The sequence below is a fragment of the Pseudoflavonifractor sp. An184 genome, from assembly GCF_002160305.1.
Classification (GTDB): domain Bacteria; phylum Bacillota; class Clostridia; order Oscillospirales; family Oscillospiraceae; genus Lawsonibacter; species Lawsonibacter pullicola.
Map to the genome: position 1 here is coordinate 1 of NZ_NFKI01000009.1, position 56,753 is coordinate 56,753.

General features: G+C 63.1%; 52 protein-coding genes and 1 riboswitch. Of the genes, 22 read left to right on the forward strand and 30 right to left on the reverse strand.

Going from position 1 to position 56,753, the window contains the following annotated elements:
• The 4 genes from B5F19_RS04785 to B5F19_RS04800 form a co-directional block, all read left to right on the forward strand.
• Positions 1-676: M56 family metallopeptidase (locus tag B5F19_RS04785; RefSeq protein WP_140394155.1), on the forward strand; the 676-nt coding region annotated here is incomplete at its 5' end.
• 13 nt (positions 677-689) lie between these two features.
• Positions 690-2,264 (forward strand): hypothetical protein, encoded by a 1,575-nt coding sequence (locus tag B5F19_RS04790; RefSeq protein ID WP_087288512.1) that lies wholly within the window; start codon positions 690-692, stop codon positions 2,262-2,264.
• A gap of 39 nt (positions 2,265-2,303) precedes the next feature.
• Positions 2,304-3,947 (forward strand): hypothetical protein, encoded by a 1,644-nt coding sequence (locus B5F19_RS04795; protein ID WP_087288514.1) that lies wholly within the window; start codon positions 2,304-2,306, stop codon positions 3,945-3,947.
• A gap of 41 nt (positions 3,948-3,988) precedes the next feature.
• Complete coding sequence (locus B5F19_RS04800; RefSeq protein ID WP_087288515.1) at positions 3,989-5,869, forward strand: hypothetical protein; 1,881 nt, start codon at positions 3,989-3,991, stop codon at positions 5,867-5,869.
• 67 nt (positions 5,870-5,936) lie between these two features.
• Here B5F19_RS04800 and B5F19_RS04805 read toward each other — a convergent pair whose 3' ends face one another.
• Entirely contained in the window at positions 5,937-7,157 is a 1,221-nt protein-coding gene (locus B5F19_RS04805) for a U32 family peptidase (RefSeq protein WP_242972703.1), read from the reverse strand.
• A 55-nt stretch (positions 7,158-7,212) separates the two neighbouring features.
• Complete coding sequence (gene mltG, locus B5F19_RS04810) at positions 7,213-8,361, reverse strand: endolytic transglycosylase MltG (protein ID WP_087288517.1); 1,149 nt, start codon at positions 8,359-8,361, stop codon at positions 7,213-7,215.
• Between the two features lie 129 nt (positions 8,362-8,490).
• Here mltG and B5F19_RS17655 point away from each other — a divergent pair, with 129 nt between their 5' ends.
• The gene (locus B5F19_RS17655) at positions 8,491-8,652 is read left to right on the forward strand and encodes a hypothetical protein (RefSeq protein ID WP_204248292.1); all 162 of its coding nucleotides are present in this window, start codon (positions 8,491-8,493) and stop codon (positions 8,650-8,652) included.
• A 58-nt stretch (positions 8,653-8,710) separates the two neighbouring features.
• Here B5F19_RS17655 and B5F19_RS04815 read toward each other — a convergent pair whose 3' ends face one another.
• The 13 genes from B5F19_RS04815 to ilvD form a co-directional block, all read right to left on the reverse strand.
• Positions 8,711-9,292 (reverse strand): 5-formyltetrahydrofolate cyclo-ligase, encoded by a 582-nt coding sequence (locus B5F19_RS04815; protein ID WP_087288519.1) that lies wholly within the window; start codon positions 9,290-9,292, stop codon positions 8,711-8,713.
• Complete coding sequence (locus tag B5F19_RS04820) at positions 9,267-9,812, reverse strand: DJ-1 family glyoxalase III (RefSeq protein ID WP_087288520.1); 546 nt, start codon at positions 9,810-9,812, stop codon at positions 9,267-9,269. The genes B5F19_RS04815 and B5F19_RS04820 overlap by 26 nt, the downstream gene beginning before the upstream one ends.
• Before the next feature lie 42 nt (positions 9,813-9,854).
• Complete coding sequence (locus B5F19_RS04825; RefSeq protein WP_204248293.1) at positions 9,855-10,523, reverse strand: thymidylate kinase; 669 nt, start codon at positions 10,521-10,523, stop codon at positions 9,855-9,857.
• Positions 10,523-11,263 (reverse strand): WecB/TagA/CpsF family glycosyltransferase, encoded by a 741-nt coding sequence (locus B5F19_RS04830; protein ID WP_087288524.1) that lies wholly within the window; start codon positions 11,261-11,263, stop codon positions 10,523-10,525. Before B5F19_RS04830 ends, B5F19_RS04825 begins: the two co-directional genes overlap by 1 nt.
• A 389-nt stretch (positions 11,264-11,652) precedes the next feature.
• Positions 11,653-12,474: a putative hydro-lyase gene (locus B5F19_RS04835; protein ID WP_087288526.1), complete on the reverse strand. Its 822-nt coding sequence runs from the start codon at positions 12,472-12,474 to the stop codon at positions 11,653-11,655.
• Positions 12,475-12,531: 57 nt separating this feature from the next.
• On the reverse strand, positions 12,532-13,473 hold the full coding sequence (locus tag B5F19_RS04840; RefSeq protein WP_087288528.1) for a biotin-dependent carboxyltransferase family protein: 942 nt from the start codon (positions 13,471-13,473) through the stop codon (positions 12,532-12,534).
• Entirely contained in the window at positions 13,470-14,207 is a 738-nt protein-coding gene (pxpB, locus tag B5F19_RS04845) for a 5-oxoprolinase subunit PxpB (protein ID WP_087288530.1), read from the reverse strand. The genes B5F19_RS04840 and pxpB overlap by 4 nt, the downstream gene beginning before the upstream one ends.
• 78 nt (positions 14,208-14,285) lie before the next feature.
• Positions 14,286-15,560 carry an NRAMP family divalent metal transporter gene (locus tag B5F19_RS04850; RefSeq protein ID WP_087288532.1) on the reverse strand — a complete coding sequence of 425 codons (1,275 nt, stop codon included), beginning with the start codon at positions 15,558-15,560 and terminating at the stop codon, positions 14,286-14,288.
• Between the two features lie 62 nt (positions 15,561-15,622).
• Complete coding sequence (locus tag B5F19_RS04855; protein ID WP_087288535.1) at positions 15,623-16,390, reverse strand: 5-oxoprolinase subunit PxpA; 768 nt, start codon at positions 16,388-16,390, stop codon at positions 15,623-15,625.
• Positions 16,391-16,632: 242 nt separating this feature from the next.
• Positions 16,633-18,000: a sigma-54 dependent transcriptional regulator gene (locus B5F19_RS04860; protein ID WP_087288537.1), complete on the reverse strand. Its 1,368-nt coding sequence runs from the start codon at positions 17,998-18,000 to the stop codon at positions 16,633-16,635.
• The gene (locus B5F19_RS04865) at positions 17,997-19,658 is read right to left on the reverse strand and encodes an ATP-binding protein (RefSeq protein ID WP_087288538.1); all 1,662 of its coding nucleotides are present in this window, start codon (positions 19,656-19,658) and stop codon (positions 17,997-17,999) included. Before B5F19_RS04865 ends, B5F19_RS04860 begins: the two co-directional genes overlap by 4 nt.
• The gene (locus B5F19_RS04870; RefSeq protein WP_087288540.1) at positions 19,655-21,088 is read right to left on the reverse strand and encodes a sodium:solute symporter family protein; all 1,434 of its coding nucleotides are present in this window, start codon (positions 21,086-21,088) and stop codon (positions 19,655-19,657) included. Before B5F19_RS04870 ends, B5F19_RS04865 begins: the two co-directional genes overlap by 4 nt.
• A 527-nt stretch (positions 21,089-21,615) precedes the next feature.
• Positions 21,616-23,277 (reverse strand): dihydroxy-acid dehydratase, encoded by a 1,662-nt coding sequence (gene ilvD, locus B5F19_RS04875; protein WP_087288541.1) that lies wholly within the window; start codon positions 23,275-23,277, stop codon positions 21,616-21,618.
• Positions 23,278-24,054: 777 nt separating this feature from the next.
• Between ilvD and B5F19_RS04880 the strand changes: the two genes are divergently transcribed.
• From B5F19_RS04880 to B5F19_RS04890, 3 genes are all read left to right on the forward strand, one after another.
• Entirely contained in the window at positions 24,055-24,741 is a 687-nt protein-coding gene (locus B5F19_RS04880; RefSeq protein WP_087288543.1) for an FCD domain-containing protein, read from the forward strand.
• Between the two features lie 87 nt (positions 24,742-24,828).
• On the forward strand, positions 24,829-25,467 hold the full coding sequence (locus B5F19_RS04885; protein ID WP_343219414.1) for a TRIC cation channel family protein: 639 nt from the start codon (positions 24,829-24,831) through the stop codon (positions 25,465-25,467).
• Positions 25,468-25,489: 22 nt separating this feature from the next.
• Positions 25,490-25,933 carry a GNAT family N-acetyltransferase gene (locus B5F19_RS04890; RefSeq protein WP_087288544.1) on the forward strand — a complete coding sequence of 148 codons (444 nt, stop codon included), beginning with the start codon at positions 25,490-25,492 and terminating at the stop codon, positions 25,931-25,933.
• A gap of 35 nt (positions 25,934-25,968) precedes the next feature.
• Here B5F19_RS04890 and B5F19_RS04895 read toward each other — a convergent pair whose 3' ends face one another.
• From B5F19_RS04895 to B5F19_RS04920, 6 genes are all read right to left on the reverse strand, one after another.
• Positions 25,969-26,925 (reverse strand): hypothetical protein, encoded by a 957-nt coding sequence (locus tag B5F19_RS04895; RefSeq protein ID WP_140394156.1) that lies wholly within the window; start codon positions 26,923-26,925, stop codon positions 25,969-25,971.
• Between the two features lie 370 nt (positions 26,926-27,295).
• Positions 27,296-29,155 (reverse strand): S-layer homology domain-containing protein, encoded by a 1,860-nt coding sequence (locus tag B5F19_RS04900; protein ID WP_162612519.1) that lies wholly within the window; start codon positions 29,153-29,155, stop codon positions 27,296-27,298.
• Between the two features lie 145 nt (positions 29,156-29,300).
• The gene (locus B5F19_RS04905; protein WP_087288548.1) at positions 29,301-30,557 is read right to left on the reverse strand and encodes an ABC transporter permease; all 1,257 of its coding nucleotides are present in this window, start codon (positions 30,555-30,557) and stop codon (positions 29,301-29,303) included.
• Entirely contained in the window at positions 30,554-31,312 is a 759-nt protein-coding gene (locus B5F19_RS04910) for an ABC transporter ATP-binding protein (RefSeq protein WP_087288549.1), read from the reverse strand. Before B5F19_RS04910 ends, B5F19_RS04905 begins: the two co-directional genes overlap by 4 nt.
• Before the next feature lie 4 nt (positions 31,313-31,316).
• On the reverse strand, positions 31,317-32,960 hold the full coding sequence (locus B5F19_RS04915; RefSeq protein WP_087288553.1) for an efflux RND transporter periplasmic adaptor subunit: 1,644 nt from the start codon (positions 32,958-32,960) through the stop codon (positions 31,317-31,319).
• Between the two features lie 660 nt (positions 32,961-33,620).
• Positions 33,621-34,553, reverse strand: coding sequence for a DUF4340 domain-containing protein (locus tag B5F19_RS04920; RefSeq protein WP_087288555.1), 933 nt, complete (start codon positions 34,551-34,553; stop codon positions 33,621-33,623).
• 231 nt (positions 34,554-34,784) lie between these two features.
• Here B5F19_RS04920 and B5F19_RS04925 point away from each other — a divergent pair, with 231 nt between their 5' ends.
• The 10 genes from B5F19_RS04925 to B5F19_RS04970 all read left to right on the forward strand — a co-directional run bounded on the left by B5F19_RS04925 (position 34,785) and on the right by B5F19_RS04970 (position 43,635).
• Entirely contained in the window at positions 34,785-35,462 is a 678-nt protein-coding gene (locus B5F19_RS04925; RefSeq protein WP_087288558.1) for a TIGR00266 family protein, read from the forward strand.
• 344 nt (positions 35,463-35,806) lie between these two features.
• Positions 35,807-35,925, forward strand: a riboswitch (TPP riboswitch).
• Between the two features lie 80 nt (positions 35,926-36,005).
• Positions 36,006-36,563, forward strand: coding sequence for an energy-coupled thiamine transporter ThiT (locus B5F19_RS04930; RefSeq protein ID WP_242972704.1), 558 nt, complete (start codon positions 36,006-36,008; stop codon positions 36,561-36,563).
• Between the two features lie 31 nt (positions 36,564-36,594).
• A complete protein-coding gene (locus tag B5F19_RS04935) occupies positions 36,595-37,404 on the forward strand; it encodes an HAD-IIB family hydrolase (RefSeq protein ID WP_087288559.1) in 810 nt (269 codons plus the stop codon).
• A 153-nt stretch (positions 37,405-37,557) separates the two neighbouring features.
• On the forward strand, positions 37,558-37,905 hold the full coding sequence (locus tag B5F19_RS04940) for a PepSY domain-containing protein (RefSeq protein WP_087288561.1): 348 nt from the start codon (positions 37,558-37,560) through the stop codon (positions 37,903-37,905).
• Positions 37,906-38,363: 458 nt separating this feature from the next.
• Positions 38,364-39,689, forward strand: coding sequence for an electron transport complex subunit RsxC (rsxC, locus tag B5F19_RS04945; RefSeq protein WP_162612520.1), 1,326 nt, complete (start codon positions 38,364-38,366; stop codon positions 39,687-39,689).
• Positions 39,686-41,341, forward strand: a complete 1,656-nt coding sequence (locus B5F19_RS17425; RefSeq protein WP_162612521.1) for an RnfABCDGE type electron transport complex subunit D — start codon at positions 39,686-39,688, stop codon at positions 41,339-41,341. The genes rsxC and B5F19_RS17425 overlap by 4 nt, the downstream gene beginning before the upstream one ends.
• Before the next feature lie 33 nt (positions 41,342-41,374).
• Positions 41,375-41,959, forward strand: a complete 585-nt coding sequence (locus tag B5F19_RS04955) for an Rnf-Nqr domain containing protein (protein ID WP_087288565.1) — start codon at positions 41,375-41,377, stop codon at positions 41,957-41,959.
• Between the two features lie 148 nt (positions 41,960-42,107).
• Positions 42,108-42,311: a helix-turn-helix transcriptional regulator gene (locus B5F19_RS04960; protein ID WP_087288567.1), complete on the forward strand. Its 204-nt coding sequence runs from the start codon at positions 42,108-42,110 to the stop codon at positions 42,309-42,311.
• Positions 42,308-42,724 (forward strand): hypothetical protein, encoded by a 417-nt coding sequence (locus tag B5F19_RS04965; RefSeq protein WP_087288569.1) that lies wholly within the window; start codon positions 42,308-42,310, stop codon positions 42,722-42,724. Before B5F19_RS04960 ends, B5F19_RS04965 begins: the two co-directional genes overlap by 4 nt.
• Positions 42,721-43,635, forward strand: a complete 915-nt coding sequence (locus B5F19_RS04970; protein WP_087288570.1) for an RluA family pseudouridine synthase — start codon at positions 42,721-42,723, stop codon at positions 43,633-43,635. The genes B5F19_RS04965 and B5F19_RS04970 overlap by 4 nt, the downstream gene beginning before the upstream one ends.
• A gap of 205 nt (positions 43,636-43,840) precedes the next feature.
• On the opposite strand, the gene B5F19_RS04975 is transcribed toward B5F19_RS04970, so the two are convergent.
• The 9 genes from B5F19_RS04975 to nth all read right to left on the reverse strand — a co-directional run bounded on the left by B5F19_RS04975 (position 43,841) and on the right by nth (position 51,212).
• Positions 43,841-44,719, reverse strand: a complete 879-nt coding sequence (locus tag B5F19_RS04975; protein ID WP_087288571.1) for a radical SAM protein — start codon at positions 44,717-44,719, stop codon at positions 43,841-43,843.
• Positions 44,720-45,773: 1,054 nt separating this feature from the next.
• Positions 45,774-45,971 (reverse strand): DUF951 domain-containing protein, encoded by a 198-nt coding sequence (locus tag B5F19_RS04980; protein WP_087288573.1) that lies wholly within the window; start codon positions 45,969-45,971, stop codon positions 45,774-45,776.
• A gap of 5 nt (positions 45,972-45,976) precedes the next feature.
• Positions 45,977-46,669: a response regulator transcription factor gene (locus B5F19_RS04985; protein ID WP_087288575.1), complete on the reverse strand. Its 693-nt coding sequence runs from the start codon at positions 46,667-46,669 to the stop codon at positions 45,977-45,979.
• Between the two features lie 75 nt (positions 46,670-46,744).
• Positions 46,745-48,007 carry a replication-associated recombination protein A gene (locus B5F19_RS04990; protein ID WP_087288578.1) on the reverse strand — a complete coding sequence of 421 codons (1,263 nt, stop codon included), beginning with the start codon at positions 48,005-48,007 and terminating at the stop codon, positions 46,745-46,747.
• A 27-nt stretch (positions 48,008-48,034) separates the two neighbouring features.
• Positions 48,035-48,499, reverse strand: coding sequence for a GNAT family N-acetyltransferase (locus B5F19_RS04995; protein ID WP_087288579.1), 465 nt, complete (start codon positions 48,497-48,499; stop codon positions 48,035-48,037).
• Positions 48,496-49,404, reverse strand: a complete 909-nt coding sequence (locus B5F19_RS05000) for a PhzF family isomerase (RefSeq protein ID WP_087288580.1) — start codon at positions 49,402-49,404, stop codon at positions 48,496-48,498. The genes B5F19_RS04995 and B5F19_RS05000 overlap by 4 nt, the downstream gene beginning before the upstream one ends.
• A gap of 14 nt (positions 49,405-49,418) precedes the next feature.
• On the reverse strand, positions 49,419-50,093 hold the full coding sequence (locus tag B5F19_RS05005) for a DUF6198 family protein (RefSeq protein ID WP_343219415.1): 675 nt from the start codon (positions 50,091-50,093) through the stop codon (positions 49,419-49,421).
• Positions 50,094-50,138: 45 nt separating this feature from the next.
• Complete coding sequence (locus B5F19_RS05010) at positions 50,139-50,537, reverse strand: DUF2500 domain-containing protein (protein WP_343219416.1); 399 nt, start codon at positions 50,535-50,537, stop codon at positions 50,139-50,141.
• 18 nt (positions 50,538-50,555) lie between these two features.
• Complete coding sequence (gene nth, locus B5F19_RS05015) at positions 50,556-51,212, reverse strand: endonuclease III (RefSeq protein ID WP_087288584.1); 657 nt, start codon at positions 51,210-51,212, stop codon at positions 50,556-50,558.
• Between the two features lie 274 nt (positions 51,213-51,486).
• Between nth and glyA the strand changes: the two genes are divergently transcribed.
• From glyA to B5F19_RS05035, 4 genes are all read left to right on the forward strand, one after another.
• Positions 51,487-52,740, forward strand: coding sequence for a serine hydroxymethyltransferase (gene glyA, locus B5F19_RS05020; protein ID WP_087288587.1), 1,254 nt, complete (start codon positions 51,487-51,489; stop codon positions 52,738-52,740).
• A 351-nt stretch (positions 52,741-53,091) separates the two neighbouring features.
• A complete protein-coding gene (locus tag B5F19_RS05025; protein WP_162612522.1) occupies positions 53,092-54,783 on the forward strand; it encodes an HlyD family efflux transporter periplasmic adaptor subunit in 1,692 nt (563 codons plus the stop codon).
• 15 nt (positions 54,784-54,798) lie between these two features.
• On the forward strand, positions 54,799-55,494 hold the full coding sequence (locus B5F19_RS05030) for an ABC transporter ATP-binding protein (RefSeq protein WP_087288591.1): 696 nt from the start codon (positions 54,799-54,801) through the stop codon (positions 55,492-55,494).
• Entirely contained in the window at positions 55,491-56,738 is a 1,248-nt protein-coding gene (locus B5F19_RS05035; protein WP_087288593.1) for an ABC transporter permease, read from the forward strand. Before B5F19_RS05030 ends, B5F19_RS05035 begins: the two co-directional genes overlap by 4 nt.
• Positions 56,739-56,753: the final 15 nt, after the last annotated feature.

Consider the following 56,753-nt stretch of genomic DNA (forward strand, 5'->3'; position numbering starts at 1 on the left):
CTCCACGTCTGAACCCTCCCCCGCCCCGTCCGGTTCAAACCGGCCCGCGCAGCCCGCAGCCTCCTCCTCTCCGGCGGAACCGGAGGCCGGAGCCGCCCCCGACCTGTCCCTCTCCCTCTCCCAGCTGATCTTCGGCCTCTGGCTGCTGGGGGCCGCGGCGGTCCTGATTTGGAACCTGCTGTCCCACCTGCGCTTCTGCCGGTACCTGAACCGCTGGGCCTCCCCCGTCCGGGACGCGGACATTCTGGCCCTCTACAACGCCCTGGGCGACCAGCTGGGGCTGGACCGCCGCCCCCGCCTGCTCTCCTGCCCCGGCCTGGCCGTCCCCATGCTGGCCGGGCTGTTCCGGCCCGCCCTTCTCCTTCCGGAGAACCCGCCCGCCGGAGACGCCCTGCGGTTCTCCCTCCTCCATGAGCTCACCCACTTCCGCCGCAGGGACATCTTCCGCAAGACCCTGGCCCTGTGGGTGCGGGTCCTCCACTGGTTCAACCCCCTGGTGTGGCTCACCGCCCGCACCATGGACCGGGACATTGAGCTCTCCTGTGACGAGAGCGCCTTGAAACACCTCCCGCCGGCGGAGCACGCCGCCTACGGCCGCACCATTTTAAGCGCCGTGTCCGCCCTCACCGGGGCGGGCAGGCCACAGTCTGTCTCCATTTCCGATTCGGATTTTTAAAGAGAGGTGCCCTATGCCTACTTCTATCTTTCACTCCCCCTTCACCACCGCCCTCTCTGGCTCCGCCAAAGAGACGGAGGACCGCATCCGCAACATCTTTCAATATGAAAAGAAGCGCCCGCCGGTGCCGGCCCTGCTGCTGGCCTGTGCCCTGGCCCTGACCTGCGGAGGGCTGGTGTCCTGCCAGCCCGCTTCGGGCGCGGATTCCGCCCCGCCAACCGGGTTGGGCATCTCTATGGACATTCAGTACTACGACACTTTGGGGAATTACATCGAAATTCCCACGCTGACTCTGCCCAGTGACACAGAACCAGACGAGGGGATAACCGCCATCAACCAAGCTCTGGCGGAGCTGAAAGCGGAATACACTCCACTTCTCTCCGCCTTGGAGGGCGGTACGGCGGCCCATCTGGACTATATTTCCACCTTTGAGAACCGTTGCCTGTTCTATCCCACCCAGACGACTCAACACTTGAATCTAGTGTTCTTTCGCTCCAGCTATACGACCGACCTGAACACCGGCCATGTCCTCACCTTGGTCTATGATTTCCGTGAGGGACGACAGGTCACTCTGGAAGACGCCCTAGAGGCGGCAGGGCAGACCGAAGCCGGCCTGTATCAGGCCCTCGCGGACCAGTACGCCCCGGAGCTGGCTCAGCGCTCTCAGGAGATTACCCGAAATCAGGCTCCCGACCTCCCCCCGGCAAATCTGGCTATTCACGCTTTGGCTTTAGAAGGCTTCCGTATGAAGTCGGATGGGGAGCCCGTCTTCTACCTTACTGCCCGGGTAGATGACCAGGATGATACCGTGTCCGACGCGGTCAGCGGCTCCGATAACCTCTATATCTGGTCCGGAGGGCATTTTGAACTCTACGACCAGTACGCCCCAAATCTCCCGCCTCTGGTACCACTGGAGGAGCAGCTGGATCAGTGGTTTGGGGGTCAGCCCCTGTGGTGCCAGTGGTCTTTGCATGGCGGGGAACCGGAGGGCGGGTTTGTTACCCCCAGTTCCCCTGCCCCCGATTCATCCGAATATCCCGGCGGCAGCTCCGCCGCTCCAGTCTCTCCAGATTCGGAGTCCGCTTCCGAGGAGGATGCTGTGTCCAGCACATCGGAAGACTACGGCCTGTGGAACCTGGAGTACTCCCTTTGGCGGGATGGATGGGATTCCCCCGCCGGTCTTGGGATGCAGACCAGCACCATCTTCTTTGATGCTCCAGGGACCCGCATCGAGCGGCCCGGCGAGAGCCTGACCCAGAACGAGGAGGACTACTGGCTCACCTATGAGTGGGATGGTTTTTCCGCCCGCTATTACCACCTGGCCTCCAACGGCTCCGAGACTCTGCGCACCATCGACACCACCCGCACCGACGTGACCACCCAGCGGGGCGTGCGGGTGGGGGACAGCCGGGAGGACGTGCTGGCCGCCTACCCGGAGGCCAAGTCCCACTCGGACCGGAACCCCTCCCTCAACGAGGAGAGCTGCCTTTGGATTTCGGAGGACCTGGAGAACGACCAAGGATTGGCGCTTCTATTTTATCTGGACGGGGACACGGTGCGGCAGATCACCCTGACCCGTCTTCTATAAGGGGCCAGGCGCCCCCCACTCTGCAAAGGAGTATACGCTATGAAAAACACCTCCCTCCCCCGCTCCCCCTTCTCCACTCCCCTGTCCGGCTCGGCCAGGGAGACGGAGGACCGCATTCGGAATATCTTTCAATACAAAAAGAAACGCCCGCCCCTTCTGCTTTTCATTCTGGCCTGCGCCCTGGCTCTGACCTGCGGGGGGCTGGTGTCCTGCCAGCCCCCCGCGGGCGGAAGCGCCTCAGACATAAGCGAGGATACGGCCCCCACCGCCGGGCCGGGCATCGCCATGGCCATCCAGTACTATGACACCAGCCTCAACTACATCGAGGTCCCCACCCTGGTCCCGCCGGAGGGGGAGGAGCTGGACGAGGCGGCGGCCTCCATCAACCAGGACCTGGAACAGTTGGCCCAGGAGTACGCCTGGGTCCAGGATTCCTCGGGGGAAGAGGCCGTTTACACGTCCCAGCAGTGCATCTTCTACCCCGCCGAGACGGACCGGTACCTGAACCTGGTACTCTATCAGAACGACGGCAGCTACGGCAGCAGCGGGGATATCCACACCTGGTGCTATGACAAAGAGGAGCAAACCCTGGTGACCACCCAGCAGGCCCTGGAGCTGGCCGGGCTTACGGAGGACCTGCTCTGCTCCGGCCTGGACCAGTATGTGACCAACAACACGAACAACACCCTTGCCTATGCGCTCACCCCTGTTCCCATTCAAGAGCCCGCTCAGATCCAGGGCTTCCGCATCGGCGGGGACGGCCATGTGGTATTTTACCTGTCTGTCACCACCGACTTCGTCCACACCGATACCGGCGGGGAGTACGACCCCTGGTGGCACATCTACCGCTGGGAAAATGGCTCTTTCACCCACTATAACCCAGCCTCCTGGGAGACCGTTCGCCTGGTTCCGGCGGAGGAAACGCTTTCGCTGGACCCGCCTCTTTGGTGTCAGTGGAACTTTGCCGGTACAGGCCCCAAGGGGGGCTACACCAGTTCCGCCGTGGGCCCCTACGACGACTACCAGGAGGCCTATGCCGCTGTGCTGCGCAATCTGCTCCAGGACGATATCTCTCCCGAGGGCGGTAATGCCCATATGGACCCCTCCGGCGACAGCGGGATGGACCCGCCCCTCAACTCCTTTGCCGTCTCTGATGTGGACGGAGATGGGCAGGAGGAACTGGTGCTGCTTCAGTCCTGCGAAATATACGCCGGTTACCGGGGCTATGTACTGGCCTATGATCCGGCGTCGGGGGCAGTGAAGATCGCCCTGTCCGGATTCCCTGACATGACTTTTTATGATACCGGGGCTGTGACCGTCGGTGCAAGCCACGCTCAGGGGTCGAGTGGCCGCTTCTGGCCCTACTCCATCTATACCTACAACGCCTCAACGGATACCTACCGGGATGAGGGCTGGGTGACCGCCTGGGACCGGCAGATCTGGGACAACAACCCAGACTTTGCTCCGTTTCCGGAGGAGCTGGACACCAGCGGCACCGGATTTCTCTACTATATCACGGACGCTCAAACCTCCGAGAGGGTCGGCCCAGTGGACGCGTCGGTATACGAGGCCTGGCGGGACCAGTACCTGGACGTGGACGGAGTACTCCCCCTGACCTGGCATGCCTTGAATGAAGAAAATATTCTGGCTCTGGAGAACGGGACCCTCCCCGCCAATTTCTAATTCCTAACTCCTAATTCCTAATTCAATTTGAGGTGTTTGATATGCCCAAAGCCGCGCCTCCGAACACTCCCTTCTCCACCCCCCTGTCCGGCTCGGCCAGGGAGACGGAGGAGCGTATCCGAAATATCTTCCAATACCAGAAGAAGCGCCCGCCGATCCTGCTTCTGGCCCTGGCCTGCGCCCTGGCTCTGCTGTGCGGGGGGCTGGTGTCCTGTCAGCCTCAGTCCCCGGCCGTCTCCCTGTCCCAGGAGGAGGAACAGCTGCTGTCCCTGCTGGCGGCGGAGGATCAAAGCATTTGGGAGGAGGGGGATGAGCCCCGCCTTCTGGTCTGTGTGGAACAGGGGGACTACCTGCTGGGGGCGGCCGCCTACTCCCACCGGCTGGGCGATACCCTGCTCATCGGGGTGATGGACCGGGAGACCGGGGAGCTCACCGCTCCGGCATATCAGCAGGGGATCTACTATGGCACCCCGTATGTCACCACCTTCCAGCAAAATGGGGAGAACTACCTGCTGTATACCCACAACGGCATGCACCAGGGCCTTTCGGAAGGCAGCTCCGGGCTGATCCGTCTGGAGGGCGACGACTTTACCTGGACCTGGCCGGTGGAGGGCGACCTGCGGGACGAGAGTTCCCAGGCTTTTGCCGACTATAAGAACTACTGGGAGGACCACCTGGCCCTGCTGGCCCCCGGCGGGGTGGATGTGTTTGTGGAGACGGACTACGACGTGCTCCGCGGCGTGGGGCCCCAGTGGGCGGTGGACCACAGTGAAAACTTCTACATCCCGGAGGAGGGGGACCTGCCCATCCCCATCCCCTACCAGACCCGGGTGTGGGTGGAGAACTTCACCCGGGACAGCCGCAATGCCCTGAACGCCGGCAACCGCTCCGCCCTGTACCACATCGTATCCATGAAAGCGGAGGAACCCGTCCCCGGACAGGGGGAGGGGGACTCCCTCTACTCCCTGTTGGCCTTCTGCGATGGCCGGGCCGAAGCTGGGGAGGGCGGCTGGCTCTCCGCCGTCCTCCTCTTTGACCAGGAGACCGGACAGGTGGGCGACGTGCTGGCCTGGGCACAGGGAGACCGGGAGGAGGTGGAGCTCCCCCGGGAGACCTGGGGCGGTCTGGAGGAGCGGGACCGGCTGATTGCGGAATATTATCAGAGCCAGGGCTACTCTCAGATCTATTTCCCGGGCGAAGCGGCCCCCGAGGTCCTTCCAGAAGCTGCGTTAGCCATCGAGTCCATTGTCTATGGAGATGAGATGGCCAACGGAGCGACAAGGAGCATCGCCTATGAGGTGACCTTCCGAGCTTACTATACGGAAGGCGTGTCAGACTACCTCGTTTTACAGAGAGACGGAGCGGACGGCTCCTTCCTCCGGCTGCTGGGGCAGTACCCAGCTCATACAGGAAAATCCGCCCGGGATGCCGCCTTCCAGGAGACCTTTGGGCTGATGGATGTGGACGTCTCCCTGCTGTATGACAGCAGCTCCCCGCCGGTAGGGCTGGGAGATTGGCGGGAGCCCTCCTATCTGATCCAGAAGGGCGGGCCTGCGGTGGAAATTCTGGAAAACGGGGAACCGATCTATAACCCAGGGGACTACTGGGACCGTTGGAGTGTGGATGGCTTCACCGCCCTGCGATATTACCACGCTTCGGAGGACCGCTGGACTGTCCAATCTATCGAGACCACCCGCACCGACCTGCGCACCTACCGGGGAATCCAGGTGGGGGACAGCCGCTCCATGGTGCAGAACTTGTATCCGGAGCTCCGGGACAGAGACTACTGGCACCTGTACGACAGCGCGGAGGAGGATTTTCTGTGGTACTGCGACAGCTCCATAGACCTGGGTCCCGCCCTGCTGTTCTTCTTTGAAAATGACCAGGTGAGCCGGATTGTCCTCTACGACATGTTTGATTGAGAGGCCGTGATACAAAAAACGCGGAAGCCCAGAGGGACTTCCGCGTTTTTCTGCATCGGATCTTATGTTACGGCGTCAGGTCCGCCTGCCGCCGGAGGAGGGACAGGGGCGGGGCCGCCTGGGGCAGCTTCAGGGTAAAGCGCATCTGGGGCTTGCGCACCTGCTCCAGCACATTGCCCTCCTCGTCCCGCAGCTCCCCCACCTGGAAGGACACGGGGCGCACGTCGGGGCCCACCAGCTCCAGGGTGTCCCCGGTGGAGAACTTGTTGTTCAGGGTGAGCAGGGCGTTGCCCTCCCCGTCGCAGGAGCGCACCTTGGCCACGATCTGCCAGTCCCGGATGTACCGGGAGTCCTCGGTAAACTGCCCCGGCTGTCCGTAGTAGAAGCCGGTGGAGTAGTGGCGGTGGCTGATGTGCTCCACCTCGTCCCGCCACACCGGGTCCAGGGGCTCCCCCGCCATAGCCGCGTCGATGGCGTGGCGGTAGGCCCCGGTGACAATGGCGGCGTAGTAGGCCGACTTGGCCCGGCCCTCCAACTTGAGGGAGTTGAGCCCCGCCTCCATCAGCTCCCCCACGTGGTCAATCATGCACATATCCCGGGAGTTCAGGATGTAAGTTTCCCCATTTTCCTCAAAAATGGGGAAATACTCCCCGGGGCGCTTCTCCTCCATGAGGGCATACTGGTACCGGCAGGGCTGGGCGCAGGCCCCCCGGTTGGAGTCCCGGCCCGTCATGTAGTTGGACAGGAGGCACCGCCCGGAATAGCTTACGCACATGGCCCCGTGGGCAAAGGCCTCCAGCTCCAGCTCCTTGGGGGTCTTGGCCCGGATCTCCCGGATCTCGTCCAGGGACAGTTCCCGGGCCAGGATGACCCGCTTGGCCCCCAGGTCGTACCAGGCCCGGGCGCACTGGTAGTTGACCACGCTGGCCTGGGTGGAGATGTGCCGCTCCACATGGGGGGCGTACTTCCCGGCCAGGGAGAACACCCCCATGTCGGCCAGAATCACCGCGTCCACCCCCAGGCTGTCCAGGTACTCCAGCCACTCCGGCAGGCGGGCGGCCTCCTCGTTCCGGGGCATGGTATTGCAGGTGACGTGGACCCGGACGCTCTTGCCGTGACACAGCTCCACGGCGGCCTTCAGCTCCTCGGGGCTGAAATTGCCCGCGAAGGAGCGCATGCCAAATGTAGTACCGGCCAGATAGACCGCGTCGGCCCCATAGGCCAGGGCCATCTCCAGCCGCTCCATGTCCCCCGCCGGGGCCAGAAGCTCAATTTTCTTCTCGTTCAAGGAAATACCTCCCAAAAACGGGCCCCGGAACATTCCGGGGCCCATTTCCAAACTGTTAAGAATTGCCGTACCGCTCCTGCGAGGCCATAAAGCTCTGCATCTCGCTGTATGTGCGGAAGAAGTGGTGGGTGTTGTCGTCCCCCAGGGCGTAGTAGTAATAGGACGTGTCCGCGGGGTTCATGGCCGCCTGGATGGACTCCATGCCGGGGTTGGCAATGGGTCCGGGGGGCAGGCCGGGATAGAGGTAGGTGTTGTAGGGGGAGTCGATGGACCGGTCCGCGTCGGTGGGCACATTCCCGCCGTTGATATAGGCCAGGGTGGCGTCGATCTGCAGATAGCCGTTGGTGCCCGCGGAGGCGTTGGGGTTGTTCAGACGGTTGTAGATGACCGAGGCGATGGTCTCCCGGTCGCTGCCGTCGGTCTCCTTTTCAATCATGGAGGCCACCGTGAGCACCTCATGGATGGACCGGCCGCTGTTCAGGATCTCCTGGCGCATCTCGTCCGTCAACTTGGCGTCAAACTGCACCAGCATCTTGTTGATGACATACAGGGGGTTCTCCGGGGTGGTGAACTCATAGGTGTCCGGGAACAGATACCCCTCCAGCCGGTGGTAGTCCCCCAGCTCGATGTCCTGGAGGAAGGAGAAGGCGTAGTCGTGGTTGGCGGCCATATCCTGGAGGTCCTCCACACTGGCCACGTTCCGCTCCTCCAGCAGGGTGAAGATCTGGTCGATGGTATAGCCCTCCGGGATGGTGACGGAGATGGTGGCTTTGCTGGAGGAATTGGCGCTCATGCCGGTGAGCAGGGCCCGGTAGTCCATGTTGGTGTTCAAGGTGAAGGTGCCCGGCACCACCTCATCCTTGCTCCCGGTGAAGGCGGCAAACAGGTTAAACAGAAACTTGTACTCAATGAGTCCGTTCTCCTTGAGCATGTCCGCCACATCATCGAAGCTGTCTTCACTGGAAATGGTAACGGTAACCGTTTTCTGCTCTTTGTTCAGGGCCAGCACATCGTTGGCCGCCACCCAGCCGATACAGGCCAGCAGGGCGGAAATTCCGATGACAAACACCACATAGAGCAGAGCAAAGCTCGTCGCGGCGCGGCCCTTTTTCCGTCCGCCGCGATTCTGAGTCGTCCGGGACCGGCCGGAAGCGCGGGATCGGCGCTCCGGCTGATCGCCAGTTCTGCGTTGTTCTTGTGCCATAGGGTCAGCTCCTAACAAGAGAAAAATTTCCCCCCGGAAGAACCTGGGACAGGGGGGCGCCATAGACTATACCAGAACGCGCGGGAAGGAGAAAGCTCCCCCCGGCGAGGCAAGCGAGGTGAAACGAATATGTGTTGTGGGAACAACGGGTTTGGCGGCAGCGGCTGCCTGTGGATCATCCTGCTGATCATCATCCTGTGCTGCTGCTGCGGCAACGGGAACAGCTGGGGCGGCAACAACTGCGGCTGCAACAACGGCTGCGGCGGCTGTGACAACGGCTGCGGCTGCTGAGGTCCATCCTTGGAGGAGAGCGGGGCGTAAGCCCCGCTTTTTTCCGTGTGGGCCGGCCTCAGCGGGAGAACCGGTGCATTTCCGTCAGCAACAGGTCCACCCGCTGGTCGTGGGCCTCCCGGGGCACTTGCGGCTGGAGGACACCCTCCCGGCACAGGCCCACGGTAAATCCAGGGAACCCGGACAGCCAGCGGTCGTAGTACCCCCCGCCAAACCCCAGGCGGTACCGCTCCCGGTCGTAACACAAGGCGGGAACCAGGGCCAGCTGGATCTCCTCCCGCGCCAGCAGAGGGGCGCTCTCCGGGGGCTCCCAAATGCCGAAGGAAACCTGTACCATGGGGACCTCCGGCTGAAACAGGCGGACCTCCATCCCCCGCTCCGGGAGCATCCGGGGCAGGCCCACCCGCTTTCCCTGGGCGGTCAAGGTCCGGACCAGCATCTCCGTCTCGGGCTCCCGGCCCGGGATTCCCCAGAACAGGAAGAGGCTGTATGCCTCCTTCACCTGGGGCAGAGCCAGGAAGGCCTCAAACAGGGCCTGGTCACTCTCCCGGAGTTCTTCCGGGGACAGGTCGGACAGCCGGTCACGGACCTGGCGGCGCAGGCGGGCCTTCTCCTCAGCGGTGGTAGAAGATGCGGTCATTGATGATCTCAGCCGCCTCCCGGCCCCGGAGGGCCTCCACCAGCTTCAGGCCGAAGTCAAAGGAGGAGCCGCAGGCGTGACCGGTGACGAACTTTCCGTCCAGCACCGCCCGGGCCTCGGGCAGGACCTGGGCCCTGCCCAGCTGGTCCTGCCGGGTGGGGTAGGAAACCGCCTTGCGGCCGTCCAGCAATCCCCACCGGCCCAGCAGGATGGGTCCGGCGCACAGGGCGGCCAGCCAGATGTCCCGCCGGGCGGCCTCCTGAATGAGGGCGGACACCCGGCCGTCGTTCCACAGGTTCTCCACGCCGGCGCCGCCGCCGGGGAAAACCAGCATCTCCGCCTGATCCAGATCCACTTCATCCACCGTCAGATCAGCCTGGACCGTAATGTTGTGGGCCCCGGCGACGGCGTTTCCGGACAGGGATACCAGGGCCGTCTCCACCTCCGCCTGGCGGAGCAGGTCCGCAGGGACAACCGCCTCCGACTCCTCAAAGCCGGGAGCCAGGAATAAATAGACCATTGAAAGACCTCCTTATTTTTATTCACATGGACGGCCCGGCTGTCACAGCAGAGGGGCCGCCAGAGACCAGACTTCTTCCTGAATGCTCTCCACCGGGCGCAGCGCCCCGGAGGCGTCCACACATGGGATCACCTTCCACCCCAGCAGATCGGCAGCCTGGAGGGCGCTTTCCCGGCAGGAAGCCAAATAGGCGGTGTCCAACTCGTGAATATCCGCCTGGGTATGGGTGTCCGCCTCCCGCCGGCGCAGGAGGGCCGCCGCCTGGTCGGTGGGCATGTCCAGATAGAGGACCAGATCGGGCCGGGGCAGTCCCAGCTTGGTATGCTCAAAATCGTCCAGCCACCGGAGGAACTCCCCCCGCTCCTGAGGGGGGCATTTCACCGTCTGGTGGACCGCGTTGGAGGTGGTATAGCGGTCGGTGAGGATCAGGCCGCCCCGCTCATAGTACGCCCCCCATACCTTTTTGTAGGAGGCATACCGGTCCACCGCGTAAAAGGCGGAGGCGGCGTAGGGGTTGACGTCCTCCGGGCGGGGTCCGAACTCCCCATTGAGATACATGCGGATCAGGGCGGAGGAGGGCTCACTGTACTGGGGAAAGACCAGCTTTTGAAATTCCCTTCCCGTCTGAGTGACCCGCTGGCAGAGCTTTTGAAATTGGGTGGACTTGCCGGAGCCGTCCGTTCCCTCGAATACAATCAGCGTTCCGGCCATCACAGGACCCCCTGGCGGCCCTTGCCGGTCACCCGCCGCCCGGCCGCCTTCACCAGCACCAGGGGCAGCTTGGCCATGCGGCCGATGCGCTTGGGCTCCTTTTTCAGGCGGTAGGCCCACTCCAGCCCCGCCTTCTGCCACTTCTCCGGGGCGCGCTCCACGTTGCCGGCAAACACGTCCAGGGCGCCCCCCAGACCAATGGCCAGCTTGGCCCCGGTGATCAGGCCGAAGCGGGAAATCCACTTCTCCTGCTTGGGCGCCCCCAGGCACACAAACAGCAGATCAGGCTGGGCCTGTGCCACCTCCCGGGCCACCGGGTCGGAGTCCTTGAAATACCCGTCATGGGTGCCGCACAGGACGATGTTGGGATGGCTCTCCAAAATGCGGCGGCCCGCCTCCTCAGCCACGCCGGGTTTGGCCCCCAGCAGGTAGAGGCGCCCCCCCATCTCATCCAGCACATCCAGCATGTCGCAGGCAAAATCAAATCCGGCCACCCTGCCTTTTAAGGGTGTGCCCAAAATCTTGGCGGAATAGACCACCCCGATGCCGTCCGGGAGGACCAGGTCGGCCTGGTTGAGGATCTTCTGAAACTCCAGATCCTTGTCGGCCGCCAAAATAAACTCCGGGTTCGGCGTAACCGCATAGTGGAACTCCGGAGAGCGGAGCAGAACCGCCCCCGCCTCCTTGGCCTCCTCCCGGGTGAGGTTGTCAAATTGTATGCCCAAAATATCGGTTTTCAATGGATGTTCCTCCATATTAAAAGTAAATGGGACAGGGTTAACCCCCTATAAGTACTTCATTGTACCATGGACCACGGAAAAAGTCCATGAAAAAGGTGCAAACACTCCCGGCAGGATTTGAACTTATTGTGTATAAATTATCTAAGATGGGAGTCCGGCACAGCCGCCCCGCGCCCTGGTCCGCAGAGCGGCGCGCCGTTCGTCCGCCTCGCTCCGGCCTGCGCTCGAATTCAGCAAAAAAAGACAGGTCCGGAACCTGTCCCTTAAAACACAGAGGCGAAACGCAGTTTCGCAGAAAGTTCTTTTGCCTCCTTTTCTCCCAAGAAAAGGAGGGGACCCGGCGCCCCCGCGCCGGGTCCGGGTCCTGATATGAAAAGGAGATAGAAATTTTATTTGTGCTTCTGAGCCTCCAGATAATCGTTGAGCTCGGTGTTGAGAATGTCGGTGATGAACATGTGGCCGGGGGCGTGGGTGATGACGATGGGGGGCTTGGCGTTTTCCACCGCCGCCTGGGGGGTGACGCCGCAGGGCCAGAACACGGGCACCTCGCCCTCCCGGATCTCCACCGGGTCGCCGTAGTCGGGTTTCATCACGTCCATGACGCCCACCTTCTCCGGGTCGCCGATCTGCACCGGAGCCCCGTGGACGTTGGGCATCTTCACCGTGATGTCATAGGCCACCTGGGCCTGCTCCGGGGTCATGGGGCGCATGGAGCACACCATGGGGCCCTCGAAGGGGCCGGCCTTCACGGTCTGGATGTTGGTCTTGTACATGGGCACGTTGCAGCCCATCTCAATGTGGCGTACAGGGATGCCGGCGGCCATCAGCGCCTCCTCAAAGGAAAAGGAGCAGCCGATGAGGAAACCTACGTACCCGTCCTTCCAGTATTCGGAGGCGTCGGTGAGCTCCTTGGTGAACACGCCGTTCTCATACACCCGGTAGCGGGGGATGTCGGTGACGATGTTGCCGCCCTCCCCCATGGCGTGGGTCTCCGGGGTACCCCGGATGATCTCCAGCACCGGGCAGGGGAAGGGGTTCTTCTTGGTGTACTCCTCAAAGTCGTCGGCGTACTCGGGGGGCAGAATCACCAGGTTGGCCTGGGCGTAGCCCCGGCACATGCCGGCGGTGGGGAAGTCGATGACGCCCTGGCGGATGAGCTCCCGCACCTCAGAGGGCTTTTTGTCAATATAAGGGGTAATGTCAAATGCCATAGTTACCATCCCTTCTTATCGGATGGCCCCGCCCCGGCGGGACGGGGCCCGTGTCGGTTACATGTCCAGGGACCGGCGCAGAGTGCGCAGGGCGGCCCGCTGGTTGAGCAGGGCCTCCTGGGCGGCCTGGATGGACACCTTCTCGAACTTCACCTTGTCCCCGGCCTTCAGCTGGCCCAGGAGGCGGAAGTCGGCGGAGATCACGTTGGCGATCTTGGTGTAGCCGCCGGTGGTCTGCCGGTCGGCCATCATGATGATGGGCTTGCCCTCAGTGGGCACCTGGATGGCCCCGAAGGCGATGCCGTCGGAGATGATGTTGCCGTCGGTGACGTGCTCGATCACCGGGCCGTCCATGCGGCAGCCCATGCGGTCAAACTCGTTGGTGACGGAGTAGGTCTCCCCTAGGAAGGTGGCAATGCCCTTCTCGGTGAACGCGTCGTCCTGGGGCCCCATGACCACCCGGATGGTGTACACCGGGCGGGGGATGAACTCGGGGTAGATGTACCGCTCGTTCAGGTTCTTGGGGGCGCCGGGGGCCCGGAAGCCGATCACGTCGTCCTTCTGGAGCTTCCGGCCCTGGAAGCCGCCGATCTTGGCCTTCATGTAGGTGGAGCGGCTGCCCATGACCCGGGGGATGTCCAGGCCGCCGGTGAAGGCGATGTAGGCCCGGCAGCCCGTCTTGGGGGCCTGGAACCGGAGGGTCTGCCCCGCCTGGACCGCGATGGCCCGGTAGGTGGGCACCGGCTGCCCGTCCAGGGAGGCCATCAGGTCTCCGCCGGTGAGGGCGATGGTGTTGGCCGCGTCAAAGCGCAGCTGGGGGCCCAGCATGGTGCACTCCAGCACCGCCTCGTCCTCCGGGTTGCCCACCAGGATGTTGGCGGTGGCCGCCGCCCGGGGGTCCATGACCCCGGAGACGGACACGCCGAACTGCTGATAGCCGATGCGGCCCATGTCCTGCACGGTGGTCAGCAGGCCGGGATTCAATACCGTGATACTCATTGTCCGCCCTCCTTTCTGGGATGGCGCTTGCACTCATAGGTGCCCGCCGCCTCCTGGGCGGCGATGGCGTCAAACTCCGCCTGGGTGATGGAATAGAACTTGATGTACTCGCCCGCCTTGGGGAGGATGGGCTCCGCCCGGTCCGGGTCGTACATGCGCACCGGGGTCTTGCCGATGAGCTGCCAGCCGCCCGGGGAGTCGATGGGGTACACGCCGGTCTGAGAGCCGGCGATGCCCACTGAGCCGGCGGGGATCTTCACCCGGGGCTGCTTCAGGCGGGGGGTGGCGATCTCGTCGCTCATGCCGCCCAGGTAGGTGAAGCCGGGGGTAAAGCCCAGCATATAAATGAGGTACTCGGTGGAGGTGTGGATCTTGATGACCTCCTCCGGGGTCTTGTGGTTGTGCTCCGCCACAAAGGCCAGGTCGGGGCCGGCCTCTCCGCCGTAGAGGACGGGGATCTCCAGCACGTCGCTGGGGGGGATCTGGATGTTGGAGAGCTGTCCCATCAGGCCCTTGAGTTCCTTCACCAGCTCGTCATAGAGGATGACGCCGGGGTCGTAGTGGACCATGAGGGAGCGGTAGGTGGGGACCACCTCCACAATGCCGGGGAGCTTGCTCTCCTCCAGGGCGATGGTGAAGGCGCGGATCTGGGCGTTGATGGCCGGACTGATCTCGTTGCCGAACTCCACCGTCACCGAGGAGTCCCCGGAGAGGAGAAATCTTACATCAGCCATAGAAGGCTCCTTTCTTGTGAGGCCCGGCAGGCCAAAGAGATGGCCTGCCGGGCGCTGGGATCAAATGTTCACCTGGGATCAGCCGAACAGATTCAGGATGCCGGGGACGGCCTGGATGCCGGAGTACAGGGAGATGAGCACTACAATGGCTCCCAGAGCGATCAGGGGCATGGGATGCTTGTACTCGGTGCCCACGATCCGCTTGCTGCGGCTGGCGATGAGCATGACTCCCAGGGTGATGGGCAGGATCAGGCCGTTGAAGGCGCCGGCGACGATGAGCAGCTGGGCGGCGTTGCCCACAATGACCATCATCAGGGTGGAGAAGGCGATGAAGCCCACCACGAACTGGCGCTCATACTTGTTGATGAAGGGGTGCAGGGTCTTCAGGAAGGAGACGGAGGTGAAAGCCGCGCCCACTACGGAGGACACGCCTGCGGAGAACAGGCACAGGCCGAACAGGCGGTAGCCAAAGTCACCGGCGGCCAGACGGAAGGCCTCGGCGGCGGGGTTGCCGCCGTTGGCGGCGTCGGTGATGATCTGGGCATTCTCAGCCAGCCACTGAGTTCCGCTCATGCAGGTGCCCAGCACCGCCAGGAACAGCAGGATACGGACAGCGCCGGAGGTGCCGCAGCCCTGGATGACGCTCTTGCGCACGTGGCCCACGTTCTCGGGGCCGGAGATGCCGGCGTCCAGCAGCCGGTGGGCGCCGGAGAAGGCGATGTAGCCGCCGCAGGAGCCGCCCAGCAGGGTGGTCAGCGCGGTGAAGGCGTTGTTCTCAGGGTTCAGCAGATAGTCCACCCGGGTCACACCCTTGGCCACCTCACCCAGAGGGGGCTGGGAGATGACGGCCACCACCAGCACGGTGATGAGGATGATGGCGGCCAGGAGGGTGGCCACCTTATCCATGATGGTCTTGGCGTTCTTGTTGATAAAGATGATGATGCCCAGGCAGCCGGCTACCACCGCACCGATGGTCTGATCCAGGCCGAACATGGCGTTGAAGCCCAGAGCCACGCCGCCCACGTTGCCCACGTTGAAGGCCAGGCCGCCGATGGCTACCAGGATGGCGATGACATAGCCCAAGCCGGGCAGCAGCTTGTTGCACACATCCTGGGCCCGCATCTTGGAGACGGTGACCACCGACCAGATGTTCATCTGAGCGGTGATGTCCATGATAATGGCCATGACAATGATCAGGGCCAGGGCCGCCCCGTGCTGGGCGGTGAAGGTAGAGGTCTGGGTCAGAAAGCCGGGGCCGATGGCCGAGGTGGCCATCAGGAAGGCGGCGCCGAAGAGCACCGAGCGGCTGGGTTTTGCCGCGGGCTGATTCAGGGTGTTAGGTTCCTTGCTCATAATGTACCTCCCATGATATGAAATTCAGGGGTCTCTCCTTATGTCTGTCTCTCAGTCACACATCACACGATTGCAGACAGAGGGGCGATCTCCACGCCCTGGGCGTTCAGGGCCGCACGGATGTTCTTGACGAACTCCACCGCGGAGGGGTTGTCGCCGTGGACGCAGATGGAGTGGGCGTCAATGGACACCTCCTCGCCGGTGATGGCGGTGACCTTGCCCTCGGTGACCATGCGGATGGTGCGGGCAATGGCCTCGTCCTTGTCGTGGATCACCGCGCCGGGCTGCTTCCGGGGCACCAGGGAGCCGTCCGCCTGATAGGCCCGGTCGGCAAAGACCTCGCTGGCCACCCGCAGGCCCACCCGCTTGCCGGCCTCCAGCATCTTGCTGCCCGCCAGGCCCATGAGGATGATGTCCTTGTCCACCTCGGCGATGGCCTCGGCGATGGCCAGGGACAGGTCCATGTCCTTGGCGGCCATGTTGTACAAGGAGCCGTGGGGCTTGCAGTGTTGCAGCTTCACCCCGTGGGCGGCGGTGAAGGCCATCAGCGCGCCCAGCTGGTACTGGATGTAGGCCTTGACCTCCTTGGGGGAGCACACCATGTTCCGGCGGCCGAAGCCCATGAGGTCGGGGTAGCCGGGGTGAGCGCCCACCGCCACGCCGGCGGCCTTGGCGGCGGCCACCGTCTTGTCCATCACCAGGGGGTCGCCGGCGTGATAGCCGCAGGCCACATTGGCGGAGGAGATGTGAGCAATGACCGCCTCATCCAAGCCGATGGTATAGGCGCCGAAGCTCTCACCCAGATCGCTGTTCAGATCTACTTTGTACATACGGATTGCCTCCTTGCAAATGATAGTCAGTTCTATTATATTGCAAGCCCCGTGCCAACTTTTCTAATATTCATAAAAAACTGTAAAATATGTCCTGTTTTTTGTGAATTCCGCCTTTTCTCTACAAATTCTTTTCGTTCCCTTTCATCCCATTCAGTCGTGTATTCACTCTGTGCTGGTAAAGACGGCGAGAGGGTGTGCGAAACCGCACACCCTCCCGTGCAAAACTGCACAGCCGCAGTCTATGTCTCCTCACCGCCCTGCTCCAGACGCCGTTTCAGGGTAAAGCGGGTGCAGCCCAGCAGCTGGGCCGCCCGGCTGCTGTTGCCCCCGGAGAGCTCCAGCGCCCGGTCGATGTAGGCGCGCTCAAAGGCGTCCACCTCCCGCTTCAGGTCAATCGGGCTTTGTGTCAGATCTTTCATGGGGTAGCTGGGGCCCGCGGCGGCGCCGTCCTCCCGTTTGAACTCCAGGCCGGTCTCCTCTCCGGTGAGCAGCTCCCCCTGGCTGAACAGGACGCACCGCTCCATCACGTTGCGCAGCTCCCGCACATTTCCCTTCCAGGAGTAGCGCTCCATCTCCTCCAAAAAGGCGGGGGCGACGTCCCGGACATGCTTGTTGAACTTCCGGTTGAAGTGCTCCAGGTAGTAACGGGCCAGCACCGGAATGTCCTCCCGCCGCTCCCGCAGGGGCGGAATGCGGATCTGCATCACGTTCAGGCGGTAGTACAGATCCTCCCGGAAGGTGCCCTTCTGCACCTCCGCGTCCAGATCCCGGTTGGTGGCGGCGATGATGCGCACATTGACCTCAATGTCCCGCAGGCCGCCCACCCGCTTGAACCGCCGGTCCTCCAGGAAGGTGAGCAGCTTGGACTGCATGGCCAGAGGCAGCTCCCCGATCTCATCCAGAAAGACGGTCCCCCCGTTGGCCAGCTCCATCAGGCCCTTCTTGGCCTTGTTGGCCCCGGTGAAGGCCCCCTTCTCATAGCCGAACAGCTCCGACTCCAGCAGGGATTCGGGGATGGCCCCGCAGTTGATCTTCACCAGAGGGGTGTCCCGGCGGGGGCTGCTGTCGTGGATGGCGTTGACCACCACCCCCTTGCCGGTGCCGGTCTCCCCGCAGATGAGCAGGTCCACATTGTCGTTCTCCGCCAGGATGGCCACATTGCGGCAGATGCGCCGGATGGCCTCGCTCTCGCCCACGATCTGCCGGGGCCGCTGGCGCATGAGCTCCAGGCTCCGGCGGCGCTTCAGCTGCTCCAGGTTCCGGCGGATGATCAGGTCCACCTCCTCCAGATCAAAGGGCTTCTGGATGTAGTGGCAGGCCCCCCGCTTCATGGCCTCCACCGCCTGAGAGACTGAGCCGTAGGCGGTGATCATAATGATCTGAATGTCCTCATCCAGCTTTTTGAAGTCCTCAATGTGCTCCAGGCCCAGCTCGCCCCCCAGCTTGTTGTCCAGCAGCACCACGTCCGGCCGCCAGGACTCCGCCAGGGCCAGCCCCTCGGAAAAGGTCTCCGCCGTCTTCACCTGGTGCCCCAGGTCGGACAGGCCGCTCTCCAGGGACATGCGGATCAGAAATTCGTCGTCCACCACCAATACCTTTGTGTTCATGCCGTACCTCCTTTGTGGGGAAAGCGGATCTGCGCCCGGGTCCCAGACCCGGGCGTGCTGTCCATGGACAGCACGCCGCCGTTCTGCGCCAGCAGCCGCTGGACAATGGAGAGGCCCAGGCCGCCTGTTCCCCCTTCGCCCAGCACCTTGTGCAGCTTCTCCTGCGTCATGCCCACTCCGGTGTCCACCACCGACAGGGCCACGCCGTCCTCCTCCTTCCATGCCCGGATGGCCAGCTCCCCGCCGTCCGGCATGGCTTTTACGCTGTTGTTGATGAGATTGATAAGCACCTGGCGCAGCTCCCCCTCGTCGGCGTAGAGCCATAGGCGGCCATTTACCAGGGCGTTGAACAGGATGCCCTTGTTCTCGGCCACCTTAAAATAGAGCATCTGCAATTCTTCAAACAGGGCGTTGAGGCTGACCGTTGTCTTTTCACTCTCCCGGCGGCGGGACAGGTTCAGCAGATTTTCGATGAGCAGATTGACCCGGTCCACCTCCCGCACCATGCCGCCGCACAGCTTCCGGTCCCGCTCCTCGCCCAGCTTCCGGCTCACCACCTGGATGCCCGCCCGGATGCCCGCCAGCGGGTTTCGGATCTCGTGGGCCACGTCGGCGGCCAGCTTGCCGGTGTAGGCCAGCTTCTCATCCTCGGTGAGCTTCTCCTCCATGTGCTTCTTATAGGTCACGTCGTCGATGGTGCACAGCACCCCCCAGCGGGTGCCGTCCGGCTCCCGCAGCTGCCACACACCAAACTCGTAATCCCGAGCCTTTCCGCCCTGATCCGTCAGCCGGGCGGGCTCAGGGAGCACGTCCTCCCGCCGCTGGATGCGGGACAGGAGCATCCGCAGGTCGCGGTTCTGCCCGTCCCGCTCGTCCTCCCGCCGGAGCATGGTGGAGGCCGCGGCGTTGATCAGAATAGGGGTGCCGTCCTGGTCATAGGCCACCACTCCGAGGGGCAGGTTTTCCACAATGCTCTCGTTAAGGGTCTTGACCCGCTCCAGTTCGCCGGTGTAGCCCCGGATGCGCTCCATCATCTTCTGAAAGGCCCGGGCCAGCTGCCCTACCTCGTCCGTCTTGTTCAGATACTCCTCTCCCAGCTGGTTCTCCTTGCCGGGATCTCCGCTGATGCCCCGGCACACCTCGCTCAGCCGCCGGATGGGATCGGAGATATTGTGGGCGATGAGGACGCTGGCCTGAACGATGGCCAGCAGCATGGCTACTGCCGCCAGAATCATATACTTCTGTTCCTCGATAAACCCGCTGCCCACCCCCTGCCGGTCCAGGTAACAGCGGATCTCCCAGCCCATCTGCGGAACGGAGACCTGCTCCAGCAGCTCCATAGACGCCGCGTCCGCCTCCGAGTCACCCAGGAGTAAGCGGCCGTCCTGGTCGTAGATAAACAGCAGGTTTCCCCGGTAATCTCCCCGGTACTTATCCAGCAGCCGCTCCGGCTGCTGCCGGTACTCCTCCAGCTGGAGGTCCGCCTGGAGATAGCCGATCAGGGTCTGCGCCTCCTGGCGCTCCGTCTCCACCTTGACCTGGAACTCCGTAAAATATAGGATGATGCAGAAACAGAGGACGGTGGCCAGGCTGATGCAGGCAAAGGGGATCAGAATTTTATTCTCAATGTCCAGTGGCACGATACGCCGCAGCTTCATTGTGCCGCCTCCTCTCTCCGGCTCAGTGCCGTCCCCACAAGCAGGGCGGCCGTGGACAGAATCACGCCAGGCAGGGCCGGATGCAGGGGCAGCAGGCCGCCGTAATAGGCGGGGTACAGCGTCAAAATAGCCGCGCCCCCCACCAGAACCGAGGCCCAGACCCCCTGCCTGGTAACCCGGCGGGACAGCAGAGTGCCGTAGGTGGCAGGGAAAAGCAGGATGCTCACGCCGCCCCACACGTCGCCGCCGTAGGACAGGGTAAACTCCGGCGGGTTCAGGGCAAGCAGCATGGAGATGGTGCCGCCGCCGAACACCGCCAGCCGCCCCAGGTTCAAAACCTGCCGCTCTGAAATCTCCTTTGGGCTTACGGTGCGGATGATGTCATAGGAGAAGGACGACGCAATGAGCAGCAGCTGGGAATTGGCGGTGGACACACAGGCTCCGATCACAGAAAACAGGAAAAAGCCGCTCCATACACTGTACAGCTCGTTATTCATCAGGTGGACAATGATCTCGTCGCTGGAGGCCACGTCCGGGGACTGGGGCGCCAGAACCCGCGCCGCCAAACCGATGTGGACCAGGGCAAAGTACAAAAAGGCCAGTAGGATCAGGGACCCCAGCACCGTCCACCGGGCGCTGCGTGGATTGCGGGCGGACAGCACCCGGACCATGTACTGGGGATTGGCCGCCAGCCCCAGCCCCCAGCCCCAGAACATGGACATGCAGATCAGGGGCGTGTAGCGGTTATTGAACAGGGAGAGCAGGCTCTTGGAGGGGTCCGATCCGGTCAGCGTCCCCGCCTGGGCATAGAGCTCCGAAAAACCGCCCACCCAGCCGATCATCAGCACCAGCAGCACCACCAGACTGAGTACCAGCAGCACCAGATTAAAGGCGTCTGTGCGCAGGACCGAGCGGTACCCGCCGAAGGTGGTGTACAACACAAACAGGTATACCATCAGCACCGCCACCGGATAGGGGATATCAAACAGGGCTGCCGCTACCGTCCCGAATCCCTTATACTGGGTGACCAGGTAGCAGACGTACACCACCACCATAATGGCTCCGTAGGCCACCTGAAGGGCCGGCGACTGGTAGCGCTGGCTGAACAGCTCCGGGATGGTGACCACATTGTGGGCATACAGGCGGCGGCTTACAGCCGCCAGCAGAAATGCGCCAAAAAACCAGGGAAACACTGAGTAAGCCAGCACCGCCAAGCCGTCCTCATACACCCCGCCGGTGAGACTTAAAATCGTAATGGCGGACAGCCAGGTGCCCACGAATGTACAGATGCACAGCGGCAGGCTGGCCGTCCGGTCGCAGAGAAAGTAACTGCGGGCGGTGGGGTCCTCCCGCAGACTGCTCTTTCCGATCAGAAGCAGGGCGGCGGAGTAGATGCAGAAATAGATGAGATACAGGGCGGTCTTATTCATCCCATTGAGCCTCCATCCTTGGTACAAAAGCGCTTCCCATCCACATAGCGGGAAAACGCACCACAATTTTAGCACATTTTTCAAACACTGGGGAAAATTTTTTCTGCCCAGCCTCGATATCAAGACCATTGCCTTTCCCTTCGGTGCGCCGAAGGGTGTCCGCCTCTCCCCGCCCTGGGGCATTTCGCCCCTTTTATTGAAAGTGAGCCCCACGGACATACACAGTGCTCCCATGTGCATGGAGACGGCTGAAAGCGCAAAAAGGGGGCAGGTCTGGAACCTGTCCCTTTTTTGCGCTTCGCTTGCCGGAAGCCTTGCACAGCAAGACTTCCGGGACATTTGACTCTATTCGAGGCGGGCGGCTGCCCCCTCGAGCTTCCCCGCCCTAACTCAGGCGGATTTTATTCTGTGCAGTTTTTTCGACAAATTGAAGGGACAGGTCTGAGACCCGCCCCTTCAAACGCAGAGGCGAAGCGAACGCTTCGCATAAAATTTCTTTGCTTACTTTCTTTTTCAAAGAAAGTAAGTTACTCCAGGATGGCGCCGCGGTCGGCGGAGGACACCATTTTGGCGTAGCGGGCCAGATAGCCGGTCTTGATTCTGGGCTCCGGGCAGACCCACTTGGCCTTCCGGGCGGCCAGCTCTTCGTCGGACACTTTCAGGGTGATAGAGTGGTTGGGGATGTCGATGGCGATCAGGTCGCCCTCCTCCACCAGGCCGATGGGGCCGCCGGAGGCCGCCTCGGGGGACACGTGGCCGATGGAGGCCCCCCGGGTGGCGCCAGAGAACCGGCCGTCGGTGATGAGGGCCACGTCCTTGTCCAGCCCCATGCCCGCGATGGCGGAGGTGGGGTTGAGCATCTCCCGCATGCCGGGGCCGCCCTTGGGACCCTCGTACCGGATGACCACCACGTCGCCGGCCACGATCTTGCCGGCATAAATGGCCTGGATGGCGTCGTCCTCACAGTCGAACACCCGGGCGGGTCCCTCGTGGACCATCATCTCGGAGGCCACGGCGGACTGCTTCACCACGCAGCCGTCGGGGGCCAGGTTGCCCTTGAGCACTGCGATGCCGCCGGTTTTGGAGTAGGGGTTGCCGATGGGGTGGATGATGTCGGGATTGCGGTTGACCACGCCCTCCAGATTCTCGGCCACCGTCTTGCCGGTGCAGGTCATCAGGCTGGTGTCCAGCAGGCCGGCCTCGGCCAGCTCGGCCATGACGGCATACACGCCGCCGGCCCGCTCCAGGTCCTCCATGTAGGTATCTCCCGCCGGGGCCAGGTGGCACAGGTTGGGGGTTTTCAGAGAGATCTCATTGGCCATGTCGAAGGACAGCTCGATGCCGCACTCATGGGCGATGGCGGGCAGGTGGAGCATGGTGTTGGTGGAACAGCCCAGGGCCATGTCCACCGTCTCCGCGTTGTGGAAGGCGGCCTCGGTCATAATGTCCCGGGGGCGGATGTTCTTCTCCACCAGATCCATGATCTGCATGCCCGCGTGCTTGGCCAGGCGCAGGCGGGCGGACCACACGGCGGGAATGGTGCCGTTGCCCCGGAGGCCCATGCCGATGGCCTCGGTGAGGCAGTTCATGGAGTTGGCGGTGTACATGCCGGAGCAGGAGCCGCAGGTGGGGCAGGCGTTGTTCTCATATTCCTCCAGACCCGCCTCGTCCAGTTTGCCGGCGTAGTAGGAGCCCACCGCCTCAAACATGTGGGAGAGGCAGGTGCGGCGGCCGTCGTTCATGGTGCCCGCCATCATGGGCCCGCCGGAGACGAAGATGGTGGGGATGTTCACCCGGGCGGCGGCCATGAGCAGTCCGGGCACGTTCTTGTCACAGTTGGGGATCATCACCAGGCCGTCAAACTGGTGGGCCATAGCCATGGCCTCGGTGGAGTCGGCGATCAAATCCCGGGTGACCAGGGAGTACTTCATGCCCACATGGCCCATGGCGATGCCGTCACACACGGCGATGGCGGGGAACTCTACCGGGGTACCGCCGGCGGCACGGACGCCGGCCTTGACGGCCTCGGCGATCTTGTCCAGGTTCATGTGGCCGGGGACGATCTCATTGTAGGAACAGACCACACCGATGAGGGGCCGCTCCAGCTCCTCCTTGGTGTAGCCCAGGGCGTAGAGCAGGGAGCGGTTGGGGGCGGCGGGGGCGCCTTTCTTAATGACATCACTGCGCATAAAAAATGACCTCCTCACAAATTTATAAAATAAGTTGTCTGATTTCTCTTGTATTGTCTGACTATATAGTATAGGATAGAGGGGAGAATGTCAAGGGGCGTAGAAGTTCTTTCCGGGGGAGTTCCGCCGTCGGGGACGGCTCCGATGGACGGCGGGAGGGGCAAGCCCCTCCCCTACGACAAGAGTAGGACGGCTTCCGTCTTGCGTAGGGGAGTCCCTTGGAGCTCCCGCCAGGATACGTACCAGAAGCGTTGGCTCGACAAAGTCAGGCGCAGTTCTGAAAGCGCAGTAGTTAAAATTTTTATATACCCAGGCCCAGTTGGCCGGATTGAACTGCGGAAAGCCACTTAAATTTTGCGCGCCGGAAATCCAGCAGCATCAAACAGTAGGGCGTCCCCCGTAACGGGGTCCGGGGGTAAGCGGTCCTATGGACACGAAGTGCCCGTCGGCCGCGTCCCCCGGCGATCCTCAAGGTGAATTGGCCCGCAGTGCCAAGAGAAGGTGGCCTGGGCCATTGGTTTCTTTCCCATCGCTGGGAAAGAAACCCGCCGCCCGAAGGGCGGCTCTTAGCGCGGAGATAGCTGCGAAATCCCCTCTGCGTACAACGACCCCAATCCGAAACCTGCCCCCTCATCCGCCCCAGAGTGAGCACTGGGGCACCTTCCCCCCTGGGGGGAAGGCTAAAAAAGAGCAGGCGGCGGAAACCCATGCCGATTTCCCAGAGAAAAACAATCCACAAATATCACATCAACTGTGGAAAGAAGAAGGAGAATTTTCATGCCCAGACAAAACTTGTCCCAGCAGACGGCGGACCGTCTGTACACCACCATTGTGGTGGAACAGCAGCTCCAGCCCGGTGAGAAGCTGCCCAATGAACTGGAGCTGGCCCAGCAGCTGGGGGTGAGCCGGGCCACCCTCCGGGAGGCCATCCGCACCCTGGCGGACCGGGGGGTGCTGGAGGTGCGCCGGGGCAGAGGCACCTTTGTCTCCCCCCAGGTGGAGGAGATCGGCGACTTCGGCTTCTCCAGCCTGGAGCAGGTCCGGGGACAGCTGCGGGATCTGTTTGAGCTGCGCTCCATGTTCGAGCCCCGCTGCGCCGCCCTGGCCTGCCGCCGGGCCGCCCCGGAGGAGCTCTCCGACATTCTGGAGAAGGGGGCGGCGGTGGAGCGGTGCATCCGGGCGGGCCGGGACCGCACCCAGGCGGACCAGGCCTTCCATACCGCCATCGTCCGGGCCGCCCACAACGAGTTCCTGCTCCGGCTGCTGCCCATCATCCACCAGGCGGTCTCCACCGCCGTGGAGCGGGGGGAACATCGGGAGCAGCTGGCGGAGGACACCCTCCGGGACCACGCCCTGCTGCTGGAGTTCCTGAAAAAACGGGACGGCGAGGGGGCGGAGCACGCCATGGCCATCCATATGCGCCACAGCATGGACGTGATGGGGCTGGCGGAACCCGGCCTGTAACCGCCGGAACGGGAAGTATCTCTTGCCTTTTGGGGTAAAATCCGATACACTGGAGCAGCACTGTCATGGAAGCCGCATTGTCTGGAGGTGTCTGTCATCGAACCGTTTATTTGGATTGTCAATCTCATCGGGACCGTGGCCTTTGCCGCCTCGGGGGCCCTCACGGGCCTGAAAAAGGGGATGGATCTGTTTGGGGTTTGCATTCTGGGGCTGGTCACCGCCGTGGGCGGCGGGGTGATCCGGGACCTGATTTTAGGGCTGACGCCCCCCATGGCCTTTCAGGACCCCACCAGCGCCCTGGTGGCTCTGGCGGTGTCCGCCGTCTTTTTTCTGGGACGGGTGCGGCGGCTGCTCATGTACAAGCCCGCCCTGTTCAACCACCTGCTGTTTTGGATGGACGCCCTGGGCCTGGGGGTTTTCACGGTAGTGGGGGTCCAAATCGCCTATGAGGCGGTGGCGGAGCCCACCCTGTTCCTGCTGGTGTTTGTGGCGGTGGTCACCGGCGTGGGGGGCGGCGTCCTCCGGGACCAGCTGGCGGGGGATACCCCGTACATCTTCGTCAAGCATGTATACGCCTCCGCCTCCCTGGCCGGGGCAATTCTTTGCGCTGGGCTGTGGTCCCGGCTGGGGAGCATGGCCGCCATGCTCCTGGGACTGACAGTGGTGGTGCTCATCCGGGGGCTGGCCGCCCACTTCCGGTGGAATCTGCCCCGGTCCAAGGTATAAAAGTATGAGGGAGGGAGCTTCCATGGATTGGTTTGTCAAGCACTGGGACGAGCTCACCCGGGACGAGCTCTATGATCTGCTGGCGGTGCGCACCGCCGTCTTTGTGGTGGAGCAGCGCTGTCCCTACCAGGAGGCGGACGGCCTGGACCGCCGGGCCTGGCACGTGTTTGTCCGGGACGGCGGAGGGGCAATTCAGGCCTGCCTGCGGATTCTGGAGCCGGAGCGCGGAACCGCCCAGATCGGCCGGGTGCTCACAGTGGACCGGGGGACCGGCCTGGGCCGGGTACTGATGGAGCGGGGAATCCGGGCCGCCTGGGAAAAAACAGGCGCCCGGCGTATCCGTCTGGAGGCCCAGTCCCACGCCCAGGGCTTTTATGAGAAGCTGGGCTTCCGCCGCACGGAGGCCCCGGAGTTTCTGGAGGACGGCATTCCCCACGTGGAGATGGTGCTGGAGCGGAAGCAATAAAAAGAGGCGGCCTTGGCCGCCTCTTTTTCAGCTTGTCAAAAAACCTTTGTTGAGATGAATCCGCTCGAGTTGGGGCGGGGGAGCTCGAGGGGCAGCCGCCCGCCTCGAATGGAATCAAATGCCCCGGAAGCCTTGCTGTGCAAGGATTCCGGCAAGCGAAGCGAGGACTTTTGCGCCGCGCAGCGGCGCAAAAGTAACGGCATTTTTACAGGCGGCCTTGGCCGCCTTTTTTTCATATTCAGTTCATGGCATACAGCCGCTTGTAGGGGCTGGCGGTGTTGGGGGTGAGGGCGTAGAACCGGTGGGGCAGGATAGCCGAACATCTCAATAAAGCGCCGGTTGGCGTCATAGGAGGAGATCTCCCCGTTGTGCACCACCGAGTAGTCCAGCAGGGCGAAGGGGTGGGCGCCCCCCCACCAGCCGGGGGTGTTGGTGGGGTAGCGGCCGTGGGCGGTCCAGGCGTACCCCTCGTACTCCTCCAGGCGGTAGAACTCTCCCACGTCCTCCGGGTAGCCCACCGCCTTAAAGACCCCCATGTTCTTTCCGCTGGAGAACACATGGGCCCCCTTCATCTGGGTGTTCACCCGGGTGACGCAGCGGCGGACATACTCCCGCTCGTCCAGCTGGCTCTGCTCCAGCTTGTTGGGCAGGGGCGCCATAAAATACCGCCAGATCAGGGGCGCGTCGGTCACTCTTGGATGGGGCCTGGTGGGGATTTTGGACAGGTTCACAATGTCAAAATGGCGCTCCAGAAACCGCTCGCACGTCTCTTTTGCACTGCTGTCCTCGTAGAACAAGTGAAAGGCATAGAGCTCCTTGTACTGAGGATAGATCCCATATCCTGCGAAGCCGCCTCCCAGGCCGTTGGACCGGTCATGCATCACCGCAATGGCCCGGATCAGCTCTTCCCCGCAGATGGGGCCGCCCGCCCGGTCGATGGCGCCTACAATCGCGCAGCCGGAGGGAATCCGCACCTGGCCCTCTTTTTGCATAAACACGCACCTCCTCAATTTTCCAAACGCGTCTCTCACACGTTGTGCAACAAATTTTAGGACGACTTGCGCGACTTGTCAATTATGAAATTACAAAAAATCATGTACATCATTCTATTTCAGAATATATTACAAAATTTTCCTGTCAGACCAGGGGTTTTGTTAATTTTTTCCGCAAATATAGCCGTGTGTCATTCCGCACTATGTGGAGAAGGAAAAGCGCAGCTCCACCACTCCATTCCGATATTGCAAGATCGCTTCGAATTTCATTCGTTTTTAGCGGATTGAAACGTCCTCATAAATGGAAAAACGCGGAGAGGCGCGGCCATCTTTTGGCCACGCCTCTCCGCGTTGAATTTACAGTGTAACTTTACCGCGCCACGATGACCCGGATGCGGCCGCCCTGGTTCTCCGGCCGGTCGTACCAGCCGGTGAGGGACAGGCCCAGCTCCTGGACCCGGTCCAGGGTGGAGGGGAAATACTGCCGGTCCCGGTACTCGTAGACCACCACCTGGTCGGAGATGGTGTAGCTCCGGCTCCCGGCCCGCAGGGTGCTGCCGCTGACGCCGTCGGCCTTCACCTCGTTGAGGGAGTACAGCCGGTCGGGGTCGGCGGGATCGCCCACCACGCGGATGCCGCCCAGGCTCACCGGGAAACGGGTGGTGCTGGCGGGCAGGGTGTAGACGCTGCCGCCCAGATCGTACTCATAGGAGTAGAGGGAACTCCAGTCGTCTCCCGTGTCGTCCATGCGGATGAGGATGCCGAACTGACCCGCGTCGCCGGTGGCGTCGTTCAGGATCAGCCGGTCGATCTCCCCGCTGCCGTTGAGGGAGTAGTAGGTGACATTGTCCCGGGTCAGGTTCAAGCCCGCCAGACGGCTGGGGAAGATTTTTACCGCGCTGCTCCCGGTGACGTCCAGGATCTCCGCCCCATCGGCGAAACGGCGGTCACCCACCCGGGTCCCGTCCTGGGACACGGTCCCGCTGAGGCCGGAAGAGCTCAGATGCGTCAAGGTGACTGAGCCGCCGGCGTCAAAGCTGACGCCCACCGGGTCGCCGGCCTCCAGGTAGTTGGCGGTCCACTGGTACTGATAGGTACTGCCGTCGGTGGCCAGGATGGTCACCATATCGGCGGTATAGGTGCCGCCGTGGCCGTCGTCGTAGGTGCTGCGCTGGGTCTCGGTGACCACGCCGCACAGCTCATTTTTGACGGCGCTGGGGCCGGCCACCGCCGCCACGCCGCCGCTGCGGCCCAGGAGGAGGGTCACCGTGTCCCCCACCCCGTAGGTCCCCAGGTCGGACAGGGCCAGAGCGGCCTGGGCGCTCTCGATCTCATAGGTGCGGCCCAGCACCTGCACCGAGGTGGGGCTGGAGGCGGAGGGCTCCAGGGACTGGATGATCCCCATCACCTTCTCCGAGGACACCCACAGGGTGCGCATGGACTGGTTCCAGTAGATCACGTCATTCTCCTGGATGGCCCCCAGGTTGGAGATGGTCCCGTTCCGGTTCACCGTCACCCCCTCCAGGGAGAAGGGGATGGAGCTGCGCCAGTCGCCGGAGGCCACCAGGGGCCCCTCCATCTCCCCGTTGATGAGGCCCACCAGGTCCAGCTCCCCGGCGGCGTTGAGGGAGTAACCCAGCTGGCTCACATAGACGCTCCCCTCCCTGGTGTCTGCGGTCATCAGGTTATAGAAGAGGTACATGGCGTCCTGCCGGGTGAGGGAGTCCGACGCCCGCTGGGCGGACACCCCCTGGTCCAGCCCCTTGCTCCGGTACAGGGCCAGCTGGGGGGTGGGGTAGGCCCCGGAGTAGTCCTCCGCTGTGTAGCCCAGCAGCCCCAGGGCGATGGTGGCCCCCTCCGCCAGGGTGATGGGGTTGTCCGGGCGGAAGGTGCCGTCGGAGTAGGCGGTCACCAGCCCGGCGGCCACGGCGGCCTCCACATAGCCCGCCGCCCAGTGGGTGTAGGGCACGTCCGGGTAGGGGGAGGTGGAGGCCTCCCCCACCTGGTCCCCGTTGGGGGAGGCCTTCAGGGCCATGGTGATAAACTCCGCCCGGGTCACGTTCCGGGACAGCTCCAGGTCTCCGCCGGAGCCCCCGTCCAGGACGCCCAGGGCGGTGACCACCTGGGACACCTCCCCGGGGGAGGGGATGGCCCCCGCCGCGAAGCCGGGCAGGGCCAGGGAGAGGGAGAGACAGCAGGCCAGCAGGCCGGTCAATATGCGTCGTTTCATCATAAAACACCTTTCTTGAAAGAGTGTAGAGTTGAGAGTGAAGAGTGAAGATATGGTGTCCGGCGAAGCCGGACATTTAAAAAATCATTCGCCTCCGGCGAATTCCATATCTCCACTCTCTACTCTTCACTCTCCACTCTCAAATTTAGTCGTACCGCAGCGCGTCAATGGGATTGAGTTTCGCCGCCTTATTGGCGGGCAGGTATCCGAACAGCACCCCGATGCCCACGGACACCCCGAAGCTGACGGCCACCGCCCCGACGGTGGGAGTGGCGGAGAAGGTGGCCCCGCCCCCCATCTGGGAGGTGAGCATGGCCCCCAGGATGGAGCCCACCCCCATGGCCAGCAGGCAGCCCAGGGCGATGCCCAGCAGCCCGCCGATGGCGGAGGTGGTCCCCGCCTCGATGACGAACTGGCTGCGGATGTCCCGCCGCTTGGCCCCCAGGGACTTTCGGATGCCGATCTCCCGGGTGCGCTCGGTGACCGACACCAGCATGATGTTCATGATGCCGATGCCGCCCACCAGCAGGGAGATGGCGGCGATGGCCACCAGCACCCCCATGACCACCCCCATCATGGCGTTGATGAGGTTGGCCTGCTCCTCCATGGTCGTGGTATAGTAGGCGTCCTCGTCCCCCTGGAAGTGGTCGTAGAGCATGCCGTCGATGATGGCTTTGGCCTGGGCGGCGGTCTCCCCCGAGGTGCTGGTGAACACATAGAGGGTCACATACCGGGCCCCCATAATCTGCAGGGCGTTCTCATAGGGGATGTAGATCTGGTCGTCCGAGCCCCCCGCGGCCATTTCGGTTGTCGTATTCAGCCGGTCCAGCACCCCAATGACCGTATAGGAAGTGCCGTTGATGGACAGGGTCTGCCCCAGGGCCTGTTCGCCGCCCCCGAAGGCCTCCTGGGCCAGGTAGGCCCCGATGACGCACACGTTCTGCCGCCGGGCCACGTCTAAGTAGGAGAGGAACCGCCCCTGAGTCAGCTTCTGGCCCCCATCCATGGTGGACTGGGTGTCGCTGTTAAACATAACCTCGCTGACGCCGTAGAGCTGGGTCTGGTCAAATTTCTGGTCTCTGTGGCGCAGGGTGGCCTGGAAGGAGACATAGGGGGACACGCCGGTGAGCACATCCGGGTTGGCCTCCACCAGGTCGTACATATCCGAGGGGTCCAGATCCATGGTGGAGCCGTCTCCCCGGCCCCACACGTAGGTCTGCATCATATTGATGCCCAGCTTATCCACCTGCTCGTCGATCATCCCCTGGACCCCGTTGCCCAGGGCCAGGATGACGATGACCGAGGCCACGCCGATGATGATGCCCAGCATGGTGAGCAGGGAGCGCATCTTGCTGGTGGTCAGGGCCTTGAGGGCCAGACGGAAGGACTGTCCCGCGTTCATGCGCCCACCTCCTGTTCCTGCGTCTCATCCGCTTCTCCGGCCTCGCCGGGCTGGACCACCGCCCGGGGGTCGCGGGCGTCCCCGTCGTAGATGATTTTCCCGTCCTGGAGGCGGATGATCCGGTCGGCCTTCACCGCGATAGAGTTGTCGTGGGTGATGAGGACCACTGTGTCCCCCTCCCGGTTGAGCTTCTTCAAAAATCCCAGCACCTCCCGGCCGGTGCGGGAGTCCAGGGCCCCGGTGGGCTCGTCGGCCAGGATCACCGAGGGGTTCCCCGCCAGGGCCCGGGCGATGGACACCCGCTGCTGCTGGCCGCCGGAGAGCTGGGAGGGCAGGTTCTTCTGCTTGCTCTCCAGCCCCACCCGGCCCAGGGCCCGGACCGCCCGCTCTTTCCGCTCCGCCGCGGGCACCCCGGCGTACAGCAGGGGGAGCTCCACGTTCTCCAGCACGGTGAGCTTGGGGATCAGGTTGTACTGCTGGAAGATGAACCCCAGCATTTTGTTGCGGATCTCCGCCTGCTGGTCGTCGTCCATGGTGGACACATCTACGCCCCCCAGGTGGTAGGTGCCCGAGGTGGGCACGTCCAGACAGCCGATGATGTTCATGGCGGTGGACTTGCCGGAGCCGGAGGAGCCCACAATGGCCACGAACTCCCCCTGGTCGATGGTGAGGCTCACCCCGTCCAGGGCGTGGACCGCCTCGTCCCCCATGGGGTAGATCTTATACACGTTCCGTAATTCAATCAGATGGGCCATACCCTCACCCCGCTGTTGTGACCGCGGCGGAGCCGGCGGTGGCCATGCCGCTCTGGGACTGGATGGGCAGGAGGACGGTCTCCCCCTCCTCCAGGCCGGAGGTGATCTCCACAAAATCCTGGCTGCCCCGGCCCAGGGTCACCGGGCGGCTCTCGATTTTGGAGGGGTCGGCGATGGTCACGCCGTCCTCGGCAAAGGCCCCCTCCCCGGCCACCAGGACGGTGCCGTCGCTGTTCACCGCTTCGGCGGGCACACACAGGGCGTTCTCCGAGCGCTCCACGATGATGTCGGCGGACACATTCATGCCCGGGTTCAGGTCCCCGTACTCCGACAGGAGGATGGTCACCGGGTAGGTGGTAAAGCCGTCGGTGGTGGTGCCGTTGACGCTCACCTTCTCCACCACGCCGGTAAAGGTCTGGCCGGGCAGGGCCTCGGCGGTGATCTCCACCGTCTGTCCCGGCTGGATCTGGCCGATGTCCAGCTCGCTCACGTCCATCTGCAGCTCCAGCTGGCTCAGGTCGTAGATGACCGCCATGGCCCCCGAATCGCCCCCGTTGAGCTGGTCCCCGGCCTTCAGGTTCTTCTCAATGACGGTGCCCGAGATGGGGGAGGTGATGGTGTAGCTGTCCAGGGCCTCCTGGGCGCTCTGGAGGGAGAGCTGGGCGTTCTGGACGGCCAGGGCGGCGTCGGCCAGGGAATTCTCCGCGGACTCGCCCCCGATGGCGGCCAGCACCGCCCCGGCGGACACCCGGCTGCCCACGGACACGTTCAGGTCGGTGATCTCCCCGCTGGCGGCGGCGGTGATGGTCTGCCGCAGCCGGGGGGAGAGGGTGCCGCCGGAGGCGCAGGCGTATGTACCCACCCGGGCGGTGGCGCTGGTTGTTTCGGTGAGGGCCCCGGGATTGGCGAGGCGGATCTTCACCTGCCGCACCAGAGCGCCCCCGTTCCCCACCTGGTCGGCGGGGGCCACCGACTCCACCGTGCCGGTCAGGGTCTCCAGGGTGCCGGACAGGGTGACCTGGGCCGTCTGGCCCGCCGAGATGTGGGCGGCGTCACCGGCCTGGAAGGGCACCGTGAGGGTCATGGTGGAGGTGTCGGTGATGTCGGCAACGGCCGTCCCGGCGGAGACCAGGTCCCCCTCCTGGACATGGAGGGTCTGGACCACCCCGCCGCCGATGGCCTTCACCTGGAGGCTGCTGGCCAGGGTGTCGTAGTTCATCTGGGCCTGCTGCACCGACAGCTGGGCCTGCTGGAGGGCGGTCTGGGCGCTGCCCGGGTCGATGCGGTAGAGGAGCTGGTCCTGCTCCACCTGGTCCCCGTCCTCAAAGGGGGACTCCAGGATCTCCCCGGTGACCAGGGCGGACACCTGGTAGGACTCGATGGGGGTGACCGTGCCCGAGCCGGACACAGACACCGTCAGGTCCTGGCGCTGGACCTGGGCGGTCTGATAGGCCCCCACGGCGGGTGCCCCGCCGCTGAGCATGGGCCGGACCACGATCCAGAACAGCAGGACCAGAACGGCCGCAATCACAAGGACGCGCTTGATCCATTTGCGCCGCTTCTTGGGACCCGTCCACAGGGGGGCGGGCTCCGTCTCCGGGCCCGCCGGGGTGAGATTGCTCTCCGGGACAGTTTGTGTGGTTTCCATGGCATTGACTCCTTTATGTACCGAGTTGAAACGTTTCTCCCGCCCACTCCAGGTCCGGACGGCGGTCTGGGACAGACGGCCGGACCCTCCCGGGCTTTTGTTCCATCTTACCGCCAGACCATTAGCTTTCCCAAAAGAAAAGCTAAAAAATTCATTAAATTTTTCCGGCTCCTGTGTACCTTACACCTTCCACCAGGGAGAAGGTCAAGGGAATTCCGGCGAATGGGCCGGCTGTATTCTGCAAAAAACAAGCCGCCCACGGGATCAGAAGCATTCTGTTCCCGTGGGCGGCTTGTCCCATGTCCGGCGCCTGGGCAGACGCTCCAAGGTCCGTCTCCCGAGGGAGACGGACCTCAGCGGTCGCTGGCGAACCAATACTCCCCCTGGAAAATCAGATCGTCCAGGTCCAGGGGCGCGGGGCTGGGCTGCTGTGAGCCGGTACCATAAACAACAGTGGTTTCCTCCATGGAATTCATCCCTCCGTATGTTAAAAATTCATCCGCCGGCACAAGGCCGGCATACAGACTACTATATGCCGGACGGGCCGCGTTATGTGCCGGTTTTTGTACACCGAAGGAGAAAATTTTTTCCTTCTATTTTTAAGTCCGCTTTTTACTGAGACAAACGGAGGCTCCCGCCCATAGGCGGGAGCCTTGTCTGTTAAGAGGTACTGCTGGAGCTGGCGTCCGAGGCCGTCTCCGTCTCGTCCTCCTCCGCCGCGGTGAGCTCCTGGGCGGAGAGGGAGATAAGGGAATCCACCGAGTCGGCGGACAGCAGGTACACCGCCGGGTCGCCCGAGAGCTGGGCGTAGTAGGAATCCCCGGCGCCGTCCAGGGCTCCGATGGTGAGGGTGAGGGTCTCGCCCTCGCCGTAGATGACGGTGAGCACCCCCACAGGGGTATCCAGGCCGCAGGCGGCCAGGGTATCCGCCTCCCCCTTGTAGTCATAGCAGGCGTCGAAGGCCAGGGAGGAGAGCTGGGCCATCAGGCTGGTGAAGGCGCTGTTGTCCGAGGGGATGGCCGTCCCGTTCACGTCCCAGGCGGGCTCCGTCTCCTCCGCGCTCTCCGAGGAGGAACTGTCCCCGCTCTCCGCGCCGGCCGTCTCAGTTTCTGTCTTGGTCAGGGTGAGGGTGGTCCCGCCGCTCTCCCAGGTGAGGGAGGAGATGGTGTCCGTCCCCAGGTCGGGGAAGCCGGGAATGGCGGCCAGGTCCAGCAGCTCCAGGGACTCCAGGTTCTCCGACAGGTCGGTGGAGACGGTGTAGACCGTATCCGAGTCCGTCCGCTTGGCGTAGCAGTAGCTGTCGGACATGTCCCCCAGCAGAAGGGTGACGGCGGTCCCGTCTCCGGCGGTCACCGACGCCTGGAGGGCGGGCTCATCCAGGCCGTAGGCGGACAGGTCCTCCGGATCGTTGATGACCCGGATGGCGGCCAGGGAGCCTATCTGCTCCGCCAGATCCTCCACCGCCTCCTGGCCGGCGGGGAAGGCGTCATCCCCGTCGTACAGGACAGGTGGTCCACCGCCAGATGGCGGCCGTACCGCTTGACCAGGTCGCGTACTTCGATCACAGGACAGGACCTCCTCGTATTCAGTCACGGGTCTATCCTACCCCAGTGAACTGAAAGCTCCCTGAAAAAGCAGTAAACATTTTATGAAGGCCGTCTTGTCAGAGGGGGGAGCCATCCGCTATACTGAAAGCACAGAGGGCGAGAGAGATAGGAATTATGAGATAGGAGATAGGAGATGCCGGGGCCCGGCGCACGTTCTCCAACTTCTATCTCCTATCTCCTCACTCCTATCTGAAATAAGGAAGGGTTGTGACGCAGGATGAAATATGAGATTCAGGGCGAGCCCACGCCGGTGGTCATCTGCGACCTGGAGAGCGGAGAGCCGATGATTACGGAGAAGGGCTCCATGGTATGGATGTCCCCCAATATGGAGATGGAGACCTCCGCCGGCGGCCTGGGCAGGGCCTTTGGCCGGATGTTCTCCGGGGAGTCCATTTTCCAGAACATCTATACGCCCCGGGGCGGCCCGGGCATGATCGCCTTTGCCTCCACCTTCCCCGGCTCCATCCGGGCGGTACAGATCGACCCCAGCCACCCCATTGCGGTGCAGAAGTCCGCCTTTCTGGCCTCGGAGGCCGGGGTGGAGCTGTCCGTCTTCTTCCAGAAGAAGGCCATGGGCGGCTTCTTCGGCGGCGAGGGTTTTATCATGCAGAAGCTCTCCGGCCGCGGCACCGCCTTCCTGGAGATCGACGGCCACGCGGTGGAATATAACCTGGCTCCGGGGCAGAGCATCGTGGTGGACACCGGAAACCTGGCCATGATGGACGCCACCTGCACCCTGGAGGTGCGGGCGGTCAAAGGGGTAAAGAACATGTTCTTCGGCGGGGAAGGCGTGTTCAACACGGTGGTCACCGGACCGGGCCGGGTGGTCCTCCAGACCATGCCCCTCACCGCCTTTGCAGGCGCGATTGCTTCCGTGCTGCCCAATAAACAGTAATGACGTCCTGAAATGCAGAGCGGGACCGCATCGGCGGTTCCGCTCTGCTTGTCGAAAAACCTCTGTTTAGACGAATCCGCCCGAGTATTGACGGGGGAGCTCGAGGGGGCGGCAGCCCGCCTCGCGTGGGATCAAATGCCCTGAATGCCTTGCTTGGCAAGGCGTTCAGCGAGCGCAGCGAGAACTTTTCCGCCGCGCAGCGGTGGGAAAGTAACGGCATTTTTCAGGCTGTCGGAAAAGTCCTTGGACTTTTTTGACAGCCTGAGCGGGACCGCAGTGCGGTCCCCCGCTCCCTGTCTTGACAGGATTCGCTTTCCAGTATACAATAGGACAAACCGCAGAAAACTCCAACACAGGGGCGCTGGGAGCCATTCCCGGCTGAGATGCAGAGGCAAAGCGCAGCCTCCGGTCCCTTAAACCTGATCCGGGTAATGCCGGCGTAGGAAGTGAATGGATGTGCGTTGTCATGTTCCTTCTTTTCGTACCGCAAGACCCGTTGGGCTGTCCTGCGGTATTCTACATTTTTAGGAGGAATTGACAACTATGACACGATCTCATCTCGGTACACGCATGCTGTGCGAGGGAGCCCTGTTCGTGGCGGCCGCCCTTGTCCTGGACCTGCTCCCCCTGTGGGAAATGCCTTGGGGCGGCTCCATCTCTCTGTGCATGGCTCCATTTTTCTTCTTTGCCTGCCGCTGGGGTGTAGGCCCCGGCCTGCTGGCAGGTTTTGTACTGGGTGTGCTGGAGTTTATGTTTGACGGCGGCTTTGCCCTGGGGTGGCAGTCCATCATCGGCGACTATCTGGTCGCCTTCACCGTTCTGGGATTGGCCGGACTTTTCCGGGGCAAGAACTGGAGCATTTTCGCCGGTACTGTAGTTGGCTGCGCGGCCCGGTTCCTGGTCCACTATGTGGTGGGGGCCACGATATGGGCGGAGTATATGCCCGATGTCTTCTTCGGCATGACGATGACCACACCCTGGTTCTACTCTCTGCTGTATAACGGCTTCTACATGGGCATCGACATGGTGGTGTGCCTGGTCATTTTTGCGCTGCTGCTCAAGCCGATGAAGAAATACTTCCTGGCCCAGGATCTGCGCTGATCTCGCCCCTTGGGGGCAGAAAGGAGTCCCCATGGGGAAATTTGACGGTCTGCTGCTGGTCAGCGACTTTGACGACACTTTATACGATTTTCAGCACCGGGTGCCGCCCCGGAATATAGAGGCCATCCGGTACTGGATTCAGGAGGGCGGGCGCTTCACAGTGGCCACCGGGCGGGCCCACCGCACCTTCGCTCCATATGCGCACCTGGCCCCCATCAACGCCCCGGTGGTGCTGTCCAACGGCTCCGCCATCTACGATTTTCAGCGGGAGGAGATGCTGGTACAGACCCTGCTGGACCCCAGGGCTCCAAAGGATTTCGCCGCCCTCATGGAGGCCATCCCCTCCCTGGGGCTGGAGGCCTACCACGGGGAGGATATTTACGTCTGCCGCCCCAACGCCGTCACCGACGCCCACATGAAGAAGGTGGGCACCGACTATGAGGAGCGGGCCATTCCGGACATGCCCTCCCCCTGGACCAAGGCCATCGTCCAGCAGGAGTACGACGAGCTGCTGAAGGCCCGGTCCTGGCTGGAGGAGCACTGTCCCGGCCGGTATGAGGCCATTTTCTCCAACCGCTACTACCTGGAGATCACTCACCGGGGCTGCAACAAGGGGGGCATGGTGGCCCAGCTGCTGGAGCTGCTCCACATCCCCCGGGAGAATCTCTACTGCGTGGGGGATAACCAGAACGACATCCCCATGCTGGAGCTGTCCGCCACTCCCTTCGCCCCCGCTAACTGCGCCCAGGAGGTCAAGGACTGGGGAGCCCAGATCCTGTGCCACTGTGACGATGGCGTCATCGGGGACATCGTCGAACGGCTGGACCGAAAATATTCCTAACTCAAGTAAAAATCCCAGCCGGCCGCATTTGAATGCGGCCGGCTCTTTCAGTTTACACATTTTTTCTGTTCGGTGCAATAAACAGCCCCTCTGCCGCATTTCTAAAATAGAAGGGCCGCCGGCCTGAATCTTGACATACAGGGGGAACCGACAATGACGAAGGAATTGCAGCTGCGCGGGACGCGGCTGGACGGGAAGAAGAAAAAGATCCTGCTGGCAGCAGGCGCGGCGGCGTTAGGAATTTTAGGAATCGCATTCCTGGCGTCCCTGTTGCTGCGGGTGGATATGGATCAGGCCCGGGAGATCGCACTCTCCGCCGCCGGAGGGGGCGACATCGTGGGTCAGAGCGTGGATCGGGAGGGCTTTTGGAACGAGTACAGCTTCCAGATCTCCAACAATGGGACCTGGTACGAAGTGGAGCTGGACAGTTTCGGCCAGGTGACAGAGCTGGAGAGCGACTGGGATCGGGACTGGAGCCATGGCCGTTGGGACTGGGATTAAGCCCGGCCCGCCCGCCTTTTTGGCCTGTCAGCCGCCTGCCATGGGGAAAAACCTGAGGTTTTTCCCCTTTTTTGCGTCTTGACCCCGTTTCAGGGCGCCAAGGGACACTATGCGGAAGGAAAGCGAACCGCGGCGCTCGCTGCAATCCAGAAACCCGCGCCCGTTGGGACGGTTTCAGAAACGCCGCTTGAGGCAATTTTGGAAACTTTGTCCCGGCGCGTCTCGCCCAGGTCCTCTCAGGACTGGTTCCCGCGCTGAAAAGATTCCAACGGGGGAAAATTCCCACAAAAAACGTCTTGCTTTCCCTCTCTCACGGCAAATTTGATACGAAAATGTAAATTTTCGTTCCGCAGGCTGGACATAGCCCCCTCGGGTGAGTATCATAGGAATGATACGAACCTATGACAAAATACGGGCCGGCGGGTCATTTTCACGCCCGGGGCCCGGGGAGGTCTGCCATGCGGCGAAGATTTTTAGGCGGGGTCCACCCCGCTTCTTATAAGGAGAGCACCCGGCGCAAGCCCATCATGCCTCTGGAGGAGTCCCCCAAGCAGGTAGCCATCCCCCTGACCATGTGCACCGGCGGCGGGGCTGTCCCGGTGGTGAAGCCGGGGGACAAGGTGACCGTGGGCCAGGTGATCGCCAAGCCGGAGGAGGGGGGCGTGTACGTCCACTCCAGCGTCTCCGGCCGGGTGCGGGCCATCGAGCCCCGTCCCCACCCCTGGGGCGGCCGGTGGGACGCCATCGTCATCGACAATGACGGCCAGGACACCCCCTGTCCCGATCTGCCCGAGCCCATGGACTGGTCCCGGATGGATCGGGCCCAGGTGCTGGAGCGCATCTGTCAGGCGGGCATCACCAGCATGGGCGGGGGCGCCAGCCCCACCCACCTGCGCATCGCCCGGTCGGTGGGCCGGGTGGACACCCTGATCGTCAGCGCCGCGGAGTGCGAACCCTATCTGACGGCAGACCACCGGCTGCTGCTGGAACACGGAGATCAGGTGCTCCAGTCGGTCCAGATGCTCTCCCAGCTTCTGCGGGCGGACCGGGCGGTGCTGGTGGTGGCGGGCGACAAGCTCAACGCCGTGGAGTTTCTGGAGCGCCGCCTTCGCCGGAAGCGCCGGTCGGTGGAACTGGTCACCATTGAGACCCGCTATCCCCTGGGGATGGAAAAACAGCTGGTGCGCACCATCACCGGCCGGGAGGTGCCCCCGGGCCAGTCGGCCGTGGACGTGAAGTGCGCCGTGTTCAATGTGGCCACCGCCTATATGGTCCGCGCCGCCCTTCTGGAGGGGCAGCCCGTCACCCACCGGGCGGTCACAGTGAGCGGCGGGGCCGTAGCCCGGCCCCGGAACCTGTGGGTGCCCATCGGGACCCCTCTGCGCTGCCTGCTGGAGTCGGCGGGGGGCCTGAAGGAGGAGCCGGCCATCATCCTCACCGGCGGGCCCATGACCGGGACGGTCCAGACGGATCTGGAGGCCCCGGTGGTGAAAAACACCAACGCCCTGTTGTGCCTGACCAAACAGGAGCACGGCGGCGCGGATCAGCCGGAGACGGTGTGCGTCCGGTGCGGGCACTGCGTCTCCTCCTGCCCCATGAATCTGAACCCAGCCTTTGTCTACCGGGCGGTGCGGATGGGGGAGACCGACCGGCTTCCTCAGCTCCATCTGGAGGACTGCATGGAGTGCGGCTGCTGCAGCTATATCTGCCCGTCCCATATCCCCCTGGCGGATCTGGTGCGGCAGGCACGGACCATTTTGGCGGAAGGAGGGGAACAGGCATGAACGGACCCACCATTCACCGGACCTCCCCCCAGATTGCCCAGCCGGCCACCATCTCCTCCACCATGCTGGACGTGATCATCGCCCTGATCCCCGCCCTGGCCATGGCGGTCTTTCTGTTCGGCGTCCGGGTACTGGCTCTGACCGCGGTATCCGTGGGCACCTGTGTGCTGGCCGAGTACGGCTACCGCCGCCTGCGGGGACAGAGCAATACCATCGGCGACCTGTCCGCCTGCGTCACCGGCCTGCTGCTGGCTATGAGCCTTCCGGTCACCGCTCCCTACTGGGCCCCTGTCCTGGGCGGCCTGTTTGCCATTGTCATCGTCAAGCAGTTTTATGGAGGGCTGGGCCGCAACTTTCTCAATCCAGCCCTGGCGGGGCGGACCCTGCTGTGTACCTTCCCCGGTCTGATGACCAGCTGGGTGGACGCGTTCCAGCGGCCCGGGCTGATCCAGGGCGTAGACGCCGCCTCCGCCGCCACTCCCATGGCCATCCTCCACACCGGAGCGGTGCCGGACCTGACCCTGGGGCAGATGCTGCTGGGCCAGCACGGCGGCGCCATGGGCGGCGTCCCCGTGCTCATGCTGCTGCTGGGCGGACTGTATCTGGTCTCCCGGCGGGTCATCACCCCCCGGATTCCGCTGGCCTATCTGGGGACAGTGGCCCTGCTTACCCTCCTGTTCCCCCGGGGGGACGAGGGGGCGTTAGCCTGGATGACCGCCCAGCTGTGCTGCGGCGGACTGGTGATGGGGGCTGTCTTTATGGCCTCTGACTACACCACCACCCCGGTCACCCCTCTGGGGCAGACCATCTTTGGCGTGGGCTGCGGCGTGCTCACCGTACTGCTCCGCTATTTCGGCTCCTACCCCGACGGAGTGGGCTGGGCCATTCTGACCATGAACTGCTGTGTGTGGCTCATGGACCGGGCCGCCATCCCCCGGCGCTTCGGCATGGGGCGCTTCGCTCTGGTCCGCTCCTGGGGACAGCAGCTGAAGGAGAGCCTTTCCGCCATCCATTTTGTCCCGCCTAAGCTGAAATTCTTGGCCCGGGCCGGGGACGGCACCATGCCCGGCGAGGGCTATCTGGACGAGCTCAAGGGCAAGGTGCGCCAGTGGGCGGCCCTGGGCGGCGTGTTCCTGGCCGTGTGCCTGATGATCTTCGGCGTCCACCGGGCCACCGACTATGCCGCCGTCCGGGCCGAGACCGAGGCCCAGGAGGCCCTGCTGGATCAGGTCATGCCCCAGGCTACCATGCGCACGGAGACCCCCTACTATGCCTCCGGGGCTCTGAGCATTACGGCGGGCTACAACGACAGCGGCCTGGTGGGCTACTGTGTGGAGGTCCAGGCCCACGGCTTTGGCGGCCTGATGACCGCCGTGGTGGGCGTCAACACCAACGGCGAGGTCACCGGCGTGGCCGTCACCAGCCATCAGGAGACCGAGGGCGTGGGAACCGACGCCATGACGCAGGAATATCTGGACCAGTATGTGGGCAAATCGGGCACCATCCGCACTGCGGGGAACAACTCTGTGGACGCGGCCTCGGGCGCCACTGCCACCTCGGAGGCGGTGACCGCCTGTGTGAACCAGGCCCTGGCCATCGTGGCCAATTTGGATACGGAAGGGGGCGTCGATTATGTGGACGGCGAAGTTTGACCGCTCCCGGCGTGGGAAAGGAGGCGGCAGGGAATGACCGCATTTCAGCTGGCAGGCGTGGCGGTGGCCGCCCTGCTGTCGGAGAATTTTATTCTGGTCAACTGTCTGGGCATTGGCACCCGGACCAAGGCCTTTCAGGACCCGCTGGATGCCTGGCGCACCGGCGTCAGTTTAACGGCGGTGACGACCCTCACGGCGCTGCTGTCCTGGCTGCTGGACCAGCTGCTCCAGCACTTTGCGCTGGGCTACTTTCAAACCCTGGTTTTTGCCCTGGTGGGACCGGCTGTGGTAGCCGGCCTGCGGTACTTTTTGAAAAACTGTGTGCCGGAGCTCTCCCGGCGAATGGATGAGAATCTGGCCAGCATCACCTCCAACTGCGCGGCCATGGGCGCGGCGCTGCTCATCGCCCAGCGGGGGTACGGTCTGGGGGCCGCCCTTCTCTTTGGTTTCTTCGGCGGCGCAGGGGCAACGGTGGCTCTGATGTGTCTGGCCGGCCTGCGCCGGGAAGTCAGTCTCACCAGCTGCCCCAAGAGTTTCCAGGGCATCCCCATCGAACTTGTGACCATCGGCCTGATGGCCCTCTCCCTGGTGGGATTTTACGGACTGCACCTGTCTTGAAATCATCACGTTCCTCTTTGCCCTGCCGGTGAAAACCGGCGGGGCAAATTTTTTTGCAGAAATACGTAAAGCTGGCTTGACATATATGTAAAGTGTGCTATACTAAAATTGTAAAGCGAGCTTTACCAGTCTTAAAGGAGGCGAGAGCTTGACCAACCGGATTGCAGAACTGAGGAAGGAGCGGCGCATCTCCCAGGCGGAGCTGGCCGAGGCGGTGGACGTCACCCGCCAGACCATCATCTCCCTGGAGAACGGGCGGTATAACGCCTCCCTGCTCCTGGCCTACAAGATCGCCCGGTATTTCGGGCTTACCATTGAGGAAGTATTTCTGTTTGAGGAGGAGTCCACATGAAAAAGAATTTGATCGTACCGGCCGCCGCTGTGGTGCTGGGTCTGGTCCTGTTTGGAATCGTATTTGTTATGGACGAACAACTGCCCGCGGGGGGTGTGGGCCTGTGCGCCGGCCTGGGCGGGGCGCTGATCGGTCTGGGAGGCGGCAGTTTGTTTCTCCCCCTGGCCATGGCGGCTATGAAACCCGAGGACCGGCGGGAGGTAGAGCGGGCCGAGCGGGATGAGCGGAGCATTGCCATCCGCACCCACGCCGCCTATGACAGCTGGTACTGGACGCTGTGGCTGCTGTGGGTCCCCTTTGTGATTGCTCTGGTGTTGGGAGAACTCGTTTGGATGGTGATCACTCCCGTTGTGCTGGTACTCCACTGCGCCTTCTATATGTTCCACCTGTACCGCTGGTCCAAAAAGCTATGAGCCGCCGTCTGGAGCTGCCCATTGGGCCGGAACTGGCCGGGATCAAGGTGGACACCCTGCTCAAACGCCATCTGGGCCTGTCCGGCACCGTGGTGCGGAGAATCAAGTGGTTGGAAGATGGAATTTTGGTGGACGGCCGCCGGGTCAATACCCGGTACATCCCCAAAGCAGGGGAGGTGCTGTCTGTCCGCCTCTCCGATCCGGAGCGGCGCAGCGGCATCGTTCCCGCCCCTGGCCCTCTGGACATTGTGTACGAGGACCAGGACCTGCTGGTACTCAATAAGGCGCCGGGGGTGGCGGTCCACCCCGGACCAGGCCACTTTGATGATACAATAGGCAATTTTCTGCTTAATTATTACGATCAGGAGGGTGAAGAGGGGGACTTTCACCCCGTCCACCGCCTGGACCGGGGGACCTCCGGCCTGTTGGTGGTGGCCCGCCATCCCCACGCCCAGGAGGTGCTGAAGCGTCAGCTCCACACGCCCGACTTTCAGCGGACCTACCTGGCTGTCTGTGCCGGAACCCCCACCCCGCCCTCCGGCACCATTGACGCTCCTCTTGGCCCTTGTGAGGGATCGCTGGTAGAACAGATGGTCCGGCCGGATGGAAAATACGCATGTACCCACTATGAGGCCTTGCGGCAGGCCGGGCCCTACGCCTTGCTCCGACTTCAACTGGAGACCGGACGTACTCACCAGATCCGGGTCCACATGGCATATCTAGGCCACCCCCTGGTGGGAGACTTTCTCTACGGAACAGAATCCAGTTTGATCTCCAGACCAGCGCTCCACTCGGCCCGCCTTGCCTTCCTGCATCCCATCACCGGAATCCGGCTGGAATTTACTCAGCCTCTCCCCCAGGATATGAGGCGCCTGTTGGTTTCCCACAGTGCGGAATCGACGCAAAGGTAAAGGACTTGCCGCCTGCCATTCACAGACAACAAGCCCCTTCGGCCGCTTGAACCATTTATCAAGAAAATATTGTTTAACTTTTCGGGGCCGCCTTAAAACGCGAATGCCCGCCAATGCATCGGCTTGCAGATGCAGTTTTATTTTTCCCGTCAGAGGGCGCTTTACCGCGGCCCGCTCGTCCCGGCCCCGCTCAGTCCTCTTCCGCTCAAATACCCCGATTCAAGGTCTTGCGCAGGCGGATCTTGCCCGCCAGGGCCTCATCCAGCAACTTCAGGAACTTCTCTTTGTCCTCCGGCAGGCCGCCCTTCAGAGGCAGGTAGTTGGAGGCATGGTTGCTGGTGAAATGCAGCGGGTCCACATCCAGGTGCTCAATGAGCAGATGGCACTCCTCCAGGATCTGGTCCGGGGTGCACACCTTGAAGCGGCCCGCCAGCACATCCTCCCCCAGTGGGGTGCCCTTGGCGGGGGCGAAGGTCATGGCGGACAGGTGCCGGGGCTTCATGGCGTTGATCATCTTGGCGGTGGACAGGATGTGCTCCTCCCAGTCCCCGTCCTGGCCGGTGAGGCCCATGATGATAATGGCCCACAGGTCAAAGCCGGCGGCCACCAATTTCTGTCCCGCCTCCAGCATCTGGGCGGCGGTGACCCCCTTGTTGATGGCCTTCAGCACCGCGTCGCTGCCGCTCTCCACCCCCAGGTAGGCCCGGTTGAGGCCCGCCTCCCGAATAGCTTTCAGCTCCTCCGGACTCTTGGCCAGGGTGCTCCGGGGGCCGGCGTAGGTGGTCACCTTCTCCAGGGCGGGGAAGGTGTCGTACAGCTTGCGCAGCACCCGGATCAGGTCGTCCGTCTTCATGATGACGGCGTCCCCGTCCATGAGGAACACCCGCTTGAGCCCCGGGCCGTAGTAATCCCGGGCCATGTCGATGTCCTCCAAAATCTCCTCCACCGGGCGGATGCGGAACTTCTTCTCCTTGTACATGGCGCAGAAGGTGCACTTGTTGTAGGAGCACCCGATGGTGCACTGGAGCAGGTAGCTCTTCCACTCCCCGGGGGGACGGTATAAAATGTCGCTGTCGTAACGCATAGTTCTATATTTCCTTTCTGATTTTTCAGGTTTCGCCCTAATGGGCGAGTTTCTTTCCCAGCGATGGGAAAGAAACCAAAGGATCGCCGGGGGACGGCTCAGGATGAGCGCTCCGCGCTCATATTCGCCTTACCCCCGGTCCCCCATTACGGGGGTTACCCCTTGGGCTGGGCAAATAATTTTCGGCGCGCAAAATCTGAGTGGGTGTCTAAATTCCCGCCGGGCCACTGGGCCCTAGGTCTGCAAAAATTGCCGCTGGTGCGGTTTCACGACTGCGCCTGGGTTTGCCGAGCTAACGCTCACGGTTTGTTTTCCGCCGTAGGGGCGGCCTTTGACCGCCTGAAAGCCTTCCTCCTTGAAGGGGGAATCGTCCCGGAGGGGCAAAAGGGGTAGGGGGGCCCGAAGCGTGACGGATGAGGGTGGCCTCTTGGCATACCCCCCGGAGGGAGGCCCAAGGGCCTCCCCTACCTAAACCTGAACCACTTTCTTGTTATGTGTAGGGGAGGGGCTTGCCCCTCCCGCCGTATCCCGAAAAGCGATCCGTGAACCGTCGGGCCGGTCTGGGACCGGCCCCTACGGAGATCCGGAAGCATCTTGGGATACGCCGTCCCTCTGAGCCGAACTTGAGCCCCACCAGCCCAAAAGGCGCGCTTCCAACCGGTATGGGTACCACCCAAAGGTTACCGGAAACTCAGCGGCAGCGGTCATAGACCGGAAGCCAATCCTCTGTCCACCCGCGCCTTTGCGATGACCGCCAAGGCTGCCTAATTGGCGGCCCCCGTAAAATGGGGGTCCAGGGGGCGGGCGAATATGGGCACGTGAGTGCCCATCCTGAGCCCACCCCTTGGCGGTTCTTTGGTTCCTTTCTGCCCGGGCAGAAAGGAACCCGCCCCGCAGGGCGGAACCCTGCTCGCCATCACAGCGGAGAAACTCCTCCTGCGACGAACGAAACAATCCGATCATCGCCCCCTCATCCGTCTGGCCTTCGGCCAGCCACCTTCCCCCCAGGGGGAAGGCTTATAAAGAGCGGGCGGCGAAACTCCCCTGCAAAAATCTAAACCTCCACCGGCGCTCCATCCCGGAACACCTTCCGGATACTCTTCTCCGCCTTGCTCCGTGGGAGCATCACCTCCCGGCCACAGCCCTGGCAGCGGAGCTTGAAGTCCATGCCCACCCGGAGGACGAGCCACTCCTGGCTCCCACAGGGGTGGGCCTTTTTCATCTTCAGCACGTCGTTCACATGGATATCCATGAAACTCACACCTCCGCCATTTTAAAGCCGATGCCCCAGACGGTTTTGATATACTCCCGGTCGCTGGCCTTGCCCAGCTTGGAGCGCAGGTTGCTGATGTGGACGTTGACGGTGTTGTCGTCCCCGAAGTAGTCCTCCCCCCACACATGCTGGTAGATCTGCTCCCGGGTGAACACCTTCTTGGGGTACTCCATCAGCAGGGCCAGGATCTCAAACTCCCGGGCGGTGAGGGTGACGGGCTTTTCCCCGGCGGTGACGGTGAACTCGTCCCGGTCCAGCACCAAGTCCCCGCAGGAGAGCTGCTGCTTCTGGGCGGGGGGCGCGGAGAACTTCTTCACCCGCCGCAGCTGGGCCTCCACCCGGGCCAGCACCTCCAGATTGTCGAAGGGCTTGGGGATAAAGTCGTCCGCCCCCATGCGCAGCACATTCACTTTGTCCTCCAGCCCCGCCTTGGCGGACAGGACGATGATGGGCATGGTGCGCAAGGGCCGGATCTTCTGAATAAACTGCTCGCCGGTGAGGCCGGGGAGCATCAAATCCAGCAGCACCAGGTCGAAGCTCTCCCGCTCCGCCCACAAGAGACCCTCGCTGCCGGAGAAGGCCGCCTGGCTCTCATAGCCCCCGTCCCGCAGGATGGTGCACAGCAGATTGTTGATGTCCTGGTCGTCCTCCACCACCAGGACGCGAATGGATTCCATGGGTTTGATTCCTTCCTTTCTCGGTTTTCGCTGTCTCCAGCCTTCCCCCCAGCGGGGGGGAAGGCAGTTCAGCCTCTACTTCTTGATCTCCTCCCAGTACCGCCGGGCGGCCTGCTCGGTCTTGTTGTCCCCGTACTGGTAGTATTTCCGGTTTTTCAGCTCGTTGGGCAGATACTGCTGGCGTACCCAGTGGCCGGGAAAGTCGTGGGGGTACAGGTACCCCTGCTCCCGCTCCATCCCCGCCGAGTCGGCGTGGACGTTCTGGAGCTCCCGGGGGATGTCCCCGGTGCGGCCCGCCCGCACGTCCGCCATGGCCGCGTCAATGGCCATGCAGGCGGAGTTGGACTTGGGCCAGGTGGCCAGGAGAATGGCCGCCTCGGACAGGGGGAGCTTGGCCTCGGGCAGGCCCAGCTGCAACGCGCTGTCCACACAGGCCTTCACGATGGGCACCGCCTGGGGGTAGGCCAGCCCCACGTCCTCGCTGGCGGAGCACAGCAGCCGCCGGATGGCGGTGATCAGGTCCCCCGCCTCCAGCAGCCGGGCCAGGTAGTGGACCGCCGCGTCCGGGTCGGACCCCCGTAACGACTTCATCAGGGCGGAGGCGATGTCGTAGTGGTTGTCCCCCTCCCGGTCGTAGCGCATGGCGGATTTTTGTGCTGCGGTCTGGGCGTCCTCTAAGGAAATCAGCAGCTTTCCGTCCTCCCGCCGGGCGGCGGAGGAGAGCAGCTCCAGGGCGTTCATGGCCTTGCGGATGTCCCCGCCGCAGGCGGAGGCGATGTGCTCCCGCACCCCGTCCTCCAGAACAAGGTTCCCGCCCAGCCGCTCATTGAGCAGGTCCACTCCCCGGTCAATGGCGGGGAGGGCGTCCTCGGCGGTAATCTGCTTGAACTCAAACACGGTGGATCGGGACAGCACCGCCCCGAACACGTAGAAGAAGGGGTTCTCGGTGGTGGAGGCGATGAGGGTGATCTTCCCGTTCTCCATGAACTCCAGCAGGGACTGCTGCTGCTTTTTGTTAAAGTACTGGATCTCGTCCAGGTACAGCAGCACCCCGTCCGGGGCCAGGAGGGTCCCGATATCTGCGATAATGTCCTTAATATCAGAAATGGAGGCGGTGGTGGCGTTGAGCCGGTGGAGGGGGCGGTTGGTGCGCTGGGCGATGATGTTGGCCACCGTGGTCTTCCCCGTCCCAGAGGGGCCGTAGAAGATCAGGTTGGGGATGTCGCCCCCCTCGATGATCCGGCGCAGCAGGCCGTCCTTTCCTAAGATATGCTTCTGGCCCACCACCTCATCCAGGGTTTTGGGCCGTATTTCGTCGGCGAGAGGCCGGTAGGCCATGGCGCGTCCTTCCTTTCCTGCGAAAAATCAGGTGAGCTCCTTTTTCATGCACAGGCACAGCTTGTCCCCGGCAAAGGGCCCCCAGGGCTCGGTCTCTTGATACCCCAGCTTGGTGTACAGGGCGGCGGCCTCGGGCATGGCCCGGCCCGTCTCCAGGGCCAGGAACCGATACCCGTGAAACAGGGCCTGGAGCTCCAGCTGCTCGATCACCTGCCGGGCCAGGCCCCGGCGGCGGAACTCCGGGAGGACATAGATCCGCTTGAGCTCGGCGGCGTCCCCGTCCAGGGGCTGGATGGCCCCGCAGGCCGCGGGCGTGCCGTCCACAAGCAGCAGACAGGCCGCCTCGATCTTCTCCAAGGTGTTGTAGGGCTGGTATTGAAGGGCGGTCTCTCCAAACCGGTCCACATACTCCCGGTCCAGCTTGCGGACCAGGGCGCGGAACTTGGGGTCGTCCCCGCCGGTGAGGCGGAGCTCCCGCCTGCCGCCCCTCATGCGTCCAGCTCCAGGGTGGTCTGGAAGGCCACCACCGCGTCGCCCACAATTTGGATTTCACCGGGCTGTCCGTTCTCCAGTGCCACCCGCACCTCCATGGAGCCGGGGCGGCCCATGGCCTCCCCCTGGACGGCGGTGAACCGCACCTCGTCTCCCTCCGCGGGGATCAGCCCGTTCCGGACCAGATAGGCCCCCATGGGGCCGTTGGCGATCCCCGTCACCGGGTCCTCCGCCACCCCGTTTGCGGGGCCGAACATCCGGGCGTGGACCAGGGGCTCCTCCCCCGGGTGGAGGGTAAAGACCAGATAGCCGTTACAGCCGATCTCGCCGCTCAGCTCCTTCAGGGCCTCCAGGTCGGGGGTCAGGCTGTGCAGCTTGTCCAGGCTTCTGAGCACCACCATCAGCTTGGGGGACCCCACGGAGGCCGAGGCCATGGGACAGCCCGGCCGCAGGTCGTCATGGGTCACGCCCAGGGCCGCCAGCACCCGGTCCTGATGCTCCCGGGACAGGGGCTCCCCCAGAACGGCCCTGCCCTGGGACATGACCACCCGGCAGTCCCCGTTCTCCTTACACACGTCTACCGCGAAAATACCCGCTCCACACTTTTGAACCACCCGGGCGCTGTCCAGCCCCAGCTCCCTGGCCCGGACATAGTGCGAGGCGATGGTGGCGTGGCCGCAGACGGGGACCTCCTTGGCGGGGGTGAAGAAGCGCACCTGCACGTCATACTCCCCAGGTTTTCCCGGAAAGAGAAACGCCGTCTCCGAGTTGTTCAGCTCCCGGGCGATGCGCCGCATCTCCTCATCGGTGAGGCCCCGGGCGTCCAGCACCACCCCGGCGGGATTGCCCGAGAGCTTTTCCTTGGTGAAGGCGTCCACCTGATAGACCGCATAGCTTCGCTTCATGGATGTTTCCTCCTTTATGCCTCCTGGCCGGCGGGGGCCTCCTCCTGGAGCAGCCCCGCCGCCAGACACATCTTCTGTTTTCCCAAATAGTTTACCAGGGCGATGGAGCGGCCCACCCCGATCATGGCCGCGATGGTCCCCACGCCGATGCCCACGATCCGGCCCGCCGCCAGCAGGCCCAGCACGCAGGTGACCGCCACGCAGCCCACGTCAAACACATTCTTGGCAAAGCCCTGGTCCCGGCCCAGCCTCTCCGCCACCGCGGCCACGATGCCGTCGCCGGGGTTGGGGACCAGCTTCATATTCACTGTGATGGCCGCCCCCGCTCCAGTGAAGAAGATGGCCGCCAGCAACAGGCCGAAGTTGGCCAAAAACCCGTGTTCCGCCGCCTCATAGGGGATGAGGGCGCTGTACAGGTTCAGCACCCGGCTGAACGCCAGGCTCAGGGGCAGCTGGAGCAGGTCGGTGAGCCGGCTGTTTTTCCCCCGGAGCACAAACTGCCCCGCCACAAAGAGGGAGTACAGCAGGAAGGTCATGTCCCCGAAGTTCCAGCCCCAGATCTCCGACACCGCAAAGGCGATGGAGATGATGGGGGACACCCCCAGCCCCGCCTTGGTGTTCAGGGTCAGCCCCAGGGCCAGCACCAGCATGCCCAGAATGTAAAAGGTCCACCGATATACTGCTTTCAAAAAAAGGTCGCGCTCCTTATCCATAATTAACATTATAAGCGGCGATTACTGCCGCCGGAACCCCTGGTAGCGGGTGCCCTGAAAGGTCAGCTTTCCCCGGTCCCCCTCCACCAGAAGGCCGTATTCCGTGTCGGGGACCTGGAACTCCATCCGGTCCCCACTCTCCACCTGGAAGGTGGCGTAGTAGTAGGTCCGGCTGGAGGTGTGCCCCATGTGATGCTCGTCCCCGGCGTGGCGCCAGGTCTGCACGTCCAGCCGCTTGGCCACCACCTCCGCCTCCACTGTCAGCACCGGTGAGTCGTTGTTCTTCTTCCACTGGGCGGCCCCCTGGACCCCTCGGACCAGGATGGCGCCAAAGACGATGATAAAGCCGATGACAACGATCACAGGGACAATGGTGAACATGGCGTCAAAGGCGCCGAAGCCCGTGTAGTATCCCATCATGGTCAGGCGCTCCTTTCCTCACTCAGAAGGCGGCTGGCTGTTTTTTGCGAAGTGGTCGCACCAGGGCCGCAGGGTACAGCTCTCACACTGGGGCCGGCGGGCGATGCACACCGCCCGGCCGTGGAGGACCATCCGGTGGCAGAAGTCGTTGGACTCCTCCGGGGGGAGCACCTGCCGCAGCTGCATCTCCACCTTCACCGGGTCCTTGGAGCCGTCGGTAAGGCCCAGCAGACCGGTGATCCGGATGCAGTGGGTGTCGGCCACCACCACCCCGGGCACGTGGAACACGTCCCCCAGCATCAGGTTGGCTGTCTTGCGGCCCACGCCGGGCAGCTTCAGGAGCTCCTCCATGGTGCCCGGCACCTTGCCGCCGTAGTCCCGCAGGAGCATCTGGGAGGACAGGACGATGTCCCGGGCCTTGGCCCGGAAAAATCCGGTGGAGTGTATGTACTGCTCCACCTCGGCCACGTCGGCCTGGGCCAAGGACTCCAGGGTGGGGAACCGGGCAAACAGGGCGGGGGTGACTTTGTTCACCCGCTCGTCGGTGCACTGGGCCGCCAGGCGCACGGAGAACAGCAGCTCATAGTCCTTCTCATATTCCAGGGAGCACAGGCTGTCGGGGTAGAGCGCTTTCAGCGCGTTGACAATGCTCCAGACTTCCTCGTTGGTTTTCATAGACTGTCCCACCTCACGGGTCAGAGTTTAGATGCGCCCACAGGGCGAACAAAGTTATTATATCACATCAGAAAAAGAAATTCGACAGGATTTTGGACGTTTTCCGGAAACGGATCCATTTTGTTCCCACCCTGCGTCAAAACGATCTGTTTCCCCCAGCCCTGCTTTCAAAAAACTGTGGAAACAATTCGTTGTAATTTCCGCCCGGTCTGTTATAATAGGGAATATCACCGCCCGGATGCCGGGCTGAATCAGAGAAAAAGGAGTGTTCCCATTGGTCACAGAAGTCATGGACTTTATCACCGCCGCCGACCCTGAGGTGGGGCAGGCCATCCGTGCCGAGTATGACCGGCAGCAGCAGAACATTGAGCTCATCGCCTCGGAGAACATCGTCAGCGCCGCCGTCCTGGCCGCCGCCGGCACCGTCCTCACCAACAAGTACGCCGAGGGCTACCCCGGCAAGCGCTACTACGGCGGCTGCCAGTGCGTGGACGTGGTGGAGACTATCGCCATCGAGCGGGCAAAGAAACTCTTCGGCGCCAATTACGCCAATGTGCAGCCCCACTCCGGCGCCCAGGCCAACTTCGCCGTGTACCAGGCCCTGTGCCAGCACGGGGACACGGTGCTGGGCATGAGCCTGGACCAGGGCGGCCACCTGACCCACGGCTCCCCGGTGAATTTTTCGGGCAAGAACTACAACATGGTGGCCTACGGCCTGGGCGAGGACGGCCGCATCGACTACGACCAGGTGCGGGATCTGGCCCGAAAGCACAAGCCCCGCATGATCCTGGCCGGCGCCTCCGCCTACCCCCGGATCATCGACTTCAAGACCTTCGCCGACATCGCCCACGAGGTGGGCGCCTATCTGTTTGTGGACATGGCCCACATCGCCGGCCTGGTGGCCGCCGGGTGCCACCCCTCCCCCATTCCCTACGCCGACGTGGTGTCCACCACCACCCACAAGACCCTTCGGGGCCCCCGGGGCGGCATGCTCCTGTGCAACGATGAGGCCATCGCCAAGAAGCTCAACTCCGCCATCTTCCCCGGATCCCAGGGCGGCCCCCTGGAGCACATCATCGCCGCCAAGGCGGTGGCCCTGGGCAAGGCCCTCAAGCCCGAGTTCAAGACCTATCAGCAGCAGATCGTCAAGAACGCCGCCGTTCTGGCCCAGACCATCATGGAGGGCGGGCTGGATCTGGTGTCGGGCGGCACGGACAACCACCTGATGCTGGTGGACCTGCGCCCTGCCCATCTCACCGGCAAGGAGATGGAGCACCGCCTGGACGAGGTGTATATCACCGTCAACAAGAACGCCATCCCCAACGACCCGGAGAAGCCCTTCGTCACCTCCGGCATCCGGGTGGGCACCCCCGCCGTCACCTCCCGGGGCTTCACTGAGGAGGACATGAAGGTGGTTGGCCGCCTGATCTGCCAGGCCGCCCAGGACGACTTCGCCTCCAAGGCGGACGACCTGCGCGCCCAGGTAAAGGCGCTCACCGGCCGCTACCCCCTCTATCAGAACGTCTGATCCCCTGCCCCAGCTTGAGCGGATTCATCTCAACAGAGGTTTTTTGACAATCTGCCTTCCGGCGGTCCTCACGGACCGCCGGAGTTTTTTGTGCCGGGGCGGTTTCCGCAATTTTTCCACGCTTTCGCCGGAACAAACACGTATAGTGGCATGTGAAAAAAGTCCCAAGCAAACCTTAATCGTTTCTTAAACATTTGTAATTACCTTGTAATTGCTTTTCCCGGAAAAAGCAACCTATAATGGAACAGGAGAATACACGGTTCTGCAAATGCGGCCCCGCATGGCTGTGCCGCGTGGGTAGACCGCTTTGTGCTTTACCCGGCAGACATTATGTTAGGAGGACTTGATACTATGCCAGAAGTGACTGTTCCCCAGTCCGCTCCAGCCGCGTCTCCGGCCTCTCCGCCGGGCCGGCCCAAGCCGAAGTTCAACAAGCGCAAGGTGCGCCAGGCGGCCATTGCCGGCGCGGTTGTGGTGGCTTTGGCGGCGGGCGGCTTTCTGCTCTATCGCTTTCTGACCAAACAGGACAGCGCCAGCAGCGAGATCCAGACCCAGCCCGTCCAGTACGGCACCATCCAGAGCAAGGTTACCGGCAGCGGCAACGCCAAGGCCAAGGAATCCGCCGCCATCACCCTCACCGCCGGCGGCACGGTGCAGGAGGTCTTTGTCTCCCCCGGCGACACGGTCACCGCGGGACAGCCCCTGTACACCATCTTCAGCCAGGAGGCCCAGGACCAGGTGACCCAGGCCCAGACCCAGGTGGACAACCTGAACAAGGAGATGTCCGCCCTGCTGGAGGACGCCAACAACCTCACCGTCCGGGCCCCCTTCGCCGGCAAGCTCATCAACGTGAAGGAGTTCCAGCCCGACCAGGAGGTGGCCAAGGAGACCGCGGTGGCCACCCTGGTCAACGACAAGAAGCTGAAGCTCTCCCTGTATTTCAGCTACGCCTATGAAAATCAGATCCACACCGGCCAGTCCGTCCAGGTGTCCATCCCCACCGTCATGGGCACCTACACCGGCACCGTAGAGAAAATCAACAAGGTCCGCTTCATCTCCCCCGAGGGGGCGGTACACTTCGAGGCGGTCCTCGTCTTTGACAACCCGGGCACCCTCACCGCCGGGATGGACGCCTCGGCCACCCTCGCCGCCTCGGACGGCTCCGCCATCTACCCCTATGAGAACGGCAAGACGGAGTACTACGAGACCCGGGAGATCGTCACCAAGGCCGCCGGGCCGGTGGTGTCCCAGGGCAACCTGATGGACTACGCCGACGTGTCCGCCGGGGAGGCCCTGCTCACCCTGGGCTCCAGCACCATCAACGAGACTATCATGTCCAAACAGAAGGAGATCGACGAGGCCCAAAAGAAGCTGGCCGACGCCCAGAAGGGCCTGGCCGACTTCAATGCCGTCTCCCCCATCGACGGCTCGGTCACCTCCTGTACCCTCACCCCCGGCGCAGAGGTGAAGAGCGGCGACACCGTGGTCACCATCTCCAACACCACCAACATGGTGGTGGACATCACCGTGGACGACCGGAACATCGCCTTTGTCCAGCCCGGCCTGACGGTGGAGCTGAGCGACTGGAACGGCAACACCTTCATCGGCACGGTCACCGCCATCAACATGGGGGCCGCTGAGAGCCAGAACGGCATGACCAACTACCCCGTCACCCTGACGGTGGACAACCAGGACGGCTCTCTGCTGGCGGGCATGTATCTGGACTACTCCTTTGTGGCCAGCCAGTCGGACGACTGTATGATGGTCCCCATGCAGAGCGTGAAGAACATCCCCGGCGAGGACGGCAGCACAGACAGCGTGGTCTTTATCCGGGCGGACAAGCGCCCCGAGAACGCGGTGGATCTGGAGATCCCGGAGCCGGAGCCCGGCCAGCCCCCCATGTACCCCTCTCCCGAGGACGGCTTCTATCCCGTGAAGGTGGAGACCGGCCTGAACGACGACTACAACGTGGAGATCAAGAGCGGCCTCAACGGGGACGAGGAGGTCTTTGTCAACTACCTGGTCGAATCGGCCTATGGATGAGCGGGGTGAACTGCCATGCTCATTGACGTGAAAGACCTCTATAAAATCTACAACGAGGGGAAGGAGAGCGAGGTCCGGGCCCTGGACGGGGTCACCCTGTCCATTGACCGCGGAGAGTTCGTGGCCATCATCGGGGCCTCCGGCTCGGGCAAATCCACCCTCATGAACATCCTGGGCTGCCTGGACATCCCCACCTACGGGGATTACATCCTCAACGGCACCCACATCAACGACCGCTCCGACCGGCAGCTGGCCCACATCCGCAACAAGGAGATTGGCTTTATCTTCCAGGGCTACAACCTGATTCCCGCCCTCACCGCTTACGAAAACGTGGAGCTGCCCCTCATCTATCAGGGGGTGTCCATCTTCCAGCGGGAGGAGCGGGTGATGGAGGCCCTGAAGAAGGTGGGCATGGACTCCCGCTGGAAGCACAAGCCCGCCGAGATGTCCGGCGGCCAGCAGCAGCGGGTGGCCATCGCCCGGGCCATCGCCACCCATCCCCCCATCATCATGGCCGACGAGCCCACCGGAGCCCTGGACTCCAAGACGGGCCGGCATGTGCTGGAGATCCTCCACACCCTGAACCAGGAGGGCTCCACCATCATTCTCATCACCCACGACAACGGCATCGCCGCCACCGCCCACCGGGTGGTCCGCATCTCCGACGGACGCATCGTGGCCGACGGCACCCGAGAGGAGGTGGGTCTATGAAGCTGGGCCAGGCATTCAAAATGGCCGCCAAGTCCATCTTTTCCAACATCGGGCGCTCCGCCCTCACCATGCTGGGCATCATCATCGGCCTGGCGGCGGTGATCATCCTGGTGTCCTACGCCCAGGGGCAGAACGCCGCCATGCGGGCCTACTACGAGAGCATGGGCACCAATACGGTCGAGGTCTACGCCTATACCTGGGATTCCTCCCTGGATGTATCCAAGTCCCTGTACAACTACTGTCTGGGCCTGGACAATCTGGTGATGGGGTTCACCCCCAGCGGGCAGGTATACACCGACGCCAAGATCTCCTACGGCTCCAAGACCCTGCCCACCGACGACTACCAGACCGCCACCACCCTCTATCTGGGCAACGACCAGTACGGCCTGTGCAACGACTATCAGATTGCCCGGGGACGGGAGCTGTCCTTCCTGGACATGGAAAAGCTCAATCAGGTGTGCGTGCTGGGCTCCGCTACGGCGGAGGAGCTGTTCTCCTTCGCCGACCCCCTGGACAAGACCATCACCATCAACGGCATCCCCTTCCGGGTGGTGGGCGTCTATGAGAGCAAGTCCAAGGGGGTGAAGGTCGGGACCAAGGAGGAGGACCAGTACCTGCTGGACGAGATCAAGCGCAAGGACCGGATGATCCTCATCCCCTATACCATGACCCGCTACTTCAACAGCAACCAACCCATCGACCAGTTTGTGGTCAAGGTGAAAAACTCGGACGCCATCGCCCCCACGGTCACCAGCCTGAACGGCTTTCTCTCCGGACTCATCGGCGAGCAGAACGGCAGCTACGGCGTCACCTCCCCCCAGACGTACCAGAAGGAGCAGAACCAGGCCGACGCCATGCAGCAGCGGTTTTTGGGAGGAATCGCCGCCATCTCCCTGCTGGTGGGCGGTATCGGCATCATGAACATCATGCTGGTCACCGTCACCGAGCGCACCCGGGAGATCGGCATCCGCAAGGCCATCGGCGCCGAGCGGAGGAGCATTATTGTCCAATTTTTGATTGAAGCAGCCATGATCTGCGGCATCGGCGGACTGTTCGGCATTGTCGTAGGCTATATCGGGACTCTGATCGTGGGCAAGCTGTCCTTCAATATGATCCTGATTCCCAGCCCCGGGGTGACCCTGGGGGCGGCCGCCATCTCGGTGGCGCTGGGCATTATCTTCGGCATGTACCCCGCCATCAAGGCCTCCGGCCTCCAGCCGGTGGTGGCCCTGCGGGCAGATTAACGCTGTAAGGGAGAA

What these genes read in the sequence shown, in the direction of transcription:
- B5F19_RS04790 (WP_087288512.1), top strand. Translation starts at nt 690, where the DNA reads ATGCCTACTTCTATCTTTCACTCCCCCTTCACCACCGCCCTCTCTGGC.
- B5F19_RS04795 (WP_087288514.1), top strand. Translation starts at nt 2,304, where the DNA reads ATGAAAAACACCTCCCTCCCCCGCTCCCCCTTCTCCACTCCCCTGTCC.
- B5F19_RS04800 (WP_087288515.1), top strand. Translation starts at nt 3,989, where the DNA reads ATGCCCAAAGCCGCGCCTCCGAACACTCCCTTCTCCACCCCCCTGTCC.
- mltG (WP_087288517.1), bottom strand. Translation starts at nt 8,361, where the DNA reads ATGGCACAAGAACAACGCAGAACTGGCGATCAGCCGGAGCGCCGATCC.
- B5F19_RS17655 (WP_204248292.1), top strand. Translation starts at nt 8,491, where the DNA reads ATGTGTTGTGGGAACAACGGGTTTGGCGGCAGCGGCTGCCTGTGGATC.
- B5F19_RS04815 (WP_087288519.1), bottom strand. Translation starts at nt 9,292, where the DNA reads ATGACCGCATCTTCTACCACCGCTGAGGAGAAGGCCCGCCTGCGCCGC.
- B5F19_RS04820 (WP_087288520.1), bottom strand. Translation starts at nt 9,812, where the DNA reads ATGGTCTATTTATTCCTGGCTCCCGGCTTTGAGGAGTCGGAGGCGGTT.
- B5F19_RS04825 (WP_204248293.1), bottom strand. Translation starts at nt 10,523, where the DNA reads ATGGCCGGAACGCTGATTGTATTCGAGGGAACGGACGGCTCCGGCAAG.
- B5F19_RS04835 (WP_087288526.1), bottom strand. Translation starts at nt 12,474, where the DNA reads ATGGCATTTGACATTACCCCTTATATTGACAAAAAGCCCTCTGAGGTG.
- B5F19_RS04840 (WP_087288528.1), bottom strand. Translation starts at nt 13,473, where the DNA reads ATGAGTATCACGGTATTGAATCCCGGCCTGCTGACCACCGTGCAGGAC.
- pxpB (WP_087288530.1), bottom strand. Translation starts at nt 14,207, where the DNA reads ATGGCTGATGTAAGATTTCTCCTCTCCGGGGACTCCTCGGTGACGGTG.
- B5F19_RS04850 (WP_087288532.1), bottom strand. Translation starts at nt 15,560, where the DNA reads ATGAGCAAGGAACCTAACACCCTGAATCAGCCCGCGGCAAAACCCAGC.
- B5F19_RS04855 (WP_087288535.1), bottom strand. Translation starts at nt 16,390, where the DNA reads ATGTACAAAGTAGATCTGAACAGCGATCTGGGTGAGAGCTTCGGCGCC.
- B5F19_RS04860 (WP_087288537.1), bottom strand. Translation starts at nt 18,000, where the DNA reads ATGAACACAAAGGTATTGGTGGTGGACGACGAATTTCTGATCCGCATG.
- B5F19_RS04865 (WP_087288538.1), bottom strand. Translation starts at nt 19,658, where the DNA reads ATGAAGCTGCGGCGTATCGTGCCACTGGACATTGAGAATAAAATTCTG.
- B5F19_RS04870 (WP_087288540.1), bottom strand. Translation starts at nt 21,088, where the DNA reads ATGAATAAGACCGCCCTGTATCTCATCTATTTCTGCATCTACTCCGCC.
- ilvD (WP_087288541.1), bottom strand. Translation starts at nt 23,277, where the DNA reads ATGCGCAGTGATGTCATTAAGAAAGGCGCCCCCGCCGCCCCCAACCGC.
- B5F19_RS04880 (WP_087288543.1), top strand. Translation starts at nt 24,055, where the DNA reads ATGCCCAGACAAAACTTGTCCCAGCAGACGGCGGACCGTCTGTACACC.
- B5F19_RS04890 (WP_087288544.1), top strand. Translation starts at nt 25,490, where the DNA reads ATGGATTGGTTTGTCAAGCACTGGGACGAGCTCACCCGGGACGAGCTC.
- B5F19_RS04895 (WP_140394156.1), bottom strand. Translation starts at nt 26,925, where the DNA reads ATGCAAAAAGAGGGCCAGGTGCGGATTCCCTCCGGCTGCGCGATTGTA.
- B5F19_RS04900 (WP_162612519.1), bottom strand. Translation starts at nt 29,155, where the DNA reads ATGAAACGACGCATATTGACCGGCCTGCTGGCCTGCTGTCTCTCCCTC.
- B5F19_RS04905 (WP_087288548.1), bottom strand. Translation starts at nt 30,557, where the DNA reads ATGAACGCGGGACAGTCCTTCCGTCTGGCCCTCAAGGCCCTGACCACC.
- B5F19_RS04910 (WP_087288549.1), bottom strand. Translation starts at nt 31,312, where the DNA reads ATGGCCCATCTGATTGAATTACGGAACGTGTATAAGATCTACCCCATG.
- B5F19_RS04915 (WP_087288553.1), bottom strand. Translation starts at nt 32,960, where the DNA reads ATGGAAACCACACAAACTGTCCCGGAGAGCAATCTCACCCCGGCGGGC.
- B5F19_RS04925 (WP_087288558.1), top strand. Translation starts at nt 34,785, where the DNA reads ATGAAATATGAGATTCAGGGCGAGCCCACGCCGGTGGTCATCTGCGAC.
- B5F19_RS04930 (WP_242972704.1), top strand. Translation starts at nt 36,006, where the DNA reads ATGACACGATCTCATCTCGGTACACGCATGCTGTGCGAGGGAGCCCTG.
- B5F19_RS04935 (WP_087288559.1), top strand. Translation starts at nt 36,595, where the DNA reads ATGGGGAAATTTGACGGTCTGCTGCTGGTCAGCGACTTTGACGACACT.
- B5F19_RS04940 (WP_087288561.1), top strand. Translation starts at nt 37,558, where the DNA reads ATGACGAAGGAATTGCAGCTGCGCGGGACGCGGCTGGACGGGAAGAAG.
- rsxC (WP_162612520.1), top strand. Translation starts at nt 38,364, where the DNA reads ATGCGGCGAAGATTTTTAGGCGGGGTCCACCCCGCTTCTTATAAGGAG.
- B5F19_RS17425 (WP_162612521.1), top strand. Translation starts at nt 39,686, where the DNA reads ATGAACGGACCCACCATTCACCGGACCTCCCCCCAGATTGCCCAGCCG.
- B5F19_RS04955 (WP_087288565.1), top strand. Translation starts at nt 41,375, where the DNA reads ATGACCGCATTTCAGCTGGCAGGCGTGGCGGTGGCCGCCCTGCTGTCG.
- B5F19_RS04965 (WP_087288569.1), top strand. Translation starts at nt 42,308, where the DNA reads ATGAAAAAGAATTTGATCGTACCGGCCGCCGCTGTGGTGCTGGGTCTG.
- B5F19_RS04970 (WP_087288570.1), top strand. Translation starts at nt 42,721, where the DNA reads ATGAGCCGCCGTCTGGAGCTGCCCATTGGGCCGGAACTGGCCGGGATC.
- B5F19_RS04975 (WP_087288571.1), bottom strand. Translation starts at nt 44,719, where the DNA reads ATGCGTTACGACAGCGACATTTTATACCGTCCCCCCGGGGAGTGGAAG.
- B5F19_RS04980 (WP_087288573.1), bottom strand. Translation starts at nt 45,971, where the DNA reads ATGGATATCCATGTGAACGACGTGCTGAAGATGAAAAAGGCCCACCCC.
- B5F19_RS04985 (WP_087288575.1), bottom strand. Translation starts at nt 46,669, where the DNA reads ATGGAATCCATTCGCGTCCTGGTGGTGGAGGACGACCAGGACATCAAC.
- B5F19_RS04990 (WP_087288578.1), bottom strand. Translation starts at nt 48,007, where the DNA reads ATGGCCTACCGGCCTCTCGCCGACGAAATACGGCCCAAAACCCTGGAT.
- B5F19_RS04995 (WP_087288579.1), bottom strand. Translation starts at nt 48,499, where the DNA reads ATGAGGGGCGGCAGGCGGGAGCTCCGCCTCACCGGCGGGGACGACCCC.
- B5F19_RS05000 (WP_087288580.1), bottom strand. Translation starts at nt 49,404, where the DNA reads ATGAAGCGAAGCTATGCGGTCTATCAGGTGGACGCCTTCACCAAGGAA.
- B5F19_RS05010 (WP_343219416.1), bottom strand. Translation starts at nt 50,537, where the DNA reads ATGATGGGATACTACACGGGCTTCGGCGCCTTTGACGCCATGTTCACC.
- nth (WP_087288584.1), bottom strand. Translation starts at nt 51,212, where the DNA reads ATGAAAACCAACGAGGAAGTCTGGAGCATTGTCAACGCGCTGAAAGCG.
- B5F19_RS05025 (WP_162612522.1), top strand. Translation starts at nt 53,092, where the DNA reads ATGCCAGAAGTGACTGTTCCCCAGTCCGCTCCAGCCGCGTCTCCGGCC.
- B5F19_RS05030 (WP_087288591.1), top strand. Translation starts at nt 54,799, where the DNA reads ATGCTCATTGACGTGAAAGACCTCTATAAAATCTACAACGAGGGGAAG.
- B5F19_RS05035 (WP_087288593.1), top strand. Translation starts at nt 55,491, where the DNA reads ATGAAGCTGGGCCAGGCATTCAAAATGGCCGCCAAGTCCATCTTTTCC.